Annotated in this window: 54 protein-coding genes and 1 pseudogene (1 of these 55 running past the window's edge); 39 read left to right on the plus strand and 16 right to left on the minus strand. The window is 70.6% G+C overall.

Annotated elements, in window-relative coordinates; genetic code table 11:
* From QMK34_RS20385 to atzF, 5 genes are all read left to right on the plus strand, one after another.
* On the plus strand, nt 1-201 hold a 201-nt coding region (locus QMK34_RS20385; RefSeq protein WP_326415727.1), incomplete at its 5' end, for a CinA family protein.
* A 100-nt stretch (nt 202-301) separates the two neighbouring features.
* Nucleotides 302-772, plus strand: coding sequence for a helix-turn-helix domain-containing protein (locus tag QMK34_RS20390; protein ID WP_326415728.1), 471 nt, complete (start codon nt 302-304; stop codon nt 770-772).
* A 263-nt stretch (nt 773-1035) separates the two neighbouring features.
* Entirely contained in the window at nt 1036-1875 is an 840-nt protein-coding gene (locus QMK34_RS20395) for a PspA/IM30 family protein (RefSeq protein ID WP_326415729.1), read from the plus strand.
* Between the two features lie 34 nt (nt 1876-1909).
* Nucleotides 1910-2920: a phage shock envelope stress response protein PspM gene (gene pspM / locus QMK34_RS20400; RefSeq protein WP_326415731.1), complete on the plus strand. Its 1011-nt coding sequence runs from the start codon at nt 1910-1912 to the stop codon at nt 2918-2920.
* A 226-nt stretch (nt 2921-3146) separates the two neighbouring features.
* Entirely contained in the window at nt 3147-4898 is a 1752-nt protein-coding gene (gene atzF / locus QMK34_RS20405) for an allophanate hydrolase (RefSeq protein ID WP_326415732.1), read from the plus strand.
* Here the strand turns inward: atzF and QMK34_RS20410 are convergent.
* From QMK34_RS20410 to QMK34_RS20435, 6 genes are all read right to left on the minus strand, one after another.
* Nucleotides 4870-5916: a quinone-dependent dihydroorotate dehydrogenase gene (locus QMK34_RS20410; protein ID WP_326415733.1), complete on the minus strand. Its 1047-nt coding sequence runs from the start codon at nt 5914-5916 to the stop codon at nt 4870-4872. The two genes, atzF and QMK34_RS20410, sit on opposite strands and share 29 nt — an antisense overlap.
* Before the next feature lie 35 nt (nt 5917-5951).
* Nucleotides 5952-6512, minus strand: coding sequence for a GNAT family N-acetyltransferase (locus QMK34_RS20415; protein WP_326415734.1), 561 nt, complete (start codon nt 6510-6512; stop codon nt 5952-5954).
* A 389-nt stretch (nt 6513-6901) separates the two neighbouring features.
* A complete protein-coding gene (gene add / locus QMK34_RS20420; RefSeq protein ID WP_326415735.1) occupies nt 6902-7951 on the minus strand; it encodes an adenosine deaminase in 1050 nt (349 codons plus the stop codon).
* A gap of 130 nt (nt 7952-8081) precedes the next feature.
* Complete coding sequence (locus QMK34_RS20425) at nt 8082-8885, minus strand: DNA-formamidopyrimidine glycosylase family protein (protein ID WP_326415736.1); 804 nt, start codon at nt 8883-8885, stop codon at nt 8082-8084.
* Nucleotides 8885-9766, minus strand: coding sequence for a ParA family protein (locus QMK34_RS20430; protein ID WP_326415737.1), 882 nt, complete (start codon nt 9764-9766; stop codon nt 8885-8887). The genes QMK34_RS20425 and QMK34_RS20430 overlap by 1 nt, the downstream gene beginning before the upstream one ends.
* Nucleotides 9767-9776: 10 nt before the next feature.
* A complete protein-coding gene (locus QMK34_RS20435; RefSeq protein ID WP_326415738.1) occupies nt 9777-10547 on the minus strand; it encodes a ParA family protein in 771 nt (256 codons plus the stop codon).
* Between the two features lie 41 nt (nt 10548-10588).
* Between QMK34_RS20435 and QMK34_RS20440 the strand changes: the two genes are divergently transcribed.
* The 3 genes from QMK34_RS20440 to QMK34_RS20450 all read left to right on the plus strand — a co-directional run bounded on the left by QMK34_RS20440 (nt 10589) and on the right by QMK34_RS20450 (nt 13279).
* Nucleotides 10589-11320: a methyltransferase domain-containing protein gene (locus QMK34_RS20440; RefSeq protein WP_326415739.1), complete on the plus strand. Its 732-nt coding sequence runs from the start codon at nt 10589-10591 to the stop codon at nt 11318-11320.
* A 129-nt stretch (nt 11321-11449) separates the two neighbouring features.
* Complete coding sequence (dinB, locus tag QMK34_RS20445; protein ID WP_326415794.1) at nt 11450-12667, plus strand: DNA polymerase IV; 1218 nt, start codon at nt 11450-11452, stop codon at nt 12665-12667.
* 207 nt (nt 12668-12874) lie between these two features.
* On the plus strand, nt 12875-13279 hold the full coding sequence (locus tag QMK34_RS20450) for a DUF3040 domain-containing protein (protein ID WP_326415740.1): 405 nt from the start codon (nt 12875-12877) through the stop codon (nt 13277-13279).
* A 283-nt stretch (nt 13280-13562) separates the two neighbouring features.
* Here QMK34_RS20450 and QMK34_RS20455 read toward each other — a convergent pair whose 3' ends face one another.
* The 3 genes and pseudogenes from QMK34_RS20455 to QMK34_RS20465 form a co-directional block, all read right to left on the minus strand.
* Nucleotides 13563-16109, minus strand: coding sequence for a transglutaminase family protein (locus QMK34_RS20455; RefSeq protein ID WP_326415741.1), 2547 nt, complete (start codon nt 16107-16109; stop codon nt 13563-13565).
* A pseudogene (locus QMK34_RS20460) lies at nt 16106-17379 on the minus strand (DUF58 domain-containing protein). Before QMK34_RS20460 ends, QMK34_RS20455 begins: the two are co-directional and overlap by 4 nt.
* Before the next feature lie 15 nt (nt 17380-17394).
* Nucleotides 17395-18483, minus strand: coding sequence for an AAA family ATPase (locus tag QMK34_RS20465; RefSeq protein WP_326415742.1), 1089 nt, complete (start codon nt 18481-18483; stop codon nt 17395-17397).
* Nucleotides 18484-18747: 264 nt separating this feature from the next.
* On the opposite strand from QMK34_RS20465, the gene QMK34_RS20470 reads away from it, so the two are divergent.
* The 17 genes from QMK34_RS20470 to QMK34_RS20550 all read left to right on the plus strand — a co-directional run bounded on the left by QMK34_RS20470 (nt 18748) and on the right by QMK34_RS20550 (nt 37137).
* Nucleotides 18748-19098, plus strand: a complete 351-nt coding sequence (locus tag QMK34_RS20470; protein WP_326415743.1) for a hypothetical protein — start codon at nt 18748-18750, stop codon at nt 19096-19098.
* A gap of 3 nt (nt 19099-19101) precedes the next feature.
* On the plus strand, nt 19102-19689 hold the full coding sequence (locus QMK34_RS20475) for a DUF3558 family protein (protein WP_326415744.1): 588 nt from the start codon (nt 19102-19104) through the stop codon (nt 19687-19689).
* A gap of 15 nt (nt 19690-19704) precedes the next feature.
* Entirely contained in the window at nt 19705-20283 is a 579-nt protein-coding gene (locus QMK34_RS20480; protein ID WP_326415745.1) for a PPE domain-containing protein, read from the plus strand.
* Nucleotides 20280-21041, plus strand: a complete 762-nt coding sequence (locus tag QMK34_RS20485; protein ID WP_326415746.1) for an ESX secretion-associated protein EspG — start codon at nt 20280-20282, stop codon at nt 21039-21041. Before QMK34_RS20480 ends, QMK34_RS20485 begins: the two co-directional genes overlap by 4 nt.
* Nucleotides 21042-21119: 78 nt before the next feature.
* On the plus strand, nt 21120-21302 hold the full coding sequence (locus QMK34_RS20490) for a hypothetical protein (RefSeq protein ID WP_326415747.1): 183 nt from the start codon (nt 21120-21122) through the stop codon (nt 21300-21302).
* 757 nt (nt 21303-22059) lie between these two features.
* Nucleotides 22060-22491 carry a division/cell wall cluster transcriptional repressor MraZ gene (mraZ, locus tag QMK34_RS20495; protein WP_326415748.1) on the plus strand — a complete coding sequence of 144 codons (432 nt, stop codon included), beginning with the start codon at nt 22060-22062 and terminating at the stop codon, nt 22489-22491.
* A gap of 217 nt (nt 22492-22708) precedes the next feature.
* Nucleotides 22709-23668, plus strand: a complete 960-nt coding sequence (rsmH, locus tag QMK34_RS20500) for a 16S rRNA (cytosine(1402)-N(4))-methyltransferase RsmH (protein ID WP_326415749.1) — start codon at nt 22709-22711, stop codon at nt 23666-23668.
* Nucleotides 23665-24354 (plus strand): hypothetical protein, encoded by a 690-nt coding sequence (locus QMK34_RS20505; protein WP_326415750.1) that lies wholly within the window; start codon nt 23665-23667, stop codon nt 24352-24354. The genes rsmH and QMK34_RS20505 overlap by 4 nt, the downstream gene beginning before the upstream one ends.
* Entirely contained in the window at nt 24355-26295 is a 1941-nt protein-coding gene (locus QMK34_RS20510) for a peptidoglycan D,D-transpeptidase FtsI family protein (RefSeq protein ID WP_326415751.1), read from the plus strand.
* Between the two features lie 243 nt (nt 26296-26538).
* Nucleotides 26539-28104 (plus strand): UDP-N-acetylmuramoyl-L-alanyl-D-glutamate--2,6-diaminopimelate ligase, encoded by a 1566-nt coding sequence (locus tag QMK34_RS20515; protein WP_326415752.1) that lies wholly within the window; start codon nt 26539-26541, stop codon nt 28102-28104.
* A 133-nt stretch (nt 28105-28237) separates the two neighbouring features.
* Nucleotides 28238-29776, plus strand: a complete 1539-nt coding sequence (locus QMK34_RS20520; protein WP_326415753.1) for a UDP-N-acetylmuramoyl-tripeptide--D-alanyl-D-alanine ligase — start codon at nt 28238-28240, stop codon at nt 29774-29776.
* Nucleotides 29773-30855, plus strand: coding sequence for a phospho-N-acetylmuramoyl-pentapeptide-transferase (gene mraY, locus QMK34_RS20525; RefSeq protein ID WP_326415754.1), 1083 nt, complete (start codon nt 29773-29775; stop codon nt 30853-30855). The genes QMK34_RS20520 and mraY overlap by 4 nt, the downstream gene beginning before the upstream one ends.
* 4 nt (nt 30856-30859) lie before the next feature.
* The gene (gene murD, locus QMK34_RS20530) at nt 30860-32269 is read left to right on the plus strand and encodes a UDP-N-acetylmuramoyl-L-alanine--D-glutamate ligase (protein WP_326415755.1); all 1410 of its coding nucleotides are present in this window, start codon (nt 30860-30862) and stop codon (nt 32267-32269) included.
* Nucleotides 32256-33794, plus strand: coding sequence for a putative lipid II flippase FtsW (gene ftsW / locus QMK34_RS20535; RefSeq protein WP_326415756.1), 1539 nt, complete (start codon nt 32256-32258; stop codon nt 33792-33794). Before murD ends, ftsW begins: the two co-directional genes overlap by 14 nt.
* The gene (gene murG, locus QMK34_RS20540; RefSeq protein ID WP_326415758.1) at nt 33791-34915 is read left to right on the plus strand and encodes an undecaprenyldiphospho-muramoylpentapeptide beta-N-acetylglucosaminyltransferase; all 1125 of its coding nucleotides are present in this window, start codon (nt 33791-33793) and stop codon (nt 34913-34915) included. Before ftsW ends, murG begins: the two co-directional genes overlap by 4 nt.
* Before the next feature lies 1 nt (nt 34916).
* Nucleotides 34917-36329 (plus strand): UDP-N-acetylmuramate--L-alanine ligase, encoded by a 1413-nt coding sequence (gene murC / locus QMK34_RS20545; protein ID WP_326415795.1) that lies wholly within the window; start codon nt 34917-34919, stop codon nt 36327-36329.
* Nucleotides 36330-36333: 4 nt separating this feature from the next.
* Nucleotides 36334-37137, plus strand: a complete 804-nt coding sequence (locus tag QMK34_RS20550; RefSeq protein ID WP_326415759.1) for a cell division protein FtsQ/DivIB — start codon at nt 36334-36336, stop codon at nt 37135-37137.
* Here QMK34_RS20550 and QMK34_RS20555 read toward each other — a convergent pair.
* Complete coding sequence (locus QMK34_RS20555) at nt 37134-37937, minus strand: TetR/AcrR family transcriptional regulator (RefSeq protein ID WP_326415760.1); 804 nt, start codon at nt 37935-37937, stop codon at nt 37134-37136. The genes QMK34_RS20550 and QMK34_RS20555 overlap by 4 nt on opposite strands.
* A 74-nt stretch (nt 37938-38011) precedes the next feature.
* Between QMK34_RS20555 and QMK34_RS20560 the strand changes: the two genes are divergently transcribed.
* A complete protein-coding gene (locus QMK34_RS20560) occupies nt 38012-38848 on the plus strand; it encodes an NAD(P)H-binding protein (RefSeq protein ID WP_326415796.1) in 837 nt (278 codons plus the stop codon).
* 146 nt (nt 38849-38994) lie between these two features.
* Here QMK34_RS20560 and QMK34_RS20565 read toward each other — a convergent pair whose 3' ends face one another.
* The 3 genes from QMK34_RS20565 to QMK34_RS20575 all read right to left on the minus strand — a co-directional run bounded on the left by QMK34_RS20565 (nt 38995) and on the right by QMK34_RS20575 (nt 40338).
* Complete coding sequence (locus tag QMK34_RS20565; protein WP_326415761.1) at nt 38995-39429, minus strand: OsmC family peroxiredoxin; 435 nt, start codon at nt 39427-39429, stop codon at nt 38995-38997.
* Nucleotides 39416-39886: a MarR family winged helix-turn-helix transcriptional regulator gene (locus QMK34_RS20570; protein WP_326415762.1), complete on the minus strand. Its 471-nt coding sequence runs from the start codon at nt 39884-39886 to the stop codon at nt 39416-39418. Before QMK34_RS20570 ends, QMK34_RS20565 begins: the two co-directional genes overlap by 14 nt.
* A gap of 116 nt (nt 39887-40002) precedes the next feature.
* Nucleotides 40003-40338: a hypothetical protein gene (locus QMK34_RS20575; RefSeq protein WP_326415763.1), complete on the minus strand. Its 336-nt coding sequence runs from the start codon at nt 40336-40338 to the stop codon at nt 40003-40005.
* Nucleotides 40339-40512: 174 nt separating this feature from the next.
* Between QMK34_RS20575 and QMK34_RS20580 the strand changes: the two genes are divergently transcribed.
* Nucleotides 40513-41040: a DinB family protein gene (locus tag QMK34_RS20580; protein ID WP_326415765.1), complete on the plus strand. Its 528-nt coding sequence runs from the start codon at nt 40513-40515 to the stop codon at nt 41038-41040.
* Here the strand turns inward: QMK34_RS20580 and QMK34_RS20585 are convergent.
* Both QMK34_RS20585 and QMK34_RS20590 read right to left on the minus strand, forming a co-directional pair.
* The gene (locus QMK34_RS20585; protein ID WP_326415797.1) at nt 41027-41815 is read right to left on the minus strand and encodes a DUF1295 domain-containing protein; all 789 of its coding nucleotides are present in this window, start codon (nt 41813-41815) and stop codon (nt 41027-41029) included. The two genes, QMK34_RS20580 and QMK34_RS20585, sit on opposite strands and share 14 nt — an antisense overlap.
* A complete protein-coding gene (locus QMK34_RS20590; protein ID WP_326415767.1) occupies nt 41815-43125 on the minus strand; it encodes a cyclopropane-fatty-acyl-phospholipid synthase family protein in 1311 nt (436 codons plus the stop codon). The genes QMK34_RS20585 and QMK34_RS20590 overlap by 1 nt, the downstream gene beginning before the upstream one ends.
* 95 nt (nt 43126-43220) lie before the next feature.
* On the opposite strand from QMK34_RS20590, the gene QMK34_RS20595 reads away from it, so the two are divergent.
* From QMK34_RS20595 to QMK34_RS20645, 11 genes are all read left to right on the plus strand, one after another.
* The gene (locus QMK34_RS20595) at nt 43221-44489 is read left to right on the plus strand and encodes an NAD(P)/FAD-dependent oxidoreductase (RefSeq protein WP_326415798.1); all 1269 of its coding nucleotides are present in this window, start codon (nt 43221-43223) and stop codon (nt 44487-44489) included.
* A complete protein-coding gene (locus QMK34_RS20600) occupies nt 44483-45217 on the plus strand; it encodes a DUF1365 domain-containing protein (RefSeq protein ID WP_326415799.1) in 735 nt (244 codons plus the stop codon). The genes QMK34_RS20595 and QMK34_RS20600 overlap by 7 nt, the downstream gene beginning before the upstream one ends.
* Nucleotides 45210-45818 carry an ECF RNA polymerase sigma factor SigK gene (sigK, locus tag QMK34_RS20605; RefSeq protein WP_326415768.1) on the plus strand — a complete coding sequence of 203 codons (609 nt, stop codon included), beginning with the start codon at nt 45210-45212 and terminating at the stop codon, nt 45816-45818. The genes QMK34_RS20600 and sigK overlap by 8 nt, the downstream gene beginning before the upstream one ends.
* The gene (locus QMK34_RS20610; protein WP_326415769.1) at nt 45815-46591 is read left to right on the plus strand and encodes an anti-sigma factor; all 777 of its coding nucleotides are present in this window, start codon (nt 45815-45817) and stop codon (nt 46589-46591) included. The genes sigK and QMK34_RS20610 overlap by 4 nt, the downstream gene beginning before the upstream one ends.
* A 277-nt stretch (nt 46592-46868) precedes the next feature.
* Nucleotides 46869-48176, plus strand: a complete 1308-nt coding sequence (ftsZ, locus tag QMK34_RS20615) for a cell division protein FtsZ (protein ID WP_326415770.1) — start codon at nt 46869-46871, stop codon at nt 48174-48176.
* Nucleotides 48177-48260: 84 nt separating this feature from the next.
* The gene (gene pgeF / locus QMK34_RS20620; protein ID WP_326415771.1) at nt 48261-48968 is read left to right on the plus strand and encodes a peptidoglycan editing factor PgeF; all 708 of its coding nucleotides are present in this window, start codon (nt 48261-48263) and stop codon (nt 48966-48968) included.
* Nucleotides 48965-49690, plus strand: a complete 726-nt coding sequence (locus QMK34_RS20625) for a YggS family pyridoxal phosphate-dependent enzyme (RefSeq protein ID WP_326415772.1) — start codon at nt 48965-48967, stop codon at nt 49688-49690. The genes pgeF and QMK34_RS20625 overlap by 4 nt, the downstream gene beginning before the upstream one ends.
* Before the next feature lie 116 nt (nt 49691-49806).
* A complete protein-coding gene (locus QMK34_RS20630) occupies nt 49807-50397 on the plus strand; it encodes a cell division protein SepF (protein ID WP_326415773.1) in 591 nt (196 codons plus the stop codon).
* A gap of 118 nt (nt 50398-50515) precedes the next feature.
* A complete protein-coding gene (locus QMK34_RS20635) occupies nt 50516-50791 on the plus strand; it encodes a YggT family protein (RefSeq protein ID WP_326415800.1) in 276 nt (91 codons plus the stop codon).
* Between the two features lie 51 nt (nt 50792-50842).
* On the plus strand, nt 50843-51715 hold the full coding sequence (gene wag31, locus QMK34_RS20640) for a DivIVA-like cell division protein Wag31 (RefSeq protein WP_326415774.1): 873 nt from the start codon (nt 50843-50845) through the stop codon (nt 51713-51715).
* Between the two features lie 133 nt (nt 51716-51848).
* Nucleotides 51849-52553 carry a hypothetical protein gene (locus QMK34_RS20645; protein WP_326415775.1) on the plus strand — a complete coding sequence of 235 codons (705 nt, stop codon included), beginning with the start codon at nt 51849-51851 and terminating at the stop codon, nt 52551-52553.
* 146 nt (nt 52554-52699) lie between these two features.
* Here QMK34_RS20645 and QMK34_RS20650 read toward each other — a convergent pair whose 3' ends face one another.
* A complete protein-coding gene (locus QMK34_RS20650; RefSeq protein ID WP_326415776.1) occupies nt 52700-54535 on the minus strand; it encodes an FUSC family protein in 1836 nt (611 codons plus the stop codon).
* Between the two features lie 313 nt (nt 54536-54848).
* On the opposite strand from QMK34_RS20650, the gene ileS reads away from it, so the two are divergent.
* Nucleotides 54849-57671: the 5' portion of an isoleucine--tRNA ligase gene (gene ileS, locus QMK34_RS20655; RefSeq protein WP_326415777.1), read on the plus strand. Its footprint extends 339 nt past the window's final position; 2823 of the gene's 3162 nt are visible here — the first part of the coding sequence; it begins with the start codon at nt 54849-54851; its stop codon lies off the right edge, out of view.

Here is a 57671-nt window from a genome sequence, read left to right on the forward strand (position 1 = left end):
GGGGCCACCTGGGGCCTCGGGCTGACCGGCGTGGCCGGTCCCGGCTGGCAGGACGGGGTGGCGCCTGGCACAGTGCACGTGGGACTCGCCGGGCCGGGGGTCCGGACAGGCCGTACGCTGGGGATACCGGGTGATCGCAGTGCTGTCCGGCAGTCCTCCGCGGAGGCCGCGCTGGACCTGCTGAGGGAACAATGGGCATGATTCGTGCGTTCGCCCTTGGCGTACGGACGTGTCAATTCCTGCGGCCGGGCGTCTGCTCTGGGTAACGTAGGCAAGACCAGTTCGGGAAGGGAGGCGCGTGATGACCGTGCTATTGCGCGAGGCGATCGGTGATCGGCTCCGTCATGCCCGCACAAACCAGCGTCGAACGCTGCGCGACATCTCCCGCGCCGCCAGGGTGAGTCTCGGCTACCTGTCCGAGGTCGAGCGCGGCCAGAAGGAGGCGTCCAGCGAGCTGCTGGCCTCCATCTGTGACGCGCTGGAGCTGCCGCTCGGCGAGTTGCTGCACAACGTCGCGGCCGACGTGTCCGCGCTGGACAACGTCGAGGTCGCACCGCTGGAGCCCGGGGTGGGGCGCGTCCGTCGCGAGCCCGCCGGCGCTCCCGGCGCCAAGGAGACGGCCAAGGCAGGCGGTGTCGATGGCGGGCGCCTGGTGTCCGAGCTGATCGGCAACGACCTCGCCGACCTGCGGATTTCCCCGCCGCCGCGGATCAACACGACCCTGCGGACGACGATCGCGGGCCCGAAGATGGCTTCGATCATCGCGGCCTGAGTCAGGTTCAGGCGAAACGGCCCCGGCGTCCTGCCGGGGCCGTTTCCCTTTTGTCCGGATCGCCGGTGGCGGCTCGGAGTAGTCGAAGGTCACACCCCGAAATCAGGGTCCACCCTGAATTGTGCGGGGTCGCCTGGAAGCCTGGACCTCAACCTGACACGATGGAACTCAACGCCGGGGTCGGTGCGTTGCTCTTTACAGGGGAGAGCGACGCCCCACCTCGAGGTAACAGACCGTGGGACGCAAGAAGGCAGGCGGAGGAGATGGCCAACCCTTTCGTGAAGTTCTGGAAGTACATGATGGCGGCGTTCTCGTCGAAGATCGACGAGCACGCTGACCCGAAGGTACAGATCCAGCAGGCCATCGAGGAGGCGCAGCGCAATCACCAGGCGCTCACTCAGCAGGCCGCACAGGTGATCGGGAACCAGCGTCAGCTGGAGATGAAGCTCAACCGCCAGCTCGGCGATGTCGAGAAGCTGCAGGCCTCGACCCGGCAGGCCCTCGTGCTCGCCGACGAGGCACGCGGCAAGGGCGACGAGCAGAAGGCGGGCGAGTACGAGAGCGCGGCGGAAGGTTTCGCCGCGCAGCTGGTGACGGCCGAGCAAAGCATCGAGGACCTGAAGACTCTGCACGACCAGTCTCTGCAGGCGGCCGCGCAGGCCAAGCAGGCCGTCGAGCGCAACTCGTCGATGCTGCAGCAGAAGCTGGCCGAGCGGACGAAGCTGCTCTCGCAGCTGGAGCAGGCGAAGATGCAGGAGCGCGTCTCCGCTTCGCTGAACCAGATGTCGGAGCTGGCGGCGCCGGGTAACACCCCGTCGCTGGAAGAGGTCCGCGAGAAGATCGAGAAGCGCTACACCACCGCGCTGGGTTCCGCCGAGCTCGCACAGAACTCGGTGCAGGGCCGGATGATGGAAGTCCAGCACGCGACTACGCAGCTGGCGGGCCACTCGCGGCTCGAGCAGATCCGCTCGTCCATGAAGGGCGATTCGGTGGCTCAGGTGACCGACGGCAAGCCTGCCGCCGCGCCGAAGAGCACCAGTGCCGACATCCAGCGTGAGATCCAGGCGCGGGTTCAGGCCGAGCAGGGCAAGAACCCGGCCTGACCTGGCCGGGCTCGGGCGAACAGGGGGCGTGGGCATGGGAAACGGCAAGCGCGATTTCAGTGAGTTCAACGCGAAACTGGAAAAGCACATAGAACGCCTGCCCGACTACGCCCAGCGAGCCCAGGAGAAACTGCAGAAGTACTTCCCGCCGGCCGACGAGGCCGGCGGGAAGCCTGCCGGGACCCAGCAGCAGCGGCCTCAGGCGCCGCCGCCGCCGCGGGCCTCCCGTCCCGCCCTGCGTGTCCCGATGCCGAAGATGCCCACGGTGTCGAGTGTCGCGGGCCAGATGGCCGGGCAGGTGCCCGCCGTGGCCGCCGCCCAGGCCAAGTGGACCCGCTGGAACGAACCGGCGGCCAAACTCGAGCGCCGCAAGCGCCGTGCTTCCCGGGCGATGACCCTGTGGATCCTGTTGACGCTGCTGTGCGGCCTCTACGCGTTCGCGACCGGGTCCGGTCTGCTCAGCGCGGCCGGTGCGGCCGACTTCGCCCAGGCGGTGTCCGGCATCGCGGGCGCAGCCGTCTTCGGCACGCTCGGCGTCCGCTCCGGTCTGCGGCTGCGGCAGCTCAACCGCACCCAGCTGCCCTCCGCGCCCGCCGGCCCGCCGCCGTTGCCCGCCGCGGGATCCGTGGCCAGGCAGCCGATGGAACGTCTTGCCGAGAGCGAAGCGTCGCTGGCCGAGCTGCTTCGCCAGCTCGCCGTGCCGACCTCGCTCGGGACCACCGCGGTGCCGGAGGTGTCCGTCGCCGACGCCCGGCTCACCGCCACGGAAGCGGCGGCCGCCCTGCGCGGGCTGGCCGGCCGGATCCAGGCCATCGAACGCGGCCGCAACTCCGCCCCCGAGCGCGAACGAGGTGCGCTGGACGCCGCCGTGCGCAAGCTGCGGGAACAGCTTGACGACGGCATCGAGGGCTACGGCAGCCTGGTCGCCGCCGCCGGGCGCGCGGTCGCCGCGAGCAGTGACGGCCTCGGCACGTCCAAGCAGGCGCTCACCGACGCGACCGACCACCTCGCCGGCCTCGCCATGGCGTTGCGCGAACTTTCCTGAGCGCCGTCTCCCCCAGGGGGTCACCCCCTGTTCATCCCGCGGTACCGAAACACTCACGTAATCGGAATCGCCTGGCTTCGGAAACGCGCGCTGTCTAACGTTTTCCTCATGAGTGGACTGATGTCTCCGGACCGGGCACCCCAGCGGAACCCCTGAGCGGTACCTGGACGGCGACGCAGAGTCGATCAGTGGACTTTCTCGACCCCGCCGAGGAAAGGACGCCCCAGTGACCACACTCCCGCCGGACCCGGAACCCGTCCTCCCGCCACCCCCCAGCGCCTACCAGCGCACCATCGCCGCCTTCGACCGGATCACCGAGGTCGACCGGCCCGAACTCTGGATCACCCTGCGCACCCTCGAGGAGGTGCTGGTCGACGCGAAAGCCGTCGACGCGCGGGTCGCCGCGGGCGAAGACCTCCCGCTGGCCGGGACCTTGCTGGCGGTGAAGGACCTCATCGACGTCGCCGGTCTGCCGACCACCGCGGGGTGCCCGTCGTACGCGAGCGTGCCCGAGACCAGCGCGACCGTGGTCTCCCGGCTCACCGCCGCGGGTTCGGTGGTGCTCGGCAAGACCAATCTCGACCAGTTCGCGACCGGGCTCGCGGGCACGCGCAGCCCGTACGGGGTGGTGGCGTCCGCGCTGGATCGGGACAAGGTCGCCGGTGGTTCCAGCAGTGGCTCCGCGGTGGCCGTGGCCCTCGGACTGGTGGACCTCGCGCTCGGCACGGACACCGCCGGTTCGGGGCGGGTGCCCGCCGCGCTGAACGGGGTGATCGGGCTCAAGCCGACACTCGGCCTGGTGCCGAAGACCGGGGTCGTCCCGGCTTCCCGGTCCTACGACTGCGTGTCCCTGTTCGCCAGGACGCTCACCACCGGGCAGGTCGCGCTGGCCGTGATGACCGGGCCCGACGAGGGCGACCCAATGTCGCGCCCGTGGCCCGCCGACGTGCGGCTCAGCGCCGGGCGACGGCCACGGGTGGCCGTTCCGGACGAGGCGGGGCTCGCGTTGCTGGCGGAGGCGGCGCGGCCCGTGTTCGCCGAGGTGGTCAAGAGGCTGCGGGCGGCGGGCTCGGTCGTCGAGCCGGTCGACATCGCACCCTTGCTCGAGGCAGGCAAGCTGCTCTACGGCGGGGCTCTCGTCGCCGAGCGCTACGCGGCGGTGGGCGAGTTCCTCGCCGGGAACCCGGCGGGCGCGGATCCGACGGTCTCGGGGATCATCCTGGCCGCGGGCGAGCTCCGGGCCCACGACCTCGCCGCCGACCAGCAGCGGCTCGCCGAGGCGAGGAGCCGGTGCGAACGGCTGCTCGCGGGTTTCGACGCGCTCGTCCTGCCGACCGTGCCGGACCATCCCTCGATCGAGGAGGCACTGGCCGATCCGGTCGGCGTCGGCAGGCGGCTGGGCGTCTACACCTCGTTCGTCAACCCGCTCGACCTGGCGGCGGTGGCGGTGCCCGCCGTGCGCGGGCCGTACGGGGTCACGGTGGTGGCCAGGGCGTTCGAGGACCAGGTCGCGCTCGACCTGGCCGCCGTGCTCACCGACGAACAGGCGCCGACGCCGTATCCCGAACCGGGCGCGGACCTGGTCGTGTTCGGCGCACACCTGCGCGGTCAGCCGCTGAACGAGCGACTGACCACACTCGGCGCCCGGTTCACCGGTGCCGTCCTGACCAGCGAGGGCTACCTCATGAAGCTGCTGCCTGGCGACGTGCCGCAGCCCGCGGTGATCGCCGAAACCGACGCGGGCTCGGCGCTGGCGGGGGAGCGCTGGCGGCTCTCCCCGGCGGGGCTCGGCCGATTCGCCGCGGGGCTCGAGCCGCCGTTCGTCCTCGGCCGTGTCGAGCTGGACGACGGGAGCACCCCGCTCGCCGTGCTGTGCGCCCCGGACGCCAAGGCCGAGACCGCCGACCTGTCCCGGTACGAGTGCTGGCGGGCGTACCTGCGCTTCGCGTCTACCGCCGGGCGGCGAGACCCCGGGTGACCCGGCGGACCAGGCCGGGGCCGTGCAGGGCGAAACCGCTGTAGAGCTGCACGAGGCTCGCCCCGGCGTCGAGCATCCTGGCCGCGTCCGGCGCGCCGAGGATGCCACCGACGCCGATGATCGGCAGTTTGCCCTCGGTGTGGTCGTGCACGAACCGGACGACCTCGAGCGCGCGGGCGGTCAGCGGGCGGCCGGACAGGCCGCCCGCCTGCTCGCGCAGGGCCTCGTCCGCGGGCGCGATGCCCTCGCGCCCGAGCGTGGTGTTCGTGGCGATGATCCCGGCCACGTCGTGCTCGAGGCAGACTTCCAGCAGCTCGGCCAGCGCCTCGTCGGTCAGGTCGGGTGCCACCTTGACCAGCAGCGGGACCGGCTCGGCGCCCCCGGCGAGCGAACGCGCCGTGCCGCGCAGCTCGGACAGCAGCTCGGCCAGCGCCGTCCGGTCCTGCAGGGCCCGCAGGCCGGGGGTGTTGGGGGAGCTGACGTTGATGGCGAAGTAGTCGGCGTAGCGGTAGAGCGACCGCAGGGAAGCCTGGTAGTCGGCGACGGCGTCTTCGAGCTCGGTCACCTTCGACTTGCCGATGCTGATGCCCAGCGGCACACCGGGCTTGCCCCCGGCGGCGAGGCGGGCGGCCAGCGCGTCGGCCCCGGAGTTGTTGAACCCCATGCGGTTGATCACCGCCTCGCTGGCGGGCAGGTTGAACATCCGCGGCTTCGGATTGCCCGGCTGGGCGAGCCGGGTGACCGTGCCGACCTCGACGAAACCGAAGCCCAGCGCGGGCCAGGCGTGCAGGGCCCGGCCGTTCTTGTCCATCCCGGCGGCCAAGCCGACCCGGTTCGGGAACCGCAGGCCGAGCACCGTTGCCGGGTCCTCGGTCCGGTAGACGCGGCCGAGCGCGCGCAGCGCGGGGGAGACCCGGCCCAGCGCGCTCAGCGCGGCGACCGTGCGCTCGTGCACCAATTCGGTGTCGTCGTGGGACAGCTTGTACATCGCCGGGCGGACGATCTTGTCGAAGAGCACCGGTCCATGCTGCCTGATGGCCTTCGCCGCACTGCCTACCGGCTGGCTTTCCACTCGTCTTCGAGCATCGCGAAGACGAGTTCGTCCGTCCATTCGCCCTTGACGATCTCGTTCTCCCGCAGATGCGCCTCCTTGCGCAGGCCGAGACGCTCGAGCAGGGCGGCCGAGGAGGTGTTGCGTCCGTCACAGCGGCCGACGATCCGGTGCAGGCCGAGCTCCTCGAAGCCCAGGCGCAGCAGCTCGCTCGCCGCCTCGTGCGCGAGGCCCTTGCCGTGGTGGTCGGGGTGGAACACGAAGCCGATCTCGCCCTGGCGGTGCTCGCTGCTGAGATATTCGAGGTTCAGGTCCCCGATGAGCTCCCCGGTCGAGGCCAGCTCGACCGCCATGGCGAGGAACTGGCCCTCTTTGCCCAGCGTGGAACTGTAGATGCGTTTCGCGAGGGCGGCGGCGGATTCGGCACGGCTGCGCGGGCCCCAGTAGAGGTAGCGGGCGACGTCGGAGCGCGACTGGAATGAGTTCAGCGCGTCGAGGTCGTTCAGGGTGAACGGGCGGAGGAGCAGGCGCGCCGTGGTGATCGGGTAGTCCGGCCTGAGCATGCATTCAGGCTAGTCACTTCGGGCCGTTCGCGGCACTGTTTCACTCGGCGGCACTGTATTCACCTGACGGCACTGTTTCACTCGACGGCATGGTCACTCGACGGCACTGTTTCACTCGACGGCATGGTCTTACAGCACAGGTTAGGGGGCGACCCCCGACGATTCTCCCGGACGTCGAAACGTCCGGGCCCTGGCCGGACTGGTGCCCGGGGTCGTCGGGGGCCTGGTGTTCGCTATCAGGCAACACGCGAAGCAGGCGATGAGCCGAAGGTGGCTCTGGTATATCGCTGCTCAAAGTCCCATCGCGCGGCATCCGCTAGCGGACAGCCACCTCACGCGTCCTTGAGTCATACAACTTGGGACCACCTCCTCTCTCGTGTACTTCCAAGCTAGGCGAAGGAACTGGGGTCCTGCAACATCATTCTTTGAATCTCAGCGGTGAGCTCGGTCTTGCGGCCCGCGGACATGAACGACGCGTTCACGGCGTTCGCGGCAAGCCGGGCGACCTCGGTCGTGGCCAGGCCGAGCGCTTCGGCGACCGCGGCGTATTCGCCGTTCAGTGTCGCGCCGAACATCGGCGGGTCGTCGGTGTTGAGGGTGACCAGCACACCGTGGTCCAGCATGCGCCGGATCGGGTGCCCGGCGAGTGAGGGCACCTGCCTTGTCGCCACGTTCGAGGTCGGGCACACCTCGAGCGGGATCCGGTGCAGCGCAAGGTAATTCAGCAGGGCCGGGTCGTCCGTGCAGCTGGTGCCGTGGCCGATGCGCTCGGCGCCGAGGTCGTGCAGTGCCGACCAGATGGTGGCCGGCCCGGTGGTCTCTCCCGCGTGCGGCACGCTGTGCAGACCCGCTTCTCGCGCCCGGGTGAAGTACGGGGCGAACTGCGCGCGCCCGACGCCGAGTTCCGGGCCGCCGAGGCCGAGCGACACCAGCCCGTCCGGCCGTTCGCGCAAGGCGAACACGGTGGTTTCCTCGGCCGCTTCGAGCCCGTCCTCGCCGGGGATGTCGAAGCACCAGGCCAGTTCGACGCCGTGCTCGGCCAGCGCGGCCGCGCAGCCGGTGGCCAGTCCGGTGAGGAGTTCGTCGCCCGGCATACCGGCTCGCAGATGGCTGTAAGGCGTGACGGTCACCTCGGCGTAGCGGGCGTTCTGCGCGGCCAGGTCGGCGGCCAGCCCGGTGACCAGGGTGTGGATGTCGCGACCGTCCCTGACCAGGGAGCTCACCGCGGCGTACACCTTCAGGAAATGGGGGAAGTCCTGATAGGTGAAGAAGTCCGCGAGTGCTGCCGGTTCGGTCGGCACCCCGGCGGACGGGCGTCGCCCGGCGAGTGTGAGGACGGTGGGCAGGCTCGCGGAGCCGACCAGGTGGACGTGGAGTTCGGCCTTGGGCAGGGCGCGCACGAAGGCGTACAGCGCCGGGCCGGTGAGGATTTCGGGCATGACGAAGGCTCCCTGGAACGGGGGGAAGGGCGACGGGACCGTGCGGGCGGGTGGCTCTCAGGGAGCCAGGTCGCCGCGCTCGCGGTCGTTCCCGTAGAGCGGGAGCTTGAACGTCGTCACGTGGTGCAGCTTACCCCGCGGGATGGGGCCCTGGCTGGCATCGCGGGCAGAACCAGGTCGGCCGCCGCTGGACGTCGTGGCCCTGCCAGGCGACCTGAACCCGGCCGCCGCAGCGGAAACAGCCCTGCTTGGACCGCTCGTACACCCAGTTGCGGCGGCCACGTCCCAGGTCGCCGGTCGTGCACTGCTCGTGCCGCCAGGCGTTGGCCAGCAGCAGCTTGCGGCCGAGCGCGACCACCTTGGCCGGGTCCACTTCGGACACCTGCGTCCACGGTGAGACCTTGAGCAGGAACGCCATCTCGACCTTGTACAGGTTGCCGATACCGGCCAGCACCCGCTGGTCGAGCAGTGCGAGGCCGAGTTCCCGATCGGGGTCGGCGGCGAGCGCGGCCGCCCCGCGCTCCGCGTGTGCGTCCGTCCATTCCGGATCGAGCAGGTCCGGGCCGAGGTGCTCGACGAGAGTCTTTTCCTCTGGCGTGGCAACGAGTTTGAGGTCGTGTAGCCGGAAACCGATCGCCTGCGCGTCCTGGGTGGTCAGGATGACGCGGGCGTGGTGGGCGGGGAAGCCCCACTTCGCCCCGGCCGGATAGATCCGCCAGGTCCCGTCCATCCGCAGATGGCTGTGCAGGGTGAGGTCGCCGGAGAACCGGGTGAACAGATGCTTCCCGACGGTGCCCACGCCCAGCACGTCACGGCCCGCCAGGTCCACAGTGGCCAGTGCCGGATGGCGGAACTCCCCGCGCAGCAAGGTTTTCCCGGCCAAGGCCCGATCGAGCAGCTTCCCGGCCAGGAAGACCGTGTCGCCCTCGGGCATCAGCTACCCGTGACGTTCGTGGGCAGTGCCGTCTCGTCGGGGGTCTCCTCGGCCGCCTGCTCCGGCACTTCCTCGCCCCGGACGCGGTGCCTGCCCGCGCGGTTCGAGCGCAGGATCTTCGCCAGCACCATGTTGAAGGTCAGCGCGATCTCCTGCGCCCCCGGCGAGTTCCACTCGTGGATCGGGCTGCACGCGCCCTGCGCCTGCTGCACGGCCAGCCGATCCGTGATCGCGGTGGGCATCACCAGCGAGCCGAAGTGCTCCCGCAGCTCCGCGATCCGGAACTGGTGCTCATACGAGCGCACCCGCAGCTTGTTGACCAGCACGCCGATCGCCCGCAGGTCGGGGTTGTGGTCCTTGCGGATCTTCTCGATGGCTTCCAGCGCGCGTTGCGCGCCCGCCACCGCGTACATCGTCGGCTCGGTGACGATCAGCGCGCTGTCCGCGGCGACCAGCGCCGACTTCGTCAGCCTGCCGAGTGACGGCGGGCAGTCGAGGATCACCAGCTCGTAGGGCTCTTCGCGCAGCGGTTCGTGGTGCAGCTCGTCGAGCGCGCGGGACAGGTTCTCCAGCAGCCTGCCGTCCGCGACCGGCTCGTTGAGCAGCTCCAGCTCCTCGGCGCCGACGAGGACGTCGATCTCGTCGCTCCACACGCTCGGGGCGATCGCCCGTTCGATCACGGACCGGCTCGGATCCTCGAGCACGTCGGCGAGTGTGGCGTCGGTGTAGGGCGGGTCGAGCGAGGTGGTGGCGTTGCCCTGCGGGTCGAGGTCGGCGACGAGGGCCCGGGTTCCCCTACGCAGCGCGGCGGACGCGATACCTAGAGCGACCGTCGTTTTGCCGACGCCTCCCTTGAGGCTGAGTACGGCGACCGTGTGCACTCGATACAGCCTACGGGCCGACCGGGGCCGCGTGGCCCAGCAAGGTGTCGAAGGCCGCCGCGAGCTCGCGCGCCCCGGCGGTGCGCAGCCGGTGCAGCGGCACGCACGCGCCCTGGGCCTGCGCCACCGCGGTGCGGTCCGGCAGGACCGGGTCCAGGACGAGCCCGCCGAAGTTCTCGCGCAGCTCGTTCACCCGGAAGGTGTGCTCGGTCGAGCGGGGTTTCACCCGGTTGACGACGACCCCGAGCGTATGCAGCCCGGGATTGTGCTCCTTCCGCTCGGCTTCGGCCGCCTCCGCGGCGCGTTGCACCCCGGACACAGCGAACAGGGACGGCTCGGTCACCAGCAGGGCGCTGTCGGCCGCGACCAGCGCCGAACGCGTCAGCCTGCCGAGTGACGGCGGGCAGTCGAGCAGGATCAGGTCGTAGCCGTCCTCGCCGAGTTCCGCCAGCGCCGTGGCCAGCCGGTTGAGCCGTCGTGAACCGGGGTCTGGGTCGTTGAAGGACTCCGCCGCTTCCGCGCCCACCAGCACGTCGACGCCGGTTCCCCAGGCGCTGCGCGTGATCGCCGCGCCGACCACCGAGCGCCGCGGCGAGGCGAGCACGTCGGCCAGCGAGGCAGTGGTGGGGCCGGGATCGAGGGCGGCCGTGGCATTGCACTGCGGGTCGAGATCCGCGACGAGCGTGCGGATGCCCCGGTGCAGGGCGGCGGACGCGAGCCCGAGGGTGACCGTGGTCTTCCCGACCCCGCCCTTGAGGCTGAGAACCGCAACAGTAGGCACGCCAGCAGCCTAGGCCAACCGGGGCACTACCCTGTCCGACTATGAAGACGGACACCGTGGCGGCGCGAGGTTCGGGGGCGGTTCGCCGGGTCCTCGAGGCAGAACTGCGGGCGGCCCGCGCCCGGGGCGTGGAGCGGCCGGTGGTCGTGGACGTCGGCGGTGGCAGCGGCGGCTGGGCGGTGCCCTTCGCCTCGGCGGGCTGCCTGGTCACCGTCGTCGAACCCAACCCCAACGCCTTGGCGACGCTGAAGCGCCGCGCGGCGGAAGAGGGCGTCTCGGACCGGATCACCGTGGTCGCGGACGACTCCGACGCGCTCGGCAGGCACGTCGCGGCCGGGTCCGCGGACCTGGTGCTGGCCCACGGGCTGCTGGAGGTCGTCGACGACCCGTCGGCGGTGCTCGCCGCGCTGGCCGCCGCGGTCTCGCCGGGAGGCGCGGTCTCCGTGCTCGTCGCGAACCGGCACGCCGCGGTCCTGCAGCGCGCGCTCGCGGGGCGGCTCGGCGAGGCGCAGGCCCTGCTCACCGGCCCCGACGGCGCGCTCCCCGACGGCAGGGACACCGTTCTCCGTCGCTTCGACAGCGAAGGCCTGCGCGCCCAGCTGGTGGCCGCGGGCCTCGAGGTCGCCCTCCTGCAGGGTGACGGCGTGGTCTCCGACTTCGTGCCCGGCGGCGTCCGGGAGGACGAGCTCGCCGAGTTCGAGCTCACCGCGGCCTCGGTCTCGCCCCTGCGGGACATCGCCGCCAAGCTCCACGCCTTCGCCCGCCGCGTTTGACAGTCCCTGAAGGCCACCTTGACAGCGTCTGACGCCGTGAAGGTGGCCTTCAGGGACAGTCGCGGTTTTTGTCGGTGGGGGCGGCTAGCGTGATGTCTCGTGGGACGAAACGCTGAACTTCCCGGGGGACTGGCCCGGTACCGGGTCACCACGGGTGCCACGACGCTGCCGGACGACACCGGCTGCGGGATGCTGCACGTCGACATGGACGCGTTCTTCGTGTCGGTCGAGCTGCGCACCAGGCCCGAGCTGGTCGGCAAGCCGGTGGTCGTCGCCGGGGGCGGGCCCCGGTCCGTGGTGGCGGCCGCGAATTACCCCGCGCGGAAGTTCGGGGTGCGCTCGGCGATGCCGTTCGCCACGGCCATGCGGCTGTGCCCGCACCTGATCAACATCCCGCCGACGTTCGGGCTCTACGGCGAGGTCTCCCGCGGGGTGATGGAGATCTTCCGCGAGCTCACCCCACTGGTGGAGCCGCTGAGCCTCGACGAGGCCTTTCTCGACGTGAGCGGCGCGCTGAAGCGGCTGGGCACCACCCCGGCGCGGCTCGGTGCGCGGTTGCGCGCCAGGGTCGTCGCCGAGCACGGCATCGTCTGCTCGGTCGGCGTGGCCAGGGTCAAGTTCGTCGCCAAGCTGGCGTCGGGCATGGCCAAGCCGGACGGCATGGTCGTCGTCCCGGCCGCCGAGACGCTGGCCTTCCTGCACCCACTGCCGGTTTCCGCGCTCTGGGGCGTCGGCCAGCGCACGGGGGAGCGGCTGAGCCAGCTCGGCCTGCACACGATCGCCGACGTCGCCGCCACCCCGCTGGCCCGGCTGCGGCGTTCGGTCGGGAACGCGGTCGGTGAGCACCTTTTCGCGCTGGCCAACGGGCACGACGAGCGGGCCGTCGTGCCGGAGTCGGCGGAGAAGTCGATCGGGGCCGAGGTGACCTTCGACGTCGACCAGCACGACAAGGGCGTCCTGGAGCTGGAGCTGCTGCGGTTGTCCGAGCGAGTCGCCGGGTCGCTGCGCGGCCGGGGGCTGCGCGGGCGGACGGTGTCGATCAAGGTGCGGTTCGCCGACTTCAAGACGATCACGAGGGCGCGGACGCTGGTCTCGGCCACCGACGTCGCCAGGGAGATTCACCGCGTCTCGGTCGAGCTGCTGGCCGAGCACGCGCCCTCGGGGGCGCTGCGGCTGATCGGCGTCAGGGTCGAGGGACTCGACACGGGGGAGGACGGCGAACAGCTCCTGTTCGACTCCCCGGCGCCCCGCTGGCGCGACGCCGAGGTCGCCGCGGACGTCGCCCGATCGAAGTTCGGGGCCGCCGCGGTGCGCCCGGCGTCCTTGTTGACACCGCGTGAAGGGTGAGTTCCGTCGCGGTTACGGTCTCAAAACGGCCTCGCGTCGGCCCTGAGGGGTGTTTTTGCCCAATTCGATCCCGACTGGATGCGGGATCGGGTAGTCGTCCGGGCGCGGGGCTCGTATCCTGGAGACTGACAGCCCGCCTGGGGCTGTCTGTTGGGTCCATCCGTTGCGCGGCCCGGCGCCCGCGACAGCTGTGCCGGAGGAGGAAAGATGCCACTCTCCGAGCATGAGCAGCGGCTGCTCGATCAGATCGAGCGCGAGCTCTATGCCGAGGACCCCAAGTTCGCATCCACGGTGCGAGGCACCCGGTTGCGGCGCCCCGCCCGCCGACGTCGGATCCAGGGCATCGCCCTGTTCGTAGTCGGAGTCGCACTGCTCGTGCTGGGCGTGATGCTGCCGTTCCGGGTGGCCGAGATCCCGCTCGTGAGCGTGCTCGGGTTCCTGGTGATGTTCTTCGGGGTGATGCTCGCCGTCACCTCGATCCGGCACGGTGCCGAGCCGGACGCCGGGGGCGGTGGGACCGAGTCCGGTGGCGGAGGCAAGCAGCCTTCCCGGAAGAGCTCCTTCACCCAGCGGATGGAAGAGCGCTTCCGGCAGCGCTTCGAAGAGCAGTAGCGCTCAGCCAGTCAGCCTGATGTCCGCGTTCCACCCCCGGGGTGGAACGCGGACATTCTTCTGTCCACCCGCGGGCCCTCCCGACCCGCGGGTGGGGTGGGGAACTGTCGCCGGGGGTTCCCGAGGGTGATCCTGTCCGGCTCGCGGGCCCCCAAAAAACGGCAGTAAAGGTCCCTTGCTCCCCCGATGGCCCTGTCTGCCAACCGCTTGCCCCTGAAGGCCACCTTCACAGCGTTAGACGCCGTGAAGGTGGCCTTCAGGGGCAGCAGCGGTAGCGGCGGGGTCAGCGGTTCCGGCGGAGTACGGACTTCGGGAAGAGGCGCCCGCGCCAGGACATCGGCGCGTTGCGGCGCAGGCTCTGGCGGACGTCGTCGAAGGCGGGCTCGAGGCTCGGGTCTTCGGTCCCGCCCTTGGCGTACCAGGCCTTCTCCACCACGCCGATGACGGTGCGCAGACCGGCGCGGCCGTCCTCGTCCAGGTGGTGCTTCTGCGCGACCTTCATCCCGGCCACCCGCACGGTGTCGCTGACCGGGATGGGCAGACCGCGGTCGGCGCACTCGTCCAGCAGTTCGTGCCAGGCCGCGTCGGCCGCCGCCGGGGAGTGGCCGGAGATCGTCTGCAGCCGCCTGCGCCGGGCTATTTCCCGCAGCGTCGCCGGTGCGCTCAGGCCGCCGAGCAGCAGCAGGACGATCAGCGCGAACCACCACGACACCCAGGCCGCGAGGAAGGCGATCGCGGCCGTGAACAGTCCCGCGCCGATCAGCGGAGCCCAGTTGATCAGCGTGGGCAACAGGGTGTTCTGGCCGGTATCGTCCACTCGTTCGGGTGATTCTCGGCCGTTCTTTTTCCGCGCCCCGGATGACTCCGGACCGGCGGGACCCGGCCGTCGCCGCCGGGCGTTGTAGACGTACCCGGCCGCCACGACCAGTGCCGCCAGCGCCGCCAGCACGGCGGCGACGATCGCGGGCCACACCGGGTCCGCCTGCGCTTGCTGGTCGGCCTGGCCCGCCGCCAGGTCCTTGCCCTTGTCGGGCGCGGTGCCGGTGGGCGGGGCGCTCGACGTCGGCGCGTTCGGCTTCTCGGTGTCGGGCTTGGTGCCGGGGCCGTCGGGGCTGTCCGGGCGCAGGTAGGACGGGACGATCCCGCGGCCGTCGGTGAGCGGGGTCGGGTCGAAGCTGACCCAGCCCTTGTCCCCGAAGTAGACCTCGACCCAGGCGTGCGCGTCCTGCGAGCTGATCGCCTGGTAGTCGGCCCTGGGGGTGCCGGAGGTGAAGCCGATGGCGACCCGGGACGGGATGCCGACGGCGCGGAGCATGACCGCCATCGCCGAGGCGTACTGCTCGCAGAACCCGCGCTTGCCCTTGAGGATGAAGTCGGCGAGCGCGTCCGAGTCGGTGGGTGGCGCCGTCTTGGTGTCGTAGACGAAGCCGTTCTGCGCGGTGAAGAACTGCCACAGCGCCTGCGCCTTGTCGAAGTTGTTCGACTTGCCCTCGGTGAGCTGCTCCGCCTTGGCCTGCACCCGGCTGTCCACCCGGTCGATGCGCGTGTACCCGGCGGGCAGCAGCTCGGCCTTCGGATCGGCCGCGCGCAACTCGTCCTTCGTCGGCTCCCGCACCGAAGCGGACTCGACGTATGGCGGCGGGCTCTGCTTGCTGGTGGTGAACACCGCGCCGCTGACCCGGTCGTAGAGCCAGTTGTCGCCCACCCCGGTCAGCGCACGGGGCGCGCCGTAGATCGGCAGCCAGTTGTCGTTCCAGTTCGTCGGCTCGATCTGGATCGCTCGCGAAGTGCCGGTGCCGTCGTCGCCGGGCGCGGGGGGCAGCGGCCGGTTGGCCTGTACGCCCGTCTGCGCGCGGCCGTTGGCGGCCAGGCCCCAGCCCTTGTTGGGCGTGTAGGTGTCGAGGGTGAAGGCGCGCAGCAGCCGCTTGTCCGGGCCCATCCCGCGAACCTTGAACAGCTCGACGTCGGCACCCTGATCGAGCAGGCCACGCAGCTCGGTGAACGGCTCGACGCCGAACCCGCCGCTGCCGCCGCGGCCCTGCCCGGTGTTGCCGGGCAGGCTGCCGACCGTGCCGACGCCGGTGATCGCGACCCCGGCGATGAGGCCGAGCACGATCGCGGCGCTCACCGCGGCCACCGGCATCGACATGGTGCCGGGGGAGCCGCCGAGCCCTGGCGCGTCGCGGTTGCGCCAGTTCCGGTGGCGGTGGCTGCCGTCGATGGCGAGCAACCCGGCGAAGGCGCCCGCGCCGAGCAGGAACGTCCACCAGGGGAGCATTTCGTCGGACAGCGCCGCGGGCACGGCGTAGACACAGAGAAGTACGAGCCCGGTGGCCGCCGGGGCCGCCGCGGCCACCGCGAGGGTGTCCACGAGCACCGCGACCAGCCCGATCGCGATGGTCACCAGGCACAGGATCGGCGGCGTGCCCTCGACCGGCGGCAGCCCGGTCCGGATCTGCTCCGCGGACGCGGCGAGCACGTCCCGCAGCTCGCCGAACGCGGCCGGGCCGGGGATGATCTGGAGGAAACCGCTGGTGCTGAACGCCCCGGTGATCAGGAACAGCAGCACGAGCAGCTGGCACAGCCCGACCACGACGGTGGGCGCGCGCAGCGAGCGCAGCGCCAGTCCGGTCGAGGCGACGAGCACCACCGCGACGAGCAGATAGCCGAACCACGCCCAGCCGGCGACGACGCCGGTCAGCGAGGTGGCCGCGCAGAGGGTGGCCACCCCGGCGGCGACCGGCGCGAGCACGGTGCCCGACCAGACGGACGGCCGGGGAGGTTCGCGGGGGGTCGGGGTGTGCAGCCTCGGGGGCGCGGTGGCGGTCACAGGCCACCGCCGATCAGCGTGCCGCGACGGGCGGCGGTGGCACACAGGTCCGCCCACACCTGGGGCATCGGCGAACCGGGCCCGGCGACGACCACGCCCCAGCCCGCGGCCCGCAGCAGCGCCACGGACTCCTCGGTGGCGGCGGCGTGGTGCTCGGGCGCGTTCACGCCCGCTGACCAGGTCGGCGTGTCCAGCAGCACGGCGAGGCTGCGGATGCCGCGCGGCCGGTAGCGGGCGAGTTCGAGGACGGCTTCGTTGCTGACCGTGCCCAGCACGGCGATGAGCTCCTGGCCCGCGGCCGGGTCGCCGGCCAGCGTGATGTCGCGCTGGTGGGCGGCCTGCAGCGCGGCGAGCGCGTCGAGCACGACGTTGTCGTAGTGCTCCCCGCCCTCGCCGGGGGTGTCGGCGATCGTCTGGCCGTGCTCGGTGACCAGCCGGACGCGGTGCCCGGAGCGGCGCAGGTGCAGGCAGACCGAGGCGGCGAAGGACACGGCCCACTCCAGGCTGGCGGCCGGGCCGGCGCCGTGGTGCGCCGCGGCCCGGTGGTCCAGCAGCACGGTGGTGCCGCCGCGCCACGGCCGTTCCTCGACGCGGACCATGATCTCGTCCCGCCGCGCCGTCGAGCGCCAGTGCACCTTGCGCAGGTCGTCGCCCTGGCGGTACTGCCGGACGATGACGTCCGCCTCGCCCTGGCCCGCGTGCAGGCGGATGCTGCCGTCGTCGCCGGCGCCGATGCCCGCGCCGCTGGGCAGGCCCCAGAGCCCGGCCACCCGCGGCACCACGACCAGCCGGAGTGGCCGATCAGCTCGCGTTCGAACTCGCAGAGCCCGAACGGGTCGGTGATGGTCGCGCGCAGCGGCCCGACCTGCTGGATCCCGCGCAGCACCGGCTGCAGCGGGTAGCGCAGGGCGACCTTGCGGTCGTGGGGGAGCCGTTCGACGACGAACCGCGGCCGCGAGCCCAGCGCGTAGGGCACGCCGTCCTCGAGCAGCACCTCGCCGGCCGGGAGGCGCCCGTTGCGCCACAGGTCGAGCTGGACCTCGCCGGGTGAACCCACCGAGACCCGGTCCGGGCGCAGCGCGCGGCCCGCGCCGATGCGCAGCCGCGACGCCGAGAGGAAGTACGCGACCAGCAGCGGCAGGGCCACCACGAACACGGCCACCCGCAGCAGGTCCCGCTCGTTGAGGATCACGGAACAAGCCGCCGCGGCGACTCCCGCGGCGAGGAGGCAGCGGCCCCGCGTGGTCAGGCCCGACAATGCGCGCAGCATGTGCTGTCTCTTCTGCTAGCGGTGGCCCTGCCCGTTGCCCTCGCGACCGGCGCCCTGGGGCACGGGGACGCGGTGCAGCACGGCGCGGACCACGTCGGTGGAGGAACGGCGGGCGGCGTGCGCCTCGGTGGTGAGCACGAGCCGGTGCGCGAGCACCGGGACGGCGACCGTGTGGATGTCGTCCGGCACCACGTAGTCACGGCCCGAAAGCGCCGCCTGCGCCCGTGCGGACCGCACGAGCTGCAGGGTGGCCCGCGGCGACGCGCCCAGCCGGATCTCCGGCACCTGCCTGGTCGTCGACACGAGCTCGACGGCGTAGCGCCGGACCTCCGGCGAGAGGTGCACCGTGCGCACCAGCTCGATGAGCCGCTTGACCGTCTCGCCGTCGGAAACCGGCGTCAGGTCGGCCATCGGGTTGTGCCCGGCGTGCTCCTCGACCATGGCCAGCTCGGCCGCGGTGTCGGGGTAGCCGATGGACACCCGCGCGGTGAACCTGTCCCGCTGGGCCTCGGGCAGCGCGTAGGTGCCCTCCATCTCGATCGGGTTCTGGGTGGCGATCACCATGAACGGCTCGTCGAGGGTGTACGTGCTGGTGTCGACGGTGACCTGGTGCTCTTCCATGCACTCCAGCAACGCCGACTGCGTCTTCGGGGAGGCGCGGTTGATCTCGTCGCCGACCACGATGTTCGCGAACACCGGCCCGGGGCGGAACTCGAACCCGCCGCTCTGCCGGTTGTAGATCGAGACCCCGGTGACGTCGCTGGGCAGCAGGTCCGGGGTGAACTGGATCCGGCTGACCGTGCAGTCGATCGACCGGGCGAGCGCCTTGGCCAGCGAGGTCTTGCCGACGCCGGGCACGTCCTCCACGAGGAGGTGGCCTTCGGCGAGGAGGGTGACGAGTGCGATCCGGATGACGTCGGGTTTGCCGACCAGTACCCGTTCCACGTTGGCGGCGATGCGCCGGGCCGTTTCGTGCAGCTCGTCGAGGGACGCTCTGCCCGCGAGGCCGTGCACCGAGCTGGAGTCCGCCGGATAGGGGGACTGCCCGGTCGCCTGCTCGCCCTGCTGTTCGACGGGCGTCGCAGACCTGATTCTCGACGTCACTCGACCTCCTGGTGCCGCGTGGCTGTGCGCTGGTGTGACGGTGGTGCTGGTGGGGTTCTGCTGCTCTCGCGCAGCAGTCAGCCTCCCATGAAGTGTGTCAAACTCGGGCGAACTCGGCGTGAGAACCCCATCATGACGCAGAGTAGGCGATTCTACTAGGCCGTTCGGGTGAGGTTGGCGCTGTTTCAGGTGCTCCCGCTAACCCTGGGCTTTGACGTATGCTCCGGTGCGAGGTCGCTCGACTACGGAGAGGCGTAACCGCACATGACGGATGTGGGTACGAAACCGCGCTTCGACGTCCGGGCCTTCGCCGTGGCACCCGAGCTGGCGAACGACGCCTACGCCCAGATCACCGCGCTGCAGGACCTGGTGGGCGAGATGGTCCGTGAGGCCAAGGTGCTCGGGCGCACCGTCCCGCTCGGCGGCGGGTACGCCGACGAGATCGGCCGGTTCATGGCCGAGTACGGGATCGGCGCCGACGGCTCGGCCGTCAAGGCGCTCACCGACTTCGGCCGGGAGCTCGAGGGCCTCAAGAAGCGCATCGCCAAGGCGCTCGGCCGCTACCAGGAGCAGGACGAGGCCGCCGCCGCGGGCATCGACTGCGTCGGCGGCTGATCGATGACGTCCTTCTCCCCGGCTCTGCTTCGTCAGGGCCGCTGGCTCGCTGCCCCGGCGCTGCTCGTCGTACTCGCCGGCTGCGGCCAGCCTGGCCAAGCCCAATCCGCGGGCGGCGGAACTCCTTCACGGCATACCGCGGTTTTCTCCGCTTCGGCCGGTGTCCCCGAACCCGGGCCGTCCGCCGCGCCGACGCTGGCCACGCTCGATCCGTGCGCCGTGCTGTCGCCGGTCGACCGGTCGACGGCCGGGCTCTCGACGTTCGGCAAGGCGAAGAAGGTCGGCGAGACCCGCGGCTGTGACTGGACCGAACCCGGCGCGTTCGGCGTCAGCGTGACCGTGGACGAGAAGTCCGGGCTCGCCGACCTCGAGATCGCCCGCAAGACGGCGGCGAAGACCAAGGTCGGCGCCCACCAGGCGCTGCGGGTGTCGGACAAGAAGGCGGCCGACGGCACTTGTTCCGTGCTGCTCGGCGTCGGCGCCGCGGCCAGTGTCCAGATCGATGTGAGCAACACGAGTTTCACCGACACCGCACTCGCCTGCAGCCGGGCGAACACGGTGGCCGGGCTGGTCGAACCGAAGCTCCCCTGACGGAAGGTGCGCCTGTTGCCGGAACCAGAAGCCGCCGGCCGGGAGGTCCCGGCCGCGAACGCGCGGTACGAGTCCTACAGCCACGAAGCGATGGCCGCCGAAGTCGGCCGGGGCAACGAGCCGACCGACGCCGGTCAACTCGGCGCGCAGTGGCAGGGCCTCGCCCAGCGGCTGCAGGAGTCCACCTCCGGCCTGGCCGGGCTCGCCGCCCGCAGTCAGGACAGCTGGCAGGGCGCCGCCGGTGACGCCGTCCGCTCGGTGCTGGGCGAGGCCACGGGCTGGCTCGCGCGGTCCGCGTCGGTCTCGTCCACGGTCGGGGAGTCGGTCGCCGCGCAGGCGGAGGTCGCCGCGAGGGCGCGGGCGGACATGCCGCCGCCGGTGAGCTACGAACCCGGCGAGATGATCCGGGGCGCGGCCGCGAGCGGCAACGTCCTCCTGCTGGCCGGGCTGTCCTTGGCGATGGAGAGCCGCCGTCAGGAGGCGGAAGCCGCGCGGATCAAGGCGATGGACGTGATGAACACCCGCGACGCCGCCCTGCGCGACCTGGTCCCCCACGAGTCCTTCGACCCGCCACCGGCGCTGGGCCGGTCTTGATCCGCGTCTCCGCCTCGGCGTTCGACGTGCTCTGGGACGACCTAGGCCATACGCGCGCCCCTGAGCCGCTGGCCGTGCGCAATGTCGGCGGCACCCGGCAGGAACGGGCCGAGATCCGCCGGGCGGTGTACGAAAACCTCGCCGAACGCGGCCTCTACGACGGCGACCGCCTCGACGCTGCCCTCGAGGCCCGGCTCGGCCTGCTCGCGAACGCGGAGCTGTTCGTCGAATGCGAAGCCCTCGCTGACATGACCGCCGAGGCGCCTTTCCGCGCGGTGGCAGCGGTCCGCGGCAGGCACGGCGTGCTGGCGGCACAGCCGGGACAGACGATCTCGCTGTCGTCGATCCGCGACGGCGAGGTGTTCTCCGCGATCATCGACGTCCTCCCGGAACTGAGCCCCGGCCCCGGCTACGGCGTGAGCCTCCCGGCCACCACGCTGGGCGAGAGGGTGGATGGGGTGGCCGATCCCGTGTTCGGCGACGGCCGGACCCGTTCGGGCGCCTCGGAAACCCAGCTGCGCGAGGTCTTGGCCATCCAGGCGAGGCCGGTCTACAGCGCGGGCCAGTTCAGCGTCCGGGTGCGCGAACCCGGCGGCGGCCTGCGCCGCGCGGGCGGGCTCACCTGGTTCGACACCGACGTCGGCGCCTACTGCGCGGCCGTGACCGAGGGCCGTGGCGGCCGCGACTGGGTGAACGTGGCCCCGGTCGACGGCCCCCGGCTCGCGAGCCGCCTCGCCGCCTTGGTGAACCCGGACTAGCTGTCGGCGAGTTCCCCGGACGCGCCCGCGGGTGCGTTGTTGCTGTCCGGATGTTCGGAATGTCCGGAGGGGGGTGCGATGAGTGTGCCGTTCGGCGGCCAGGTGCGGGATCCGCAGGAATGGATGCGCGAGCAGGAGCGGCGCGGCGCCGAGCTGCTCGCCAAGGCCGAGGAGGCCAAGACCGAGCTGGCGAACAACATCGTCACGCTGAGCAGCCGGGACAGGCTGGTCACCGTGAGGGTGATCCGGGCGGGGGACTGACCGCGCTGGCCGGTGGGACACCTCGGGGCCGCGCGAGAAGGCGGTCACCCAGGAGGTGGTCTACTCGGTCCCGGCGCTGTCCGGGACCGTGCCGGTGGGCGAGTACCGGTTCAGCTATCGCTACAGCGAGCGGCACGTCGTCGCCCCTGTCGACCACCCCGTGTGGACACACGGCAAGGGCTTCTACGTCTTCCTCACCGCCGCCGCCGCGGTGATCGCCTTCGTGCTGTTCGGCTTGGCCGGTTTCTGGGTGAACCGCCGCCTGCCGCCGCCCAAGGACAAAGAGACCGCCAAGGACTGGCGCGGCGTCGACCGCCGAGGCAAACGCAACGCCGCTGAGCCCGACTCAGCGGTCTCTGAAGGCCACCTTGAGGGACCTAGAGTCCCTCAAGGTGGCCTTCAGAGACTTGCGGTACGCACTGGACGTACCGCCCCCCACCGCGCCCCACGGATTCCCCCACTTCGGCCCCCACGGGCCCTGGATAGTGCTCGCGCGGCCGGAAACCGGACGTTTGAACCCTCCTTTCGGTTGCTTCGACCCCCACCGCGGGGGATCTTCCCCACCTGCCCCCACCCGCCCCCCACCTGGGCCCACTCGGCTGACCTGCGTAAACGCCTGACACTACGGAGTGAGGACGGTGTTTGACGCGTTGACTGTGGTGAAAAGTGGGGTACGGTGGTGCGCAGTGGGGCGGAAGGGAAGCCCCGTAACCGATCCCAGTGGTTTCCACCGGTTTCGGTAGGGAGGTGGAAGCCGATGTTCCTCGGCACCCACACCCCGAAACTGGACGACAAGGGGCGGCTCACGCTGCCCGCGAAGTTCCGCGACGAGCTCGCGGGCGGGCTGATGATCACCAAGGGGCAGGACCACTGCCTCTACGTCTTCCCCCGCGCCGAGTTCGAGACGATGGCGCGCAAGGTGGCCGACGCCCCGTTCACCAACGAGGCGGTTCGGGCCTACCAGCGCTATCTCTTCGCCGGGACGGACGAACAACGCCCTGACGGGCAGGGGCGCATCCCCATCGCGTCCGAGCTCCGGCGTTATGCCGGACTCAACAAGGAGTGCGTGGTGATCGGGGCGATCACCAGGCTGGAGATCTGGGACGCCCAAGCGTGGCAGGGCTACCTGGACCAACACGAGGACAGCTACGCGAAGGCTCGAGAGGAAGTTTTGCCGGGCGTGTTCTAGACACGCGGTTCGCCGGATCGCACCCACGCCGTCGGGGGGTGGGGGTTCGCCGGTCGCCGCGGGAAAGGAACCGCCCCAGCGGATGCCGTGAGGCCTCTGTCCGCTCTTTGGCCCTGGTGCACCTTCCCCGGTACCAGGTCAGTAGCGGGCGGACAGGGACCTGACGGCATCCGCCGCATCTTCCCCGGGCTGATCCACAGCAGGAAGGGGGAGGGCCATGGCGAACGAGCACGAGCACGTACCGGTGCTGCTGGACAGGATCGTCGAACTGTTCACGCCCGCCTTCGCCGGTCGCGGCGCCGTACTGGTCGACGCGACCGTCGGCCTCGGCGGCCACTCCGACGCACTGCTCACCGCTTTCCCGGACCTCCGTCTCGTCGCGCTGGACCGCGACCCCGCCGCGCTGGAACGCTCCGGGGAACGCCTGGCCCGCCACGGTGACCGGGTCGAGCTGGTGCACGCGGTCTACGACGAGATGCCAGAGGCACTCGAAGAGCTCGGACTGTCCAAGGTGGACGGGATCCTGTTCGACCTCGGGGTCTCCTCGATGCAGCTGGACCGCGCCGAGCGCGGTTTCGCCTACTCCAAGGACTCCCCGCTGGACATGCGGATGGACCCGACCACCGGGTTCACCGCCGCGGAAGTGCTCAACACCTACGCGCCCGGCGAGCTGATCCGGATCCTGCGCGACTACGGCGAGGAGCGGTTCGCCCAGCGGATCGTCCGGTCCGTGGTCAAGGAGCGTGAAAAGGAGCCGTTCACCTTCAGCGGCAGGCTCGTCGAGCTGCTCTACGACGCCGTTCCCGCGGCCAGCAGGCGGACCGGGGGACACCCCGCGAAGCGCACGTTCCAGGCGCTGCGGATCGAGGTCAACGGCGAGCTCGAGGTGCTGCGGCGCGCGATGCCCGCGGCGCTGTCGGTGCTGGGCATGGGCGGCCGGATCGTCGTCGAGGCGTATCAGTCCCTTGAGGACAGGCTGGTCAAGCAAGCGCTGGCCGCCGGGGCGAAATCCCGGACCCCGGAAGGTCTTCCGGTGGAACTGCCGGGGCACGGACCCGAACTGAAGATGCTGACAAGAGGGGCCGAGAAGGCCGACGAGGCGGAAACGGAGCACAACCCGCGCGCGGCGTCGGTGCGGCTCCGGGCCGCCGAACGAATCGGAGAGGCAGCACGATGACCGCTCCCGCGAAGTCCCGTGGCCGCCGGAGCGCACCGGCGACCCGCCCGCGTGCCAGTGCGACCGAAACGGTCGAGCAGGCGCCAGACGTCACCGAACCAGACGCGACGCCGTCGCGTCGTGGTTCCCGCGGCCGCACGTCCGCGGCCGAACGCGCGTACGCCCGCCGCGCCCAGCGCGCCGATCTCCTGCAGCGTGAGCAGCTGGAGCGGCCCGACGCGCTGGAGAAGGCCGCGCCGCGGAAGTTCAAGCTGAGCTGGCCGAAGTCACGCGCCTCGTTCGTGCTGATGATGATGGGCCTGCTCGCCGCCGGGGTGGCGACCACGCTGTGGCTGTCCACCCAGGCGATCGCGGACTCCTACCGGCTCGAGCAGCTGCGCACGCACAACGCGAGCCTGGCCGAGGCCAAGGAGAAGCTGCAGCGCGAGGTCACCAAGAACGCGTCGGCCTCTTCACTGGCCGAACTGGCTCGGCAGCAGGGCATGGTCCCCGGCGGTGACCCCGCGCGCATCGTGGTCGGTCCCGACGGTTCCACCACGCTCGTCGGAGACCCGAAGAAGGCACAGGGCGACGTACCCGCGGCGCAGGCGCCACCCGAGGTCCCCGCGGCCGCCGGAACCCAGCAGGGCGCGCCGATCGAGGGCGACCAGCCCGCAGTGCCCGCCGAGGCCCAGGGAGGGCAATAGATGTCGCCGTCGTCGCCGGGCAGGCCGGCCCAGTCACGGGGCCGGTCCACCGGCAGCGCCCGCCGCACGTACTCCGCCGGCACGCGCCGGGCCGCGGCCAAGCGCGCCAACGGCGGCCAGCGCAGCAGGTTCGCCGCGGTGCGGGTCGGACTCGTGGTGATCATGGTGATCGCCGGCGCCCAGCTGATCCGGGTGCAGGGCTTCGAGGCCGCCGACCTGTCCGCCGCCGCGGTCCGCCAGCGCACCCTCACCATCGACATCCCGGCCCAGCGCGGGTCCATTGTGGACCGCAACGGCGCCAAGCTGGCGTTCAGCGTGGAGGTGCGGACGCTGTCGGTGAACCTGGCGCTGGTGCACCGCACCCAGGACGCTTTCGCGGCGAAGAACCCCACGAGGCAGGGCGTCGACTTCGACGCCACCGTGGCGAAGGCCGCGAAGTACATGGCGGGCAAACTGGCCGGGATGAAAACCGAGCAGGAGCTGCTCGACCTGTTCCACAAGCAGGCGAAGTTCACCTACCTGCAGGACAACGTCGAGCCCTCGGTGGCCAACGACATCGTCAAGCAGTTCCCCTGGATCGAGGTGGAGAAGCGCGCGCTGCGCGAGTACCCCGGCGATTCGGTCGGGGCGAACATCGTCGGCCTTGCCAACTGGCGGACGGAAGACAAGGACACCTCGAAGCACAACCTGCACGGCCTCGTCGGGCTCGAGCTGTCCAGGGACAACGACCTCGCCGGTACCCCCGGCAAGCGCATGGTCAACACGCAGAACGGGAACGACAACGTCATCATCCCGGGCAGTGAGCACGAACTGGCGCCCGCGACCCCCGGTTCGGACCTGCAGCTCACCATCGACTCCGACCTGCAGTACGAACTGCAGCGGCAGCTGGCCGACTACGCGAGGGCCACCAACGCCAAGGGCGCGCAGGCGGTCATCATGGACGCGAAGACCGGCGAGGTCTACGCGCTGGCCAACGACAAGACGTTCAACCCCAACGACCCCGCCACGTACAAGGATCCCGAACTGCTCAACAACCGGGCGGTGACGACCCCGTACGAGCCCGGCTCGGTGAACAAGATCATCACCGCGACCGGTGCGATCGACGAAGGCGTCGCGACCCCGGAGTCGACGGTTTCGGTGCCAGGGGAGCTGAAGGTCGCGGACAAGGTCGTGCACGACGCCTGGGTCCACGGCACGCAGGATTTCACCACCACCGGCATCTTCGCGAAATCCTCCAACATCGGGACGCTGCTGCTGGCGCAGAAGATCGGCGAGGACCACTACGCCGACCTGCTCAAGAAGTTCGGCCTCGGCCAGCGCACCGGTATCGGCCTGCCCGGCGAGAGCGCGGGGTTCGTGCCGCCGCGCAACCAGTGGTACGCGACGACGTTCGGCAACCTGCCGATCGGCCAGGGCCTGTCGATGACGGTCGTGCAGATGGCCGGGATGTACCAGACGATCGCCAACGGCGGCCTGCGCGTCGAGCCCAGGGTGGTCAAGGCCAAGGTGAACCCGGACGGCACGGTGGTGCCCGAACCCGCGCCGAAGTCCGTCCAGGTGGTCAGCCCGCAGACGGCCAAGACGGTGCTCGACATGATGCGCGCGGTCGCGCAGAACGGCAAGGGCCTCAACAAGGGCACCGCGACGACCGCCGCGCTCGACGGCTACCAGATCTCCGGCAAGACCGGCACCGGGCAGCAGGTGGACCCGAGGACGAAGGCGTATTCCGACCACCTCTACAACATCACCTTCGCCGGGAGCCTGCCCGCGGACAACCCCCGGTTCGTCGTCGCGATCCGGCTGGACGCGCCGGACACGACGCTGCCCGCCGGGCATTCCGCCGGGCCGCTGTTCCACAGTCTCGCGTCGTACCTGACGCAGCGTTTCCAGATCCCGCTGTCGGACGGGCCCGCGCCGATCGTGCCGCTCGTCGTCGGCTGAACCGCCGGACAGGCCAAGGGACCCCCGGGGACAGCAAGTGTCCACGAGGGTCCCTTTGCTTTCCGCCGGACGCGCCAAGTCCTTGTGCCGCAACCGATCCGGGGATTCCCCAATACCATGACCGAGATCACCTTCCGCACACCCCGTACCGCGTTGGGTCACCCGAATGCCACCCCAGTAGCCTTCCTTGCTGTGTCGGTGCCAACCTCTGATCCCCGCAACGGGCCTTCGAGCGACGGGCCTGTGAAGGCCGTCGCCGCGCCTCCGCGCCCGGCCCGGATCGAACCCGTTCCGCTGGCGACCCTGCTCGCGCGCGCCGACGCGCGGCTCATCGCCACCGACGACGGCGCCGAGCCCGCGATCACCGGGACCACCCTGCGCGCGCAGCACGTCCTGCCCGGCGACCTCTTCGCCGCCCTGCCCGGCGCCCGGGCGCACGGCGCGGACTTCAGCGAGCAGGCTGTCGCCGCCGGCGCGGTGGCCGTGCTCACCGACGAGGCCGGGGCCGAGCGGCCCGCGCTGCGTGACGCCGGCGTGCCCGTCCTGGTGCACCCGGACCCGCGGGGCGTGCTCGGTTCCATCGCCGCCTGGGTCTACGGCGAGCCGTCGCTCGACCTGGCCGTGCTGGGCATCACCGGCACCTCGGGCAAGACCACCACCTCCTACCTGGTCGACGCGGGGCTGCACGCCGCCGGGCTGACCACCGGGATGATCGGCACGGTCGAGACCCGCATCGCCGGGGAGCGCCTCGCCAGCGGCTTCACCACGCCCGAGGCGCCCGACCTGCAGGCGCTGCTCGCGGTGATGGTCGAACAGGGCGTCACCCACGTGCCGATGGAGGTCTCCAGCCACGCGCTCGCGCTGGGCCGGGCCAACGGCACCCGGTTCGCGGTCGGCGCGTTCACCAATCTCTCCCAGGACCACCTGGACTTCCACCACGACATGCAGGAGTACTTCGCGGCGAAGTCCCTGCTGTTCGACGGCCGGTCCACCACCGAGGTGGTCGTCGTCGACAGCGCGTGGGGCCAGGCGCTGCTCACCCCGCAGACCGTGCGCGTGTCCACCGAGGGCAACGACGCGGACTGGTGGGCCACCGACCTGCTGGCGCTGCCCGCGGGTGAGCAGTCGTTCGTCCTGCACGGCCCCCGCGGCCGCACCGCCGAGGCCAGGATCCCGCTGCCCGGCGCCTTCAACGTCGCCAACGCCCTGCTCGCCGCCGCGATCCTCGACACCACCGGCGTGGAGCTCGCCGACATCGTCACCGGGCTCGCGCGGGTACAGGTCCCCGGCCGGATGGAACGCGTCCACCTCGGCCAGGCGTTCACCGCCGTCGTCGACTACGCGCACAAGCCCGCGGCCGTCGCACAGGGCCTCGACGCGTTGCGTGCCCGCACCGACGGCCGGATCATCACCGTGCTCGGCTGCGGCGGCGACCGCGACACCGCCAAGCGCCCGATGATGGGCGAGGCCGCGGTGCGCCGCAGCGACGTGCTCATCGTGACCGACGACAACCCGCGTTCCGAGGAGCCAGCCGCGATCCGCGCCGCGATGCTGGCCGGCGCCCGGGGTGTCGGGCCTTCCCAGGGTGGCGAGCTGATCGAGCTCGGGGACCGCCGCGAGGCCATCACCCGGGCCGTCGCACTCGCCGAGCCGGGCGACATCGTCTTCATCGCGGGCAAGGGGCACGAGACCGGCCAGGAAATCCATGGCGTGGTGCACCCGTTTTCCGACCGTGACGAGCTCGGGGCCGCAATAAGAAACCGACTTGAGGTGACGGTGGAGCCGAGCCCGAATGTGAACGTGCGATGACTGGCATCGGCCGTAGGCCCCGCTTTCGTGGTGGCCGGGCTTCTTTCGTGGCCGAGGTGTCGGCTGTGCGGATGGTGAGCCCGGTCGACGGGAAAGCGGACGGATGTACTCAGACGGACTTTGAGGTGACTGTGTGATCGTGCTCAGCTTGGCCGAGATCGCCGACGTCGTCGGCGGCCGCCTGCACCGGACCGATGGTGCCGCCGAGGTCACCGCGAGCGTCGAGTTCGACACCCGCGTGCTCACGCCGGGGAGCCTGTTCGTCGCACTGCCCGGGGTGCGGGTCGACGGCCATGGCTTCGCGGCCAAGGCCGTCGAGGCCGGTGCGGTGGGCGTCCTCGCGGCTCGCGAGGTCGACGCCGCCGCGATCATCGTGCCCTCGCTGGACCAGGGGCAGGGCCACGCGAGGGCCTTCGCGCTGACCGGTGACAAGGACGGTTCCGGCGCGGCCGTGCTGGCGGCGCTGGGCAAGCTCGCCCGGTACGTCGTGCGGCGGCTGTCCGAGGGCAACCTGACCGTCGTCGGGGTCACCGGCTCGTCCGGGAAGACCTCCACCAAGGACGTCATCGCGCAGCTGCTGGAGCCGCTGGGCACGACCGTGGCCCCGCCGGGGTCGTTCAACAACGAGCTCGGTCACCCGTGGACCGCGCTGAGGGCCGACGAACACACCCGGCACCTGGTGCTGGAGCTGTCCGCACGCGGGCCGGGCCACATCGCCGAGCTGGCCGCCATCGCCCCGCCGCGGATCGGCGTGGTGCTCAACGTCGGGACGGCGCACGTCGGGGAGTTCGGCTCCCGCGACGGCATCGCTAAGACCAAGGGCGAGCTCGTCGAGGCGCTGCCGAGCGCCGCGGACGGCGGGGTCGCCGTACTCAACCTCGACGATCCGCTGGTAGCGGCCATGGCGAGCCGCACCACCGCCCGGGTCGTCGGCGTCGGTGAGGGCGCGTCCGCGCAGGTCAGGGCCATCGGCATCACCCTCGACGACGAGGCAAGGGCGTCGTTCCGGCTGGTCACGCCCGCCGGGGAAGCGGACGTCACGCTGCCGCTGCACGGCGAGCACCACGTCGGCAACGCGCTCTCCGCGGCCGCTGTCGCCCTCGAACTCGGCTCGACCCCGCAGGAGATCGCCGAGCGGCTTTCCGGCCTGCGGCGGCGCTCCGAGCGACGGATGGACGTCACCACCCGTCCCGACGGGGTGACCGTCCTCAACGATTCGTTCAATGCCAACCCCGAGTCGATGCGGGCCGCGCTCAAGGCGCTCGCGTCGATGAGCAAGGAGCGTCGCTCGTGGGCCGTGCTCGGCGTCATGGGTGAGCTCGGCGAAGACTCAGTGTCCGCGCACGACGGCATCGGCAGGCTGGTCGTGCGGCTCAACGTCTCGAAGCTCGTGGTCATCGGGCAGGAGGCCGCGGCGATGCACCACGCGGCCAACCAGGAAGGCTCCTGGGGCGAGGAGTCGGTGCTGGTACCCGACATCGCGGCCGCTGTCGCCCTGCTGCATGATCAGCTCCGCCCGGACGACGTCGTGCTGGTGAAGGCCTCCAAGGCCGCCGCGCTCTGGCAGGTCGCCGAGGCGCTGCTCGAACCTGCTCCACCCACTGAAGTACCTGCTGAAGTACCTGCTGAAAACTCCCTTTCCCAAGAACGCTCGAACGGTGGTGACGCGTGATCAGCATCCTGATCGCGGCCGGGGCGGGCCTGCTGGTCTCCATTCTCCTGACCCCCTATCTGATCCGGGTGTTCTCCCGGCAGGGCTTCGGCCAGGAGATCCGGGAGGAAGGGCCGGCCGGCCACAAGTCCAAGCGCGGTACGCCGACGATGGGCGGCGTCGCGATCATCACCGCGATGGTCGCCGGCTATTTCGTGGCGCATCTGATCAGCTGGATGGGCAGCTCCACCGGCGGCGGGCCCTCGGTGTCCGGCCTGCTGGTGCTCTTCCTGGCCGTGGCACTCGGCGTCGTCGGCTTCCTCGACGACTTCATCAAGATCCGCAAGCAGCGCAACCTCGGCCTGAACAAGACGGCGAAGCTGGTCGGCCAGCTCGTGGTGACGATCGTGTTCGCCTTCCTCGCGCTGCAGTTCCCCGACGCGCGCGGGCTGACCCCGGCGTCGGAGAGCCTTTCCTACGTTCGCGACCTCACCCTGATCTCGTTCCCGCTGATCGTCTTCGTGATCTTCTGCTACATCGTGATCTCCGGCTGGTCGAACGCGGTGAACTTCACCGACGGGCTCGACGGCCTGGCCGGCGGCGCGGCCGCGATGGTGCTCGCCACCTACGTGGTCATCGCGTTCTGGCAGGAGCGGTTGTCGTGCGGGGTGAACCCGCAGGCCGCCTGTTACGACGTCCGCGACCCGCTGGACCTGGCCGTGGTCGCCGCGGCGGCGACCGGCGCCTGCGTCGGCTTCCTGTGGTGGAACGCCGCGCCCGCGAAGATCTTCATGGGCGACACCGGCTCGCTGGCGCTGGGCGGCCTGGTCGCCGGGCTGTCGATGACCACCCGCACCGAGCTGCTCGCCATCGTCATCGGCGGCCTGTTCATGGTCGAGATGATCTCGGTGGTCGCGCAGATCGCGGTCTTCCGGACCACCCGGCGAAGGCTCTTCCGGATGGCCCCCTTCCATCACCACTTCGAACTCGCCGGGTGGGCCGAAACCACGGTGATCATCCGGTTCTGGTTGCTCTCGGCCATCTGCTGCATGTTCGGTCTCGGCCTGTTCTACAGCGAACAACTCGGCGTCGGAGGATAAAACCGTGAACCTTGCCGGAACGCGGGTCCTGGTAGCCGGAGCCGGGGTCACCGGCAAGTCCGTGGTACCCGTCCTGGTCGGACTGGGCGCGCTGGTCACCGTCACCGATGCCAAGCCCGACCGGCTCACGGAGCTCGAGGGGCTCGGCGCCGAACTGGTGCCGGGCCTGACCGAGCCGCCCGAGGGCACCCAGCTCGTCGTGACCACGCCCGGCTGGCGCCCCACGGCGCCGCTGCACGTGGCCGCCGCGGCGGCGGGCATCGAGGTCATCGGTGACGTCGAGCTGGCCTGGCGCGTCGGGCAGCTGCGGGAGAACCCGCCCGTCTGGCTGGCCGTCACCGGCACCAACGGCAAGACCACCACCGTCGGCATGCTGGAATCGATCCTGCGTGCGGGCGGCCTCAACGCCGTGGCCTGCGGGAACATCGGGTACGCCGTGCTCGACGCTATCCAGGCGGGCTACGACGTCCTCGCCGTCGAACTGTCCAGCTTCCAGCTGCACTGGTCCTCGACGCTGGCCCCGCGGGCGTCGGTGGTGCTGAACCTGGCCGAGGACCACATCGACTGGCACGGCTCGATGGACGAGTACGCCGCCGCTAAGGGGAAGGTCCACGCCCGTTCGCACACCGTCGTGCACAACCTGGCCGACGAGTGGTCCGGCCGCCTCGCCGACGAGCACGCCCCGGCGGACGCGCGGCGGGTCGCCTTCGGCCTGGACACCCCGCGTGCCGGGGAGCTCGGGCTGGTCGAGGACCTGCTGATCGACCGCGCTTTCGTGGCGGACCCGGCCGCCAGCGCCGAGGAACTCGCCACGCTCGCCGACGTCCGTCCCGCCGGGCCGCACAACGTCGCCAACGCCTACGCCGCGGCCGCGCTGGCCCGCGCGCAGGGCGTCGAAGCCGACGCCGTGGCGAAGGGACTCCAGCAGTACCAGCCCGCTCCGCACCGCGCGGCCGAGGTCGGCGAGGTCGGCGGCGTCCGCTACATCAACGACTCGAAGGCGACCAATCCGCACGCCGCAGCCGGGTCGCTCCGGTCGCACCTCGACGTCGTCTGGATCGCCGGGGGCCAGCTCAAGGGCGCTTCGGTGGACGAACTCGTCGCCTCGATCGCTGGCAGGCTCCGCGGAGTTGTGCTACTCGGGGTCGATTCACCCGTGATCGCCGCCGCTGTCGCGCGACACGCGCCGGATGTCCCGGTGAACCACGTCCGTCCGGGTGACGATGACCCCATGACTGCGGCGGTGAGTGCGGCCAGCGCGATGGCGCGTCCTGGCGACGTGGTGCTGCTCGCCCCCGCCGCGGCGTCGCTGGACATGTTCACGGGCTACGGCGAGCGCGGGGACGCGTTCGCCGAGGCGGTCCGTGTCCTGCGTGACGACGCAGCGGGGGAGAAGCCCAGTGACGGCGGTTGAGGACAGGAAGTCCCGAGACGGCGCGACGCCCTCTCCGCGGCCTCGCCGGGAGCGTCGTGAACGCGGTTTCGTAGCGTTCCGCACGGCGCTGACGGCCTGGCTGTCCCGGCCGCTCGCCTCGTTCCACCTGATACTCGCGCTGACCGGCGTGCTCACCGTGATCGGCATCGTCATGGTGCTGTCGGCCTCTTCGGTGGCGTCCTACGACCCGAAGACCAACAGCGGGATCTACGCGCTGTTCACCAAGCACGTGGTGTTCGTGGCGATCGGCGCGGTGGTGTTCTGGGTCGGCCTGCGGATCAACCTGGAGCGGATCCGCCAGCTGTCGGCCTCGATGATGGTCGTCTGCATCGGTCTGCTGATGCTGGTGCTGACCCCGCTCGGCTCGGACGTCAACGGGTCACAGGGCTGGTTCAAGATCGGCTCCGTCCTCTCGTTCCAGCCGGTGGAGGCCGCGAAGGTCGCACTGGCGTTCTGGGGCGCGCACATCCTGGTCATCAAGTACAACGTGATCAACCAGTGGCGTCACCTGCTGGTGCCGGTCGTGCCGATCTCGCTGCTGGTGTTCGCGCTGGTCATGATGCAGCCCGACCTCGGCGCCACGGTCACCCTCGCCGTCGTGCTGCTCGCGCTGCTGTGGTTCGCGGGCGCGCCGAAGCGGCTGTTCGGGGTCATCCTCGCGGGTGGTCTCGCCGGGGTGCTGGTGCTCGCGCTGACCGCGCCCTACCGGCTCAAGCGGGTCCTGTCGTTCCTGTCGCCGGACGCGGACAAACTCGGCGACGGGCTGCAGGCCAATCAGGCGAAGCTCGCGCTCGCCGACGGCGGGCTGTTCGGCAAGGGGCTCGGCCAGGGCGCGTCCAACTGGGGCTACCTGCCCAACGTGCAGAACGACTTCATCTTCGCCCTGATCGGCGAGGAACTCGGCTTCATCGGCTGCGCTGTGGTGCTCGGGCTGTTCGCCGGGATCGCGATCGTGGGGCTGCGCATCGCCACCCGCAACCTCGACCCGTGGATCCGGATCGTGGCCGGCACGCTGACCGTCTTCCTGGTCGCGCAGGCCGGGATCAACATCGGTTACGTCATCGGCCTGCTGCCCGTCACCGGCGTCACGCTGCCGCTGATCTCCTACGGCGGCACCTCGCTGGTGATCACCATGCTCATCATGGGCATCCTCGCCAACGCCGCCCGGCACGAACCGGAGGCGGTGGCCGCACTGCGTTCACAGGGGCCGGGTAAATTCGGACGCCTGCTGCGGCTCCCCGCACCCGATCCGTACCGCCCGCCAGCCAAGCGCAAGGGCACCACCGGTCGCGGAGCCGCGCCGAGGGCCGCGAGGCCCGCCCCGCGCGCCGCCCGTCCGGCGGCCGCGCAGGAACGGCGGCGGTCGGTGCGCCAGCGGGGAACGGCCCAGCGGGGATCGGCCCAGCGGGGATCGGCAGAGCCGGGCAGGAGAACGCCCGTGCGAGGAACAGCTCAACGCGGAGCCCCGAAGCGGGGCAACGCAAATCGGAGAGGTCATAGGTGAGTAAGCCCGTCAAGGGAACCGACAGATCCGTCGTCGGCAAGGCGCCGACCATTGTGATCGCCGGTGGTGGCACCGCAGGACACATCAACCCCGCGCTCGCGCTCGCCGACGCCGTGATGCGGCTTCGCCCGGACGCGACCGTGGTCGCGCTGGGCACGGAACGGGGTCTCGAGACCAAGCTGGTGCCCGAACGCGGCTACCGGCTGGAGCTCATCCCACCCGTGCCGCTGCCCCGAAAGCCGACCCCGGAGCTGCTCCGGCTGCCGCTGAAGGTCCGTGACTCGGTCAAGAAGACCCGCGAGGTCCTCGAGCGGGTGGGCGCGGACGTCGTCGTCGGCTTCGGTGGTTACGTCGCGCTGCCGGCGTATCTCGCCGCGCGCGGCCGCACCCCGATCGTCGTGCACGAGGCCAACAAGTCGCCGGGCCTGGCGAACAAGGTCGGCGCCCGGTTCGCCAAGCGTGTGGCCGTGGCCGTGGCCGGGACGCCGCTCCCGAACGCCGAGGTCGTCGGCATCCCGCTGCGGCAGTCGATCACCTCGCTGGACCGCGCGGCACTGCGGGCCGAGGCCCGCGAGTTCTTCGGGCTCGACCCGGACGCCCCGACGCTGCTGGTGTTCGGCGGTTCCCAGGGTGCCGGGTCGATCAACGGCGCGGTGTCCGGCGCGGCCAAGGAGCTCGCGGACGCCGGTGTCGGCGTGCTGCACGCGCATGGGCCGAAGCACACGCTGGTCGTGCAGGAGTTCCCGGGTAAGCCGGCGTACGTGCCGGTGCCGTACCTGGACCGGATGGACCTGGCCTACGCGGCCGCCGATGTAGTGGTGTGCCGCTCCGGCGCGATGACCGCCGCCGAGGTGTCCGCCGTCGGGCTGCCCGCGGTGTTCGTGCCGCTGCCGCACGGCAACGGCGAGCAGGCCGTCAACGCCCAGCCCGCGGTCGACGCGGGCGCGGCCCTGATGGTCCTCGACGGGGAGCTGACCGCGGCGAAGATCGCCGAGCTGGTCGTCCCGCTGGTGATCGACGCCGGGCGCGTGGCGAAGATGAGCGCGGCCGCGGTCGGGCTGGGGCATCGGGAGGCCGACGAGGCACTCGCGAAAATCGTTCTGGAGGTCGCGGGTGTCTGAGATCGCCGAACTTCCCGACGCGCTGAAGCGCGCGCATCTGGTCGGGGTGGGCGGGGCCGGGATGAGCGGCATCGCCCGCATCCTGCTCGCTCGCGGCGCCCAGGTCTCGGGGTCGGACGCCAAGGAGTCCCGCGCGGTCCTCTCGTTGCGGGCCCAGGGCGCCGAGATCGCGCTCGGGCAGAGCGCGGACAACCTCGCCGCGTTCGAGGGCGGGCCGTCGGCGCTCGTCGTCTCGACCGCGATCAAGGAGACCAACCCGGAGCTGGTCGCGGCCCGCGAGCGCGGGATCCCGGTGCTGCACCGGGCCCAGGCGCTCGCCGGACTGATGGAGGGCCACCGCGTCGCGTGCATCGCGGGGACGCACGGGAAGACGTCGACCACCTCGATGCTGACCGTCGCCCTGCAGCACTGCCGGCTGGACCCCTCGTTCGCCATCGGCGGTGACCTCAACGAGTCCGGCGCGAACGCGCACCACGGTGAGGGCGGCATTTTCGTCGCCGAGGCCGACGAGAGCGATGGATCGTTCCTGGCCTACTCGCCCTGGGTCGCGGTCGTGACGAACGTCGAGCCCGACCACCTGGACCACCACGGCACGGTCGAGGCCTACACCGCGATCTTCGCCGAGTTCGTGGCGCGGATCGAGCCGGGCGGGCTGCTGGTCGTCTGCGGCGACGACGAAGCCGCGAACAAGCTGGGCACGCGCGCGGAGGCCGACGGCGTCCGCGTGTGGCGCTACGGCCGCACCGTGACCGGAACCGACGACGCGAAGGTGCTCGCGTACACCCCGGCCGCGGACGGCGGAGTCGTGCGGATCTCCTTGCACGGCAAGGAAATCGATGTTCGCGTGGCGGTGCCGGGCGAGCACATGGCGCTGAACGCGCTCGCCGCGTTGCTCGCCGGTGTCGAGCTGGGCGCCCCGGTCGAAGGGCTGGCCGAGGGGCTCGCCGCGTTCGGCGGGGTCCGGCGCCGGTTCGAGTTCAAGGGCCGCGCGGGCGACGTCCGGGTCTACGACGACTACGCCCACCACCCGACCGAGGTCGCCGCGCAGCTGCTCGCGGTGCGCACGGCGGCGGGGTCCGGGCGGGTGATCGTGGTCTTCCAGCCGCACATGTACTCGCGCACGAAGACGTTCTCGAAGGAGTTCGCCGAGGCGCTTTCGCTGGCCGACGAGGTCATCATGCTGGACGTCTACGGCGCCCGCGAGGAGCCTGAGCCGGGGGTCACCGGCGCGCTCATCGCCGAGCGGATCACCGGGGTGGCCGTGCACTACGAGCCCGCGTTCGACGTCGCGACCCGGCTGGCGGCGGACCTGGTCAAGCCGGGCGACCTGCTGGTCACCATGGGCGCCGGGGACGTGACCCAGCTGGGCCCGGAGATCCTCGCGGAGCTGGACCGGCGCGGCGAGCAGGGCTGATGCCATGAGCTCGACCAGGGAACGCCGACGGCCCGCCGAGCCACCCCGGCGCCCGAGCGCCGCCCAAGCCCGGAACCGGCGGGGGCGGCGCTCGGAGTTCGACCGCCGCCGCACCGGCAGCAGGCCGGGGCGCCACAAGGAGGTCCGCCGCCGCTGGGTGGCGCTGCTGAGCCTGCTGACCCTCGTCGCCGGGGTGTACCTGCTGTTCTTCAGTTCGATGCTCGGGGTCAAGACGGTCGAGGTCCAGGGCGCGAAGGGCGTGCCCGCCGACCAGATCCGCGCGGTCGCGGCCGTGCCCGAGCTGAAGCCGATGCTGCGGGTCGACACCGGCGAGGTCATCGATCGGGTGGCCGGGATGTCCGGTATCGCGACCGTCGACGTCGCCCGTTCGTGGCCCTCGACGCTGGTCATCACGGTGACCGAGCGGACGGCGATCGCCTTCTTCGACAGCGGCCCCGGCGGCGACGGGTTCCACCTCGTCGACGGCGGCGGGGTCGTGTTCAAGACGGTGAAGGACCGTCCCGCCGGGCTGCCCGAGCTGAAGCTGCCCAAGGTTTCGGCCGACGACCCGGTGACCCGCGCGGTGACCGCCGTGCTCGGGGTGATCCCGCCGCAGCTGCTCAAGCAGGTCACCACGGCGGCGGCGAAGACCCCCGGCAGCGTCGAGTTCACCCTGTCCACCGGCAAGACCGTCCGCTGGGGCGACGCGCAGCAGACCGACCGCAAGGCGAAGGTCCTCGCGGCGCTGCTGTCGCGCGAGGGCAAGGTCTACGACGTCTCGGCGCCCGAACTGCCGACCGTTTCCTAGGCCTTTCCAGTGCCCCCGCCCCTGCCTGTGCCGATCAGGGCGTCGATGCCGTCCAGCAGGCGGTCGAGCCCGAACTCGTAGGCCTCCGCGGCCGCCTCCGCGGTGCTCACCTCGTAGCCCCCGTCGGTCCACACCCGCACGATCGAGGGGTGGCGCTCGACGTCGAAGTACTTCTCCCAGAACACCGTGCGCTGGTCCCACCAGGTGTCCGTCGTCTCGCCGGTGGCCTGCTCGAGCTGCTGGCCCGCGGCCGCCGAAGCGGCGTTCGCGGTCACGTAGGCGTCGATGCTGGACGCCGCCGCGACGACCTGGCGCGGGGACAGCCCGAGCCCGGACACGGTCGACAGCAGGTACTCCTGACCCGCCATCACCCCCGGGCCGAGCGCGGGCCGGACCATCGAGACCTGCCGCAGCCACGGGTGCCGCAGGAACATCGCCCGCGTCCGCTCGGCGTAGAGCCGGACCTGCGCGCGCCACCCGTCCGGGCGAGGGTCTCCCGGCGCGGGCAGGGCCCGCTCGGTGAGCACCTCGTCGATCATCAGGTCGAGCAGCTCTGCCTTGGCCGGTACGTAGGTGTACAGCGTCATCGTCCCGGAGCCGAGCTCCTTCGCCACCCGGTGCATCGAGGCCGCGGCCGAGCCCTCGGCGTCGGCCAGCGCGAGCGCGGCGGTGACGATGCGGTCGAGGGTGAGCGTCGGTTTGCGGCCCCTGGCCGGTGCGGCGGCTGCCGGGCCCCGTTCGCGCCAGAGCAGCGCGAGGCTCCGGTCGGGATCACCGCCACCGCTGTGCTCCATGGTCATGACTGGATCCTACATTCCCGTATGGGGTACGCTCGCTTCATTGTCGTACGTCATACGGTAAAGGGGTGGAGCACGTGACGATCCTGGTGACAGGCGCGACGGCGAGCGTCGGCAGGCTGGTGGTCGACGAGCTGGTGGCGGCGGGCGCGCCGGTGCGGGCGCTGACCGTCAACCCGGCGAAGGCCGCGCTGCCGGACGGTGTCGAGGTCGCGAAGGGGTATCTGGGCAGGCCCGAGACGCTGCCCGCCGCGCTGGAGGGCGTGGACATGGTCTATCTCGCGCCACTGGCGCACACGGTGCGCGAGTTCACCGAGCTCGCGCGGGCGGCGGGGGTGCGGCGGGTGGTGGCGCTGTCCGGCAGCAACGCCGACGAAGAGCCGCAGGAGGGCTCGAGCGGGATGGCGTACCGCGCCGTCGAGGACGCTGTCGAGGCGGCGGGCTTCGACTGGACGTTCGTGCGGCCGGGCGCGTTCATGAACAACACGCTGGGCTGGGCCGAGTCCGTGCGCACGCGGGGCGTGGTCCGCGCGCCCTACGGGGAGGCGAGGTCGACCGCGATCGATCTGGGGGACGTCGCCGCCGTCGCGGCCCACGTCCTGCTGACCGACGGGCACAGCGGGGCGAAGTACACGCTGAGCGGGCCGTCGGCGATCAGTCAGCGCGAGCAGGCAGCGGCGATCGGCACGGCGCTGGGCAGGGAGGTCGGGTTCCAGGAGCTGACCAGGGCCGAGGCGAAGGCGGACTGGGCCGCGGCGGGAATCCCCGGCGAGGTCATGGACTGGCTGCTCGACGGTTTCGCCGACGCGCTGGCCCATCCGCAGGTCCCCACGACCACCGTCGAGGAGCTGACCGGCCGCCCGGCACTCACCTACGCGGGCTGGGCGGTCGCGAACGCCGCCGCCTTCCGCTGACCCCGGGTGGCAGGCCCCTGAAGGCCACCTTCACAGCGTATAACGCCGTGAAGGTGGCCTTCAGGGCACGACTCCTGCGCCCGCGCCCGGCTCCCCGAAAACGGGAGCAAAGGTCCCTTGCTCCCGTTTTCGGGGACTTGCGGGGCTCAGGAGAGTGCCGCGTCCAGGGTGATCGTGGTGCCGGACAGGGCCTTGGAGACCGGGCAGGTCTGCTCGGCGGTCTTGGCCAGCTCCTGGAACTTCTCGGCGCTGACGCCGTCGAGCTTCGCGCGCAGGGTGATCGCGATGCCGCTGATCTCGAACCCGCCGCCGTCGGCCGGGCCGAGGGTGACCTCGGCGCTGACGTCGATGGACTCGGCTTCGAGCTTCTCCGCCTCCAGCACGCCGGACAGGTTCATCGCGAGGCACGAGGAGTGCGCGGCCGCGATGAGCTCCTCGGGGCTGGTCTGCCCTTCCGGGTTGCCCGCGCGGGTCGGGAACGAGACGCTGAACGTGCCCGCGTTGGAGGAGTCGAGGGTGACCTCGCCGTTCCCCTTCTGCAGGCCGCCGGTCCAGTGGGTGGTGGCGTCACGGCTGGGCATGGGTGCCTCCTGAGTGTGTTGCGAGGGTGGCCGCGGTCAGTTGCCGCAGGGTCGAGATGAGCTGCCGCCGCCCGTCGTCGTCGAGGCCGAGCGCGCAGCCGATGGCCGAGGGGATCCCGGCCGCCCGGTCCCGGAGCGCGTCGCCCTCGGGGGTCAGGCTGATCGTGACGCTGCGTTCGTCGGTGGCGAGCCGGTGACGGCTCACCAGCCCACTCGTTTCGAGGCGTTTGAGCAGCGGCGAAAGCGTGCCGTAGTCCAGTTGCAGCGCCTCGCCGATCTGCTTGACCGGCCGGGAATCCGCTTCCCAGAGCACCAGCAGCACGAGGTACTGCGGATAGGTCAGGCCTAGTTCGGCGAGCAGTGGGCGGTAGACGTCGGTGACCGCCCTGGACGCCGCGTAAAGCGCGAAGCAGGCCTGCTCATCGAGCAGGAGATCCGCGTTCCCGGGAGACGGCATGGCAACAACCTAGTGCACGATTACATCGTGTGCAAGGTATCTCCGGCGAGGAAACGCCGGGGCGCGGGACCGCAGTGGTCCCGCGCCCCGGCGGTCGCCGGTGGGTGAAAGTCCGGTCAGTTGTCGATTACGTGATATCCGCCGACCGCGGCCGTGGTGAGCAGTCCGCCTTCGCATTCGGCGACCGAGGGGCCGAAACCGAAGGGAACAAAAGTTCCGTAAGAGAACCAGAATGTGCTGCCGCTCGTGCAATGGGCGACGACGCGATATCCGTAACCTTCCGTGGGATAGTCCCCGCAGTTCACGGCGATCGCCTGGCCGAAGTAGATGCTGTACAGCTGGCTGAAGCAGCCGGGTGGGTACTGGTCACCGCCCGACGCGGACGCCGGTGCGGCGGCCAGGCAAAGCAGGGAAAGAATGGCGACAGTCAATCCTGCCGTTTTCCTTCTCATGGCTACTCCTCAGCTGCGGAGAATGTGACAATTCCACGGTAGAAGGTCAGGGGAATTACCGGCAATTCATCGGACAAGTGAAAATAAAAACGCAAGCCGTCACCCTGCTGCTCCATCCGGGGTATCGGGGGAACTCGAATGCGAACTGTCGGTGGGGCCGGGCACACTGCCGAGATGGCCACTTCTGCTACGACCTCTGCCGCTCCCCAGCGCCCCGAAGCCCCGCTCACCGGGGACGAGCGCACCCAGCTGAACGGCTTCCTCGACTACCTGCGCGCCACCGTCGTGTGGAAGAGCTCAGGCCTGACCGACGAGCAGGCCAGCCGCTCGCTGGTGCCCAGCAAGCTGACCACGATAGCCGGGCTGGTCCAGCACCTGACCTACGTCGAGCAGTACTGGTTCTCCGTGGTGTTCGACGGCATCGAAGACCCGTGGAAGGAGGTCCTCAAGACCGACCCGGACGCCGAGTTCCGGGTGGCGGCGGACTCGTCGATCGAGCAGATCATCGCCGATTACCAGGCCGAGTGTCAGCGCAGCCGCGAGGTGGCGGCGAAGCGGGACCTCGCCGACGAGGTCCCGTTCCGGGACAAGGGCACCGTGAACCTGCGGTTCGTCCTGGCCCACCTGGTGGAGGAGACCGGCCGTCACGCCGGCCACCTCGACCTGCTCCGTGAGTTGATCGACGGCGTTACGGGGGAGTGACGCCCTTGCGCGGGGGCAGCGGGAAGAAGCCGCTCGTCCGCTCGACGTAGTAGGCGTAGCCCGGCCGCGACTTCCGCAAGCCCTTCTCCAGCATCGGTTTCCCGGTGCCGTTCGCCAGGGTGTAGGTCATCGCGATCGGGGAGAGGATCGTCGCCGCGCCCAGCCAGCTTGAACACGCCAGTAGGTAAAGCCCCCACCACACGCAGGCGTCACCGAAGTAGTTCGGATGCCGCGTGTAGCGCCAGAGACCGGTGTCGAGCACCTTGCCCTTGTTCTCCGGGTCGGCCTTGAACCGCCGCAGCTGGGCGTCGCCGATGGTCTCGAAGCCGAACCCGACCAGCCAGACGGCGATCCCGATCCACGCCGTGACGCCGAAGCCGTCCGAGTACTGCGCGAACTGGACGGGCAGCGAGACGAACCACAGGATCACGCCCTGCACGAGGTACACCGTGACGAAGATGCGCAGCCCCGGGTTCTCCCCGGCCCGCTCGACCATCTTCACGTAGCGCGGGTCCTCGGGCAGCTTGTGGTTGCGCAGGTGCAGGTGGACCGAAAGCCGCACGCCCCAGATCACCGTCAGCGCCGTGACGGTGAGGCGCAGGGGGAGCGAGCCGTCCGCGAGCGCGAACGACACCACGGCGACGATCGCGAAGCCGAGGCCCCAGAACGTGTCCACGGTGTCGTACCGCTTGCGCAGCCGGGCGATGCCGAACGTGACCACGATGGCCAGCAGCGTGACGCCCGCGGTGACGGCGAGCGTGGCACCGAGCCCGATCACGGCCACTGCCGGGTGTCGGGCATCCCGCTGATCCCGTTTTCGCCCGGCTTGACGGCGAGGATCTGGTCGACGCCCATCCGGTTCTCCTCGAACGCGAGCGCCCCGCCGACGAGGTAGAGCCGCCACACCCTGGCGCCCGCCTCCCCGATCAGCGCGACGACGTCGTCCCAGTTCTTCTCCAGCGTGTCCAGCCAGGCACGCACCGTGTAGACGTAGTGCTCGCGCATCGCGTGCACCTCGCGGATCTCGAATCCGGCCGACTCGACGTGGCCGAGCGTGCGGCTGATCGGGCGCATGGTCATGTCCGGGGCGATGTAGCGCTCGATGAACGCGCCGCCGCCGGGGGCGACCGCGCCGCGCGACATCTGCTGCAGCACCAGCCGTCCGGTCGGCTTCAGCATCCGGAACAGCGTCTTCGTGTACGTCGGGTAGTTGTCCTCGCCGACGTGCTCGCCCATCTCGATGGACGCGATGGCGTCGAACGGCTCGTCAGTCGTCCCGAGGTTCTTTTCCCCGCCGAGGGCGCAGGTGCGCAGCTCGCGGTAGTCCTGGCGGCGGACCTCGACGCGGTCCTCGAGGTCGTGCTGTGCCAGGCGGCCCCGGATGTGCTGGAGCTGCTCCGCCGAAAGGGTGACCCCGACGGCGGTGACGCCGTGGTGTTTGGCGGCGTGCACGAGCAGGGAGCCCCAGCCGCAGCCGACGTCGAGCAGCCGCATCCCCGGCTTCAGGTCCAGCTTGCGGCAGATCATCTCGAGCTTGTCCCACTGGGACTGGCCGACGTCGTAGCCCGCCTCGTCCGAGGTCCAGTAGCCGCTGGAGTAGGCCATCGACTCGTCGAGCAGCAGTTGGTAGAAGGCGTTGCTCAGGTCGTAATGGTGCGCGATGGCGGATTTGTCGCGCAGGAGGGTGTGCAGGCGGCCCGAAAGGCGCGCCTCCTCCTTCGGCGGCTTCGGCGGCAGCCCGAGCGCGCCGAGCTTGCCTGCCAGGCGCAGCGCCTCTGCCCAGTCCCGCGGGCCCATTTTGGCCACTTTCAGCTCACCCGAGCGGGTGAGTGACCAGATCCGCCGAAAGCCGTCCGCCAGGTCGCCCTCGACGTCCAGGTCCCCGGACACGTAAGCGCGCGCGAGCCCCAGCTCGCCCGGCGAGTACAGCAGCCAGCGCAGCGCGCGGCGGTTTTTCAGCACGACTGTGGGCGCGTCCTGCGGCCCGACACGTGCTCCGTCCCAGGTCCGGAGGCCGACGGGGAGCGGCCCGCCCAGTAGCCGCTCGGCGAAGGAGGCTAGGCGATTCACGGTGCTGTTCGGCATATTCGGGTCTTCGCTCCTGAGCTCGAGTGGGATTGGTGTCTGTGCGCCGGATCACCCCATCCAATCCGAAGGCCCACCTGCACCGAAACACTTTTGTGCAGACCACCGGAAGACGCATCGGCGTGATCGGCAGCGGGGTGGCGGGACTGACCGCTGCCTACCTGCTGCAACGACGTTACGAGGTACTGCTGTTCGAGGCGGACGACCGGCTCGGCGGCCACGCCCACACCCACGACGTGCCGAGCGCCCACGGCGGCACCATCGGGGTCGACTCGGGCTTCATCGTGCACAACGAGCGCACCTACCCGAACCTGCTGCGGCTGTTCGGCGAGCTCGGCGTGCGCACCCAGGACACCGAGATGTCGATGAGCATCCGGTGCGACGGCTGCGGTCTGCAGTACGCCGGCGCGAAGGGTCTCAAGGGCGTCTTCGCCCAGCCGCGCAACCTCGCGCGCGGCCGCTACCTGCGGATGCTCGCCGAGGTCAAGCGCTTCCACGTGCACGCCAAGCGCGTCCTCGAGTCGCCCGACGCCGGTGACGTGACGATCGGCGCGTTCCTCGCCATCGGCGGGTACACGCGCTACTTCGTCGACCACTTCATGCTGCCGGTGGTCTCGACGGTGTGGTCCGCCGACCGGTCGGACACGCTGCGCTATCCCGCGCGCTACCTGTTCGAGTTCCTCAGCAACCACGGCATGCTCTCGATCGGGGACTCCCCGAGCTGGCGCACCGTGGTCGGCGGCTCGCGCGAGTACGTCCAGCGCGCCGCCAAGCAGCTCACCGCCGTCCACCTCTCGACGCCGGTCCGCTCGATCAGCCGGGTCGACGGCGGGATCGTGCTGCGCGACGACGCCGACACCAGCCACCAGGTCGACAAGGTGGTCGTGGCCACCCACGCCGACCACGCGCTGCGCCTGCTCGCGAACCCGACCGAGGCCGAGAGCGAGGTGCTCGCACCGTTCCGGTACTCCGCGAACGAGGCCTGGCTGCACACCGACACCTCGATCCTGCCCTCGGCCGAGTCCGCGCGGGCCGGCTGGAACTACAGCGCCGCGGAGTGCGGCGCGCACGGCGGCGCGGTCCAGATCAGTTACGACATGAACCGGTTGATGCGTCTCGACGAGCCGACCGGGTACGTCGTCACGCTGAACCCGGGCAATCCGCCCGCGGAGGCCGCGGTCGTCGCGAAGATGAACTACGAGCACCCCGTCTACACGCCGGAATCGGTGGCCGCGCAGCGCCGCCTCCACGAGCTCAACGACGGCACCGTCGCCTTCGCGGGCGCCTACCAGGGCTGGGGCTTCCACGAGGACGGCTGCGCCTCGGGCGTCCGTGCGGCGGAGAGCCTCGGGGTGTCCTGGTGACAGCCGCCCTCTACGACTCCACCGTGGCGCACGTGCGCCGGATCGACCCGCCGCACTCGTTCGCGCACCGGATGTACCTCTGGTTCATCGACGTCGACGAGCCGCCTCAGCTGCCGCGGTGGCTGCGCCCGTTCGCCCGTTTCGACGGCCGGGACCACTTCGCCTCGGGCGAGACCGGCACCATCCGGTCCAAACTGGACTCCTGGCTCGCCGGACAGGGCGTCGACCTGCACGGTGGCCAGGTGCTGATGCTGGCCAGCGCCCGGGTGCTGGGCTACGTGTTCAACCCGATCACCGTCTACTGGTGCCATCGCCTCGACGGTGAGCTCGAGTGTGTGGTCGCCGAGGTGCACAACACCTACCACGGCCGGCACGCCTACCTTCTCCGTCCGGACGCCGAGGGGCGCGCCCGTACGGAGAAGGAGTTTTACGTTTCGCCGTTCCAGACGATGGACGGTGAGTACCGGATGCACCTGCCGCGCCCGGAGGCCCTGCTCGCGGTCACCGTCGCGCTGCGTCAGGGCGGGCAGACGCCGCTCACGGCTACGCTGAGGGGGGTGCGCCGCCCGGCGAACAGGCGGTGGCTGCTCCGCATGATCCTGGCCAGGCCGCTGCTCCCGCAGCGTGTCTCGGTGCTGATCCGCAAGCACGGGATCGCGTTGTTCCTGCGCAAGGCGCCCGTCACCGCCCGCACGCCCCAGACCGTCGGAGGGCGGCTCAATGGATGAAACCGTCCGCAAGCGCAGAATGGCGCCGGTGCCCGACGGCCCCGTCCCCGAGGGTCCCACCGCGGAGGACCTTCTGGTCCGTGTGGCCAAGGGTGACGAGCGTGCTTTCGAGCTGCTCTACGAAAAACTCGCCGGGCCCATTCTCGGCCTCGTGCGCCGGATCGTGCGTGACGGCGCGCAGTCCGAAGAGGTCACGCAGGAGGTCATGGTGGAGCTCTGGCGCACCGCGACCCGGTTCGAGCCCGGGAAGGGGAGCGCGATGAACTGGACCATGACGCTCGCGCACCGCCGCGCGGTGGACCGCGTGCGGTCCGCGCGGGCCAGCACGGACAGGGAGCAGAAGGCCACCTTCGAAGCGGCGCGATCCCGCCCGTTCGACGAGGTGGCCGAAGCCGTTTCGGCCCGCTGGGAACGGTCACAGGTACGAAAGTGCCTCTCGAACCTCACCGAGTTGCAACGTGAGTCTGTGATGCTGGCCTATTACAAGGGTTACACGTACAGGGAGGTCGCCGAAGTGCTGGCGACGCCACAGGGGACGATCAAGACCCGGCTGCGGGATGGCCTCATCCGGCTCCGGGACTGTCTGGGGGTGACCGCATGACGACGCCGGAAATGCACACCTTGGCGGGCGCCTTCGCGCTCGACGCGGTGTCCGATTTGGAGCGGGCCCAGTTCCAGCGCCATCTCGAGCAGTGCGAGTCCTGTTCGGAGGAGGTGCGCGAGCTGCGCGCCACCGCCGCCAGGCTCGGCGCCGCGATGGCCGAGGAGCCCCCGCCCGCGCTCAAGCGGCGGGTGCTGGCCGAGATCCACAGCACCAGGCAGCTGAGCCCGCACGCCAGGGTGGAGCCGGAGGAGCGGTCCAAGCGCAGCGCCCGTGCGCCCCGCTGGGTGCTCGGGCTGGCCGCGGCGGCCGCGGTCGTCGGGCTGGCACTGGCCGGGATCTTCGGCGGGGTGGCCCTGCACACGCAGAGCCAGCTCAACGCCGCGCAGGACCAGGCTTCCCAGCAGCGCGAGCGGTACGCGCCCGTCTCGGAGCTGCTGGCCGCGCCGGACGTGCGGACCGGGCACGGCGAGTCTTCGCTCGGCGGCGGCGCGACGGTGGTCGCTTCCCGCTCGCTGAACAAGCTGATGTTCATGGGCGCGCAGCTGCCGCCGCACCCGCCTGGCCACACCTACCAGGCGTGGCTGATGAGCGCGAGCGGCCCGCCGCGGTCGGCCGGGCTGATCTCCGGCGGCGTCAACGACCCCGCGCTGCTGATCGCGGGCGGGCTCGACAACGCGAACCGGGTGGCGCTGAGCATCGAGCAGGCCGGTGGTTCGGCCACCGGAGCGCCGTCCGACGACGTGGTCATGGTGATGCCCGTCCCGGCGTGATTTCCGCGGTCCGAGCGGCCGTCCGGGATGATCTCCGGAGCCTTATAGCAGAGCCCCGCCCGGCTTCGGGCGGGGCTCTCGCTCTTGCACCCGCGAAGATGTTGTGGCAAAACACTTTTGCGACACGCGGCGTGGCAACTGGATTCAAGCCTGCCGGGTGCCTACCGTCCTGCTTCAACGTCGGTAGTTGACATAACTCTCAGTCTCAAGCTTAGGTCGAGGGTTTCGCCCCTTCCGACAGGCAACACGGGCACCAACGATCAGGAAGGCGGACCCGATGACGCCCCCGCACAACTACCTTGCGGTGATCAAGGTCGTCGGTATTGGCGGCGGCGGAGTGAACGCCGTCAACCGCATGATCGAGGTCGGCCTCAAAGGCGTCGAGTTCATCGCGGTGAACACCGACGCGCAAGCACTGCTCATGTCCGATGCCGACGTCAAACTCGACATCGGCCGCGAACTGACCCGCGGCCTGGGAGCCGGCGCCGCCCCCGAGGTGGGGCAGAAGGCGGCCGAGGACCACCGCGAAGAGATCGAAGAGGTCATCAAGGGCGCCGACATGGTGTTCGTGACCGCCGGCGAGGGTGGTGGCACCGGCACCGGCGGCGCCCCCGTGGTCGCGCAGATCGCCCGCAAGCTGGGCGCGCTCACCATCGGCGTGGTCACCCGGCCCTTCACCTTCGAGGGCAAGCGCCGCGGCAAGCAGGCCGAGGACGGCATCCAGGCGCTGCGCAACGAATGCGACACGCTCATCGTCATCCCCAACGACCGGCTGCTGCAGCTCGGCGACATCGGAGTGTCCTTGATGGACGCTTTCCGCTCCGCCGACGAGGTGTTGCTGTCCGGTGTCCAGGGCATCACCGACCTCATCACCACTCCCGGTCTCATCAACCTCGACTTCGCCGACGTGAAGAGTGTGATGTCGGGGGCGGGCAGTGCGTTGATGGGTATAGGGAGCGCACGCGGTGAAGGCAGGGCCATCCAGGCCGCCGAGAAGGCGATCAACTCGCCGCTTCTCGAGGCTTCCATGGATGGTGCGCATGGCGCACTGCTTTCGATCGCGGGTGGTTCGGATCTCGGCCTGTTCGAAATCAACGAAGCGGCGTCACTGGTGCAGGAGTCCGCGCACCCGGACGCGAACATCATTTTCGGCACGATCATCGACGACTCGCTCGGCGACGAGGTCCGGGTCACGGTGATCGCGGCGGGTTTTGACGCGGGCGCGCCTACTCACAAGAAGCTGGATCCGTCGACCTTCGGTTCGGGCTCGCGGAACTCCACGGCTTCCGCGCAGGCGGGCCAGCTCAACAACGGTCAGCAGCAGAACCCGCCGTCCGGCGCGACCCCGGTCCCGTCGACCGCGGGCTCGGGCTACCCGGTGGCTCCGCCGCGGACGCACTCCTCGATGGGCTCGACCGGCACCGGTTCCCTGTCGGGCGGGCTGCCGCAGGGCAGCTCGGCCGGCCGCGGCTACTCGCCGCTCGGCTCGAACTCGACGCAGGGGAGCCTCCCCAACCGCGCCCTGCCCGTGCACGACGACCCCGCCGACGACGAGGTCGACGTCCCGCCGTTCATGCGGCGCTGACACTCGATACGATTGCCCCTGAAGGCCACCATGACGGCGTTAGAGTCCGGCATGGTGGCCTTCAGGGAATTCGGGAGGTAGCGAGTGCGTGTTCGCCGGGTGGTCACGACCAGAGCGGGCGGTGGGTCCCGTCCGCCCTACGACACCTTCAACCTCGGCGATCACGTCGGGGACGACGAAGGCGACGTCTTCGCCAACCGCAAGCGCCTCGCCACCGAGCTCGGCCTGACCGAGCAGAACCTCGCGTGGATGGAACAGGTCCACGGCCGGACCGCGACGATCGTCGACGGCTCCGAGACCACGGCCGCCGAGGCCACTGACGCGCTCGTGACGAACAAGCCCGGTGTCGCGCTCGTGGTGCTCGTCGCCGATTGCGTGCCCCTCCTGCTGGCCGACGCCGAAGCCGGTGTCGTCGCCGCGGTGCACGCGGGCCGTGTCGGCGCCAGGATCGGCGTCGTCCCCGCCGCGCTGGCGGCCATGCGCTCGCTCGGCGCCGAACCCCGCCGCACCGAGGCGCTGCTCGGCCCGGCCATCTGCGGCGACTGCTACGAGGTCCCCGCCGCGATGGCCGCCGATGTCGACAAGCACGTCCCCGGCAGCGCGTGCAAGACCCGCAAGGGCACCCCTGGCCTCGACCTGCGCGCCGGGCTCTGGCGTCAGCTCGCCGACCACGGCGTCGGGAAGATCGGCCTCGACCCGCGCTGCACGAACGAGGAAAAGACCCTGTTCAGCTATCGCCGTGACGGCACCACCGGCAGGCTCGCCGCGATCACCTGGGTGGATCCCGCGTGACTCGGCGTGACGAGCTGGCCGAAGCGCTCGCGGCTGTGGAAGATCGCGTCGCCCGAGCTTGCGCGGCGGCCGGCCGTCCTCGCGAGGCCGTTCGGTTACTCGCGGTCACCAAGACCTTTCCCGCTTCGGACGCGGCGCTGCTGGCCGATCTCGGCGTCCGCGACGTCGCCGAGAACCGTGATCAGGAGGCGGGGGAGAAGGCCGCCGAGGTCGCCTCGCTACGGCCGGACTCGGGCCTGCGCTGGCACATGGTCGGCAGGCTCCAGCGCAACAAGGCCCGTTCGGTGGTGCGGTGGGCGGACGAGGTCCAGTCCGTGGATTCCGAGCGTCTCGCCGGCGCGCTCGCCAAAGCCGTCCGGGCGGCTCGTGACGCGGGGGAACGCGAAAGCGCCCTGGACGTCCTTATCCAGGTGAGCCTCGACGACGATCCCGAGCGCGGCGGCTGCCCGCTGAACGAGTTGGGCCGTTTGGCCGAACGTATCACCCGCGAGGGTGATTTGTCCCTTCGTGGTCTGATGGCTGTCGCGCCGCTGGGCGGGGACCCCGCCGAGGCCTTCGAGCGACTAGCCCGTGCGGGTGACTCCCTCCGGGTAGATCACCCTAATGCTGGTGAAGTATCCGCCGGAATGAGCAATGATCTCGAGCAGGCCATCACGCACGGCTCAACCTGTGTGCGTGTCGGAACCGCGTTGCTCGGTGGGCGCGGTTTAGCCTCGCCGTAGGGAGTCCGCCCGCCGGTGACGTTTAGTAACCGCGCGGCTGGGTAGCACTGTCGCGGCCGGAGAGCACGCACCGGTCCGGCAAGCACTGTGCTGGAGCAGCAAGGCTAGGGAGAGGCATGAGCGCGCTACAGAAGCTGAAGGCCTACTTCGGGATGGTGCCCGCTGACGAAGACGGCTATGAGGTCGAAGACGACTACCGGCGGGGTTACGCGGACGACTACGAGTACGACGAGCCTCCGGCCCGGTCGCGCTCACGGTACCGCGACCCCGAAGACACGTACGACGAGCCTCCGGCACGCACCCGTGCCCGGACGCCTGCGCCGGTCGAACCGGCCGTCCGCGGCTCACTCGCGGTGGACCGCCAGCCCGAGCCCGTCGCCAGGTTGCGGCCGGTTCCCGAGCAGCCGAGGCCCGTCGTGCGCGACCCGCTGAGCCGGATCACCACCCTGCACCCGACGAGCTACGCCGAGGCGCGCGCGATCGGTGAGCACTACCGCGAGGGCATCCCGGTGATCATGAACCTGACCGAGATGGAGAACGCGGACGCCCAGCGTCTCGTGGACTTCGCGGCCGGGCTGGCGTTCGCGCTGCGCGGGTCGATGGACAAGGTCACCAACAAGGTGTTCCTTCTCTCACCGCCCGATGTCGACGTGACCGCCGAGGATCGCCGCCGCATCGCCGAGGGCGGCTTGTTCCTCCGGAGTTGATCCGGACGAATACCGCCTGGCGCAAGCGGACGTGACTTTGTCGACTCGCCGGGGGGCGAAACACCGTCCAGCTGCGTGTTCCACGCCGTGACATGGCAGAGTGGCGGACGTGGAAGCTGTGTTGCTTGTCGTCTGGTACGTGCTGCTGGTGTTCTGGCTTTTGCTCACTGCGCGTATCGTGATCGAGCTCGTGCGTGCCTTCGCGCGCGAGTGGCGTCCCGCCGGCGGGGTTGCGGTAACGCTCGAGACCATCTACACAGTGACCGACCCGCCGGTTCGTCTGGTCAGGCGAATCATCCCGATGGTTCGGATCGGCGGCGTCGGACTGGACTTATCGATTATGGTTCTGCTGTTGGTTGTGTTCATCCTGATGCAACTTGCATCGCCCAGGTGATCGGGGAAACCTGGGTGGTCCTGCAGGCCATGGAGTGCGTGAGGTGATCTGATGTCGTTGACCCCCGCTGACGTGCATAACGTCGCGTTCAGCAAGCCGCCCATTGGCAAAAGGGGCTACAACGAGGACGAGGTGGACGCGTTCCTCGACCTGGTGGAGACCGAGCTTGCCCGGTTGATCGAGGACAACAACGAGCTGCGGCAGCAGGTGGAACAGCTCGACAACGAGCTGGAATCCACCCGCGGCGAGCTGGAGTCGGCGAAGGTGAGCGCGTCGAGCGCTCCGCCACCCCAGGTACGGGACGAGCCGTCCCGTCGCCTGGCGCCGGTGCCACCACCCGCCTCGGCCCTTGAGCAAACCCAGTCCCACTCCATGGTCGGAGGGGACAGCGGCGAGCCGAATGTCCAGGCCGCCAAGGTGCTGGGCCTGGCACAGGAGATGGCCGACCGGCTCACCGCCGAGGCCAAGACCGAATCGGACGGGATGCTCGCCGAGGCGCGCACCAAGTCGGAGCAGTTGCTCTCCGACGCCCGGTCGAAGTCGGATTCGATGGTCAACGAGGCGCGCACGCGTGCCGAGACCATGCTGAACGACGCGCGGACCCGTGCGGAGACCTTGGAGCGCCAGGCGCGCGACAAGGCCACCACCATGGAACGCGAGTCCCAGCGCAAGTACACGGAAACGATGAACAACCTGAACGCCGAGAAGGGCGCTCTTGGCAAGAAGATCGAAGAGCTGCGCACCATCGAGCGGGAGTACCGCACGAGGTTGCGCGGGTTCCTCGAGTCTCAGCTGCGTGAGCTCGACGACCGTGGTTCGGCAGCACCGGCTTCGGCGTCCGCGTCGAACTCCGGTCAGTCGTCCTCGACCGGCGGCTCGGGTGGTCAGGGCTACTCGTTCGGTCCCCGGGCCGAAGCGGGCTGAGCCCGCCTGACGTGAACTCGCGCGGGCCCCAAACCGGCACGCACGGGTGATTAATTACGGATAGAAACGGTTCCGGCACTCCCTGTGGGAGGGTCGGGACCGTTTTCCGTTGCGGTTCGTGTTGTAATTCACCGTGCTCTACATCGTCCTAGTACTGGTGCTGGCTGCCCTGGGGCTGCTGGTGACAGCGCTCATCACCGCGTCCTCGCTGTGGGCCTGGATCTCCATCGGCCTGTCCGTGCTCGCCGGGGTCCTGCTCGTCGTCGACTGGCTGCGCCGCCGTTCCCGGCGCGCGGCCGAAGCGGCTGAGCCCATTGAAGTCGAACCCGAAGTCGAACCCGAAGTCGAACCCGGAGTCGAACCCGAAGCCGGGGAAGAACCCGAGGAGCCCGAGCTCGCGGAGACCGGTTCGGCGGCGGAGGAGGAGCAGACCGTGCTCTTGCCCGCGGCCGGTGAGCTGGCCGCGCCTGCGGAAGAGCCCGAAGTGGCCGCCGTGCCCGTCGCCGAGGGCGAGGCTGACAACGAAGCCGAACCCGCCGAAGAGACGCCCGCCGCGGCGAAGCTCGCTTCGGGTGAGGGCGATCCCGGCGAGGAACAGACCGACGCGGCGGACCTCCTGATCGTCTCGGAGCTCGACACCGAGGTCGTGGTGGTCGACGAGTTCCCGCGCTACCACCTCACCGACTGCGGCTGGCTGGGCGACCGGGACACCATCCCCATCGCGGTCGGCGAGGCTCGCCAGCTCGGCTTCACCCCGTGCTCGCGCTGCGGCCCGGACGCCAAGCTCGCCGCGAAGCACCGCAAGAGCAAGTCGAAGTCGAAGGCCGACACGCCCTAGCCGAGGTCGATCCCGTCGGCAGGGTTCGCGGTTCCACGGGAACCGTATAACGGCCTATACGGCCCCGGATCGTGCCACGATCCGGACGGGGCGGGCTGTGACTGTCCTCAAAGGACAGTTTTGCGGCGACTGAAATCCGGGTGCGGTCAGCGCAGGGTGCGGGCCGCTTCCTGGACCGCCACCACGTCCGCGGCCATCGTGTCGAGCAGGAGCCGTTGTTCTTCGTCGGCGGTTTCGGGCGGCGAGGTGAGCATCCCGTCGTCGTCGAGGCCGTCGTCCTCGTACAGTTCGCGGGCGACCTCCTCGACGGCTTCCGCCAGTGCCGCGCCGCTCTCCCGGCGCAGCAACAACGACGACGCGGTCACCGAAAGCCCACGCAGGGCCTCCACCGCGCGGTCGAGTGCCTCACGTTGTTCGGGGGTCGGGTCCTGGGTGCCCGGCTCGGCCGCCAGCAGGCCTTGCTGGGCCCGCGCGGACGTGCGGAACCGCCTGCCCAGTTCGCGCCGGTCGCTCGCGCCGCGCAGGGCCGACGTGACCTCGACGAGCAGGTCGCGGACCGCGTCCACCGCCGTGCCAAAGCGCTCCGGCACCCCCGGCTTGCGGACGCCCGGCACGGCCGCGAAGCCGAACAGGAGCCCGATCACCGCGGCGAGCAGCATCAGCAGGAGGTACTCGACCAGGACGTGGCGCGGGTCGAGGTGCTTCGTCGTCGCGTTCATGCCGACGCTCAACAGCACCATGCAACCGTTGAACACCATCGGTTTCGACTGCATCACCGAGAAGCCGCCGAGCAGCGCGACCAGGCCGATCGGCAGCAGCGCTCCCTGCGGCAGCAGCCAGATCACCAGTGCCAGCACCACCGCGCCGCCGAACGAGCCCGCGAGGCGCTGCCAGGCCTTGCTCAGCGTGTCGTGCCATTCCGGCTGCATGATCGCGAACGTGGTCATCAGGAATGACACGGTGAGCGGGTCGCCCGGCCGGAGCCCGGCCACCACGAGCGCGAGCGCCATGCCCAGCGCGCAGCGGATCGCGTGCCGCAACTGGGTGGAGCGCCAGGAGAACAGGCCTTCGAGGTCGACCCGGAGCAGCTCGCGGCCGAGCTTCGGCGGCAGCGCCACCCTGGTGCGGTCGCGGTTCGTCACGGCGTCCCGGATGCCTTCGAGCGCGTCCCACAAGCCGGTCACCAGCCGCCCTGTCGCGCCGGGCAGGGAGCCGGGTTCCGCGCGGCGCACCGGTTCGAGCTCCGACGGCGCTTCGTGCGCCCGGATGGCATCGGCGAGCCGGGTGGCCTCTTCCGCGGCCGAGCCGAGCAGTTCGCCGACCGCTGCCGCGTCCTCGCCGGACAGCTGGCGGCGGCGCGCGTCGAGCATCCCGGTGGCCGCCCGGTAACGCAGCGTTCCGCCGAGCACGCGGCCGGTCCAGCGGCGCGGCCGATCCGCCAGCCACAGCCGTCCCGCGCTCTCCTGCGCGTCGGGCTTCGCGGAGTCCAAGGCGTCGGCGAGCGCTTCGCGCGTCTGCTTGCCGGGGTCCTTGGCGCCCATCAGGAGCCGCAGGAGGACCACCACGACCACGGCCATCGCCGGTGCGCCCAGGATCTGGCCCGCCGAGGCGCTGCCGGTCAACTGGAAGCCGTACCCGAAGACCGAGGCCATGCCCAGCCCGAGGCCGACGGTGACGTAGCGCGAACCCAGCGCGGGCAGCAGGCCCGCGAGGAACACGATCACCACCAGCAGCGCGATCGCGGCCCAGCGCGACACCGCGCCCAGCAGCCTCGGGACGCCGACGGCCAGCACCAGCGCCGGGCCGAACCCGGCCAGCAGCCGCAGATCGGAGCGCAGCGGCCCGCCGACGGCCGCGATGAGACAGAACAGGGCCGTCAGCGCGGCGAGCACCGACGCGTTGCCCAGCCCGGCGGCGAAACCGAGCCCGGCCGTGCCGCCGAGGACGACCAGGACGACGACGAGGAGGCCGGGCCCTTTCACCGGGCATCGTTGATCGACATGCCGGTCAATGTAAATGTTGTTTGCCCCACCAGCTAATCTGGGTGTAGTCAGGCAGTGATCCGGCCATCACCGGGGAGCTTCCGGAAGAACAGGGCGCGAGCCCCCAGTAGAGCCGGACGGGTGCGGCCCGTAACAGCCGTCGAACGAGTGGCCCGTGCAAGCGGGCAAGCGGGGTGGTACCGCGGAACGGGCTGGAAACGCCCCGTCTCGTCCCCGTGTGGGTGATCGGCGAGCGCCGGTGGCCTGTACGAGAGACGAACCGTAGTACCCAAGCGGAGGAGCAGGCCCCGAGATGTACCCGAAAGCGCAACTGGACGAGGGCACGGGCGTCCCGTCCCAGCCGTCCTTCCCGGAGCTGGAAAAGCAGGTCCTCGCGTACTGGGAGGCCGACCGCACGTTCCAGGCCAGCATCGACGCCCGCGAAGCCGGGCACAACGGCTCGAACGAGTACGTCTTCTACGACGGCCCGCCGTTCGCCAACGGCCTGCCGCACTACGGCCACCTGCTGACCGGGTACGTCAAGGACATCGTGCCGCGCTACCAGACGATGAAGGGCAAGCGCGTCGAGCGCCGCTTCGGCTGGGACACCCACGGCCTGCCCGCCGAGCTGGAGGCCATGCGCCAGCTGGGGATCACGGAAAAAGCCGAGATCGACGCGATGGGCATCGACAAGTTCAACGACGCCTGCCGCGAGTCCGTCCTGCGCTACACCGGGGAGTGGCAGGAGTACGTCACCCGCCAGGCGCGCTGGGTCGACTTCGACAACGACTACAAGACCCTCGATGTCACGTACATGGAGTCGGTGCTCTGGGCGTTCAAGCAGTTGTGGGACAAGGGTTTGGTGTACGAGGGCTACCGCGTCCTGCCGTATTGCTGGCGTGACGAGACCCCGCTGTCCAACCACGAGCTGCGGATGGACGACGACGTCTACGCCAGCCGCCAGGACCCGGCCGTCACCGTCGGTTTCCGGATGGAGGGCAACGGGAACGACCTGGACGGCACCTACCTGCTGATCTGGACCACGACCCCATGGACGCTGCCGTCCAACCTCGCCACCGCGGTCCGTGAGGACATCGACTACGTGGTCGTCGAGTCGGACGGCAAGCGGTTCCTGCTCGCCGAATCCCGGGTCGCGTCGTATGCCCGCGAGCTCGGCGAAGAGCCGCCGGTCATCGGCCGCTACACCGGCGCCGAGCTGCTCGGAACCCGTTACGTGCCACCGTTCCCGTACTTCGTCGGTACCGAGAACGCGCATCGCGTGCTGTCCGCGGACTACGTGACCACCGAGGACGGCACGGGTGTCGTGCACATCGCCCCGGCCTACGGTGAAGAGGACAAGGTCGTCACCGACGCGCACGGCATCGCGGCTGTCACGCCGGTCGACGCGCAGGGCAAGTTCGACTCCACCGTGCCGGACTACCAGGGCCAGCAGGTGTTCGACGCCAACCCGAACATCATCAAGGACCTCAAGAACGGCACCGGCCCGGTCGCGAGCCAGGGCGCGGTGCTGCTGCGCCACGAGACCTACGAGCACCCGTACCCGCACTGCTGGCGCTGCCGCAACCCGCTGATCTACCGCGCGGTGTCGTCGTGGTTCGTCGCGGTGACGGAGTTCAAGGACCGGATGGTCGAGCTGAACCAGCAGATCACCTGGTACCCGGAGAACGTCAAGGACGGCCAGTTCGGCAAGTGGCTGGAGAACGCCCGCGACTGGTCGATCTCCCGCAACCGGTACTTCGGCACGCCGATCCCGGTGTGGCAGTCCGACAACCCGGCGTACCCGCGCACCGACGTGTACGGCTCGCTCGACGACCTCGAGCGCGATTTCGGCGTCCGGCTGGACAACCTGCACCGGCCCTACATCGACGAGCTGACCCGGCCCAACCCGGACGACCCGACCGGCAAGTCGACCATGCGCCGCATCGAGGACGTGTTCGACGTCTGGTTCGATTCCGGGTCGATGCCGTACGCCCAGGTGCACTACCCGTTCGAGAACACGGACTGGTTCGAGCACCACTACCCGGGCGACTTCGTCGTCGAGTACATCGGGCAGACGCGCGGCTGGTTCTACCTGCTGCACGTGCTGGCCACGGCGTTGTTCGACCGCCCGGCGTTCCGGACCGTCGTGTCGCACGGCATCGTTCTCGGCTCGGACGGGCAGAAGATGTCCAAGTCGCTGCGCAACTTCCCGGACGTCAACGAGGTGTTCGACCGCGACGGCTCGGACGCGATGCGCTGGTACCTGATGTCGAGTTCGATCCTGCGCGGCGGGAACCTGGTCGTCACCGACCGGGGCATCCGCGACGCCGTGCGCCAGGCCGTGCTGCCGCTGTGGAACTCGTACTACTTCCTGGCGCTGTACGCCAACGCCGAGGGCGTCGAGGGACACTGGCGGACGGACTCGCCCAACGTGCTCGACCGGTACGTCCTGGCGAAGACGCACGAGCTGGTGACCGACGTCGAGCACGCGCTCGACACGTACGACGTGTCCGGCGCCTGCGCGACCGTGCGGGAGTTCCTGGAGGTCCTCACGAACTGGTACGTGCGCCGCTCGCGCGACCGGTTCTGGGCGGGCGGGCAGGACGCGATCGACACGTTGCGCACCGTGCTGGTGGTGACTTCGCAGGTGGTGGCGCCACTGCTGCCGCTGACCGCGGAAGCCGTCTGGCGCGGGCTGACCGGCGGCCGGTCGGTGCACCTGACCGACTGGCCTAACGCGCTCGACCTGCCCGCCGACGCGGCGCTGGTGACCGCGATGGACCGCGTGCGGCAGGTGGCGTCTTCGGCGCTTTCGCTGCGCAAGGCGAACAAGCTGCGGGTGCGGCTGCCGCTGGCACGGCTGCTCGTCGCGTCCCCGGACGCCGAGCTGCTGGCCGACTTCGGGGACATCCTGCGTGACGAGGTGAACGTCAAGTCGGTCGAGCTGACCACCGACGTCGCCGCGCACGGCGGGTTCGAGGTCGTCGTCAACGCCCGTGCCGCCGGTCCCCGGATCGGCAAGGACGTGCAGAAGGTGATCAAGGCCGTCAAGGCGGGGGACTGGACGACGTCGCCGTCGGGCGCGGTGCTGGCCGCCGGGATCGAGCTGGCCGAGGGCGAGTACGAGCGGCGCCTG

The organism is Amycolatopsis sp. H20-H5, assembly GCF_035828755.1.
Classification (GTDB): Bacteria; Actinomycetota; Actinomycetes; order Mycobacteriales; family Pseudonocardiaceae; genus Amycolatopsis.

Bases quoted from the DNA above. Each gene is read 5' to 3' on its own strand.
- QMK34_RS20390 (WP_326415728.1), top strand. From the start codon at position 302: ATGACCGTGCTATTGCGCGAGGCGATCGGTGATCGGCTCCGTCATGCC.
- QMK34_RS20555 (WP_326415760.1), bottom strand. From the start codon at position 37,937: ATGACCATGGAGCACAGCGGTGGCGGTGATCCCGACCGGAGCCTCGCG.
- add (WP_326415735.1), bottom strand. From the start codon at position 7,951: ATGCCCGAAATCCTCACCGGCCCGGCGCTGTACGCCTTCGTGCGCGCC.
- rsmH (WP_326415749.1), top strand. From the start codon at position 22,709: ATGGCGAACGAGCACGAGCACGTACCGGTGCTGCTGGACAGGATCGTC.
- QMK34_RS20610 (WP_326415769.1), top strand. From the start codon at position 45,815: ATGACGACGCCGGAAATGCACACCTTGGCGGGCGCCTTCGCGCTCGAC.
- QMK34_RS20550 (WP_326415759.1), top strand. From the start codon at position 36,334: ATGAGCTCGACCAGGGAACGCCGACGGCCCGCCGAGCCACCCCGGCGC.
- QMK34_RS20415 (WP_326415734.1), bottom strand. From the start codon at position 6,512: ATGCTCAGGCCGGACTACCCGATCACCACGGCGCGCCTGCTCCTCCGC.
- QMK34_RS20565 (WP_326415761.1), bottom strand. From the start codon at position 39,429: ATGCCCAGCCGTGACGCCACCACCCACTGGACCGGCGGCCTGCAGAAG.
- QMK34_RS20475 (WP_326415744.1), top strand. From the start codon at position 19,102: ATGACGTCCTTCTCCCCGGCTCTGCTTCGTCAGGGCCGCTGGCTCGCT.
- mraZ (WP_326415748.1), top strand. From the start codon at position 22,060: ATGTTCCTCGGCACCCACACCCCGAAACTGGACGACAAGGGGCGGCTC.
- QMK34_RS20490 (WP_326415747.1), top strand. From the start codon at position 21,120: ATGAGTGTGCCGTTCGGCGGCCAGGTGCGGGATCCGCAGGAATGGATG.
- QMK34_RS20440 (WP_326415739.1), top strand. From the start codon at position 10,589: ATGAAGACGGACACCGTGGCGGCGCGAGGTTCGGGGGCGGTTCGCCGG.
- QMK34_RS20395 (WP_326415729.1), top strand. From the start codon at position 1,036: ATGGCCAACCCTTTCGTGAAGTTCTGGAAGTACATGATGGCGGCGTTC.
- QMK34_RS20450 (WP_326415740.1), top strand. From the start codon at position 12,875: ATGCCACTCTCCGAGCATGAGCAGCGGCTGCTCGATCAGATCGAGCGC.
- QMK34_RS20570 (WP_326415762.1), bottom strand. From the start codon at position 39,886: ATGCCGTCTCCCGGGAACGCGGATCTCCTGCTCGATGAGCAGGCCTGC.
- QMK34_RS20575 (WP_326415763.1), bottom strand. From the start codon at position 40,338: ATGAGAAGGAAAACGGCAGGATTGACTGTCGCCATTCTTTCCCTGCTT.
- QMK34_RS20425 (WP_326415736.1), bottom strand. From the start codon at position 8,885: ATGCCCGAGGGCGACACGGTCTTCCTGGCCGGGAAGCTGCTCGATCGG.
- QMK34_RS20580 (WP_326415765.1), top strand. From the start codon at position 40,513: ATGGCCACTTCTGCTACGACCTCTGCCGCTCCCCAGCGCCCCGAAGCC.
- wag31 (WP_326415774.1), top strand. From the start codon at position 50,843: ATGTCGTTGACCCCCGCTGACGTGCATAACGTCGCGTTCAGCAAGCCG.
- sigK (WP_326415768.1), top strand. From the start codon at position 45,210: ATGGATGAAACCGTCCGCAAGCGCAGAATGGCGCCGGTGCCCGACGGC.
- ftsZ (WP_326415770.1), top strand. From the start codon at position 46,869: ATGACGCCCCCGCACAACTACCTTGCGGTGATCAAGGTCGTCGGTATT.
- QMK34_RS20630 (WP_326415773.1), top strand. From the start codon at position 49,807: ATGAGCGCGCTACAGAAGCTGAAGGCCTACTTCGGGATGGTGCCCGCT.
- QMK34_RS20470 (WP_326415743.1), top strand. From the start codon at position 18,748: ATGACGGATGTGGGTACGAAACCGCGCTTCGACGTCCGGGCCTTCGCC.
- QMK34_RS20510 (WP_326415751.1), top strand. From the start codon at position 24,355: ATGTCGCCGTCGTCGCCGGGCAGGCCGGCCCAGTCACGGGGCCGGTCC.
- QMK34_RS20590 (WP_326415767.1), bottom strand. From the start codon at position 43,125: ATGCCGAACAGCACCGTGAATCGCCTAGCCTCCTTCGCCGAGCGGCTA.
- QMK34_RS20505 (WP_326415750.1), top strand. From the start codon at position 23,665: ATGACCGCTCCCGCGAAGTCCCGTGGCCGCCGGAGCGCACCGGCGACC.
- pspM (WP_326415731.1), top strand. From the start codon at position 1,910: ATGGGAAACGGCAAGCGCGATTTCAGTGAGTTCAACGCGAAACTGGAA.